Origin of the sequence: Chryseobacterium sp. SN22 (assembly GCF_008329705.1) — a bacterium.
Classification (GTDB): Bacteria; Bacteroidota; Bacteroidia; order Flavobacteriales; family Weeksellaceae; genus Chryseobacterium.
Map to the genome: position 1 here is coordinate 57672 of NZ_VTSX01000009.1, position 55344 is coordinate 113015.

Annotated in this window: 67 protein-coding genes, 3 tRNA genes and 1 riboswitch (1 of these 71 cut by a window edge); of the genes, 51 read left to right on the forward strand and 19 right to left on the reverse strand. The window is 39.7% G+C overall.

The features are described 5' to 3' along the window. Positions 1-266: 266 nt before the first annotated feature. Positions 267-451, forward strand: a riboswitch (cobalamin riboswitch). Between the two features lie 146 nt (positions 452-597). From FY557_RS07565 to FY557_RS07580, 4 genes are read left to right on the forward strand one after another with little or no spacing between them, the layout of a single operon-like run. Further along, the gene (locus FY557_RS07565; RefSeq protein WP_228451727.1) at positions 598-2583 is read left to right on the forward strand and encodes a TonB-dependent receptor; all 1986 of its coding nucleotides are present in this window, start codon (positions 598-600) and stop codon (positions 2581-2583) included. After that, positions 2580-3716: a YncE family protein gene (locus FY557_RS07570; RefSeq protein ID WP_149246679.1), complete on the forward strand. Its 1137-nt coding sequence runs from the start codon at positions 2580-2582 to the stop codon at positions 3714-3716. The genes FY557_RS07565 and FY557_RS07570 overlap by 4 nt, the downstream gene beginning before the upstream one ends. A 12-nt stretch (positions 3717-3728) precedes the next feature. Next, entirely contained in the window at positions 3729-4925 is a 1197-nt protein-coding gene (locus FY557_RS07575; protein WP_149246680.1) for a cell surface protein, read from the forward strand. A 31-nt stretch (positions 4926-4956) separates the two neighbouring features. Continuing rightward, positions 4957-6576 carry a DUF5074 domain-containing protein gene (locus FY557_RS07580; RefSeq protein WP_149246681.1) on the forward strand — a complete coding sequence of 540 codons (1620 nt, stop codon included), beginning with the start codon at positions 4957-4959 and terminating at the stop codon, positions 6574-6576. 564 nt (positions 6577-7140) lie between these two features. On the opposite strand, the gene FY557_RS07585 is transcribed toward FY557_RS07580, so the two are convergent. The 5 genes from FY557_RS07585 to FY557_RS07610 form a co-directional block, all read right to left on the reverse strand. Continuing rightward, positions 7141-7212 (reverse strand) — tRNA-Glu (locus FY557_RS07585). Between the two features lie 95 nt (positions 7213-7307). Then, positions 7308-7379, reverse strand: a tRNA-Glu gene (locus FY557_RS07590). 11 nt (positions 7380-7390) lie between these two features. Next, positions 7391-7645 carry a 30S ribosomal protein S20 gene (gene rpsT / locus FY557_RS07595; RefSeq protein WP_149246682.1) on the reverse strand — a complete coding sequence of 85 codons (255 nt, stop codon included), beginning with the start codon at positions 7643-7645 and terminating at the stop codon, positions 7391-7393. Between the two features lie 378 nt (positions 7646-8023). After that, positions 8024-8098 (reverse strand) — tRNA-Glu (locus FY557_RS07605). Positions 8099-8154: 56 nt separating this feature from the next. Continuing rightward, the gene (locus tag FY557_RS07610; protein ID WP_149246683.1) at positions 8155-9441 is read right to left on the reverse strand and encodes an N-acetylmuramoyl-L-alanine amidase; all 1287 of its coding nucleotides are present in this window, start codon (positions 9439-9441) and stop codon (positions 8155-8157) included. Between the two features lie 66 nt (positions 9442-9507). Between FY557_RS07610 and FY557_RS07615 the strand changes: the two genes are divergently transcribed. The 3 genes from FY557_RS07615 (at position 9508) to FY557_RS07625 (ending at position 12991) form a co-directional block, all read left to right on the forward strand. Then, positions 9508-12096 (forward strand): putative LPS assembly protein LptD, encoded by a 2589-nt coding sequence (locus FY557_RS07615; protein WP_149246684.1) that lies wholly within the window; start codon positions 9508-9510, stop codon positions 12094-12096. 62 nt (positions 12097-12158) lie between these two features. Then, positions 12159-12539, forward strand: a complete 381-nt coding sequence (locus tag FY557_RS07620; protein ID WP_149246685.1) for a RidA family protein — start codon at positions 12159-12161, stop codon at positions 12537-12539. Continuing rightward, a complete protein-coding gene (locus FY557_RS07625; protein ID WP_149246686.1) occupies positions 12539-12991 on the forward strand; it encodes a hypothetical protein in 453 nt (150 codons plus the stop codon). Before FY557_RS07620 ends, FY557_RS07625 begins: the two co-directional genes overlap by 1 nt. 76 nt (positions 12992-13067) lie before the next feature. Here FY557_RS07625 and FY557_RS07630 read toward each other — a convergent pair whose 3' ends face one another. Further along, positions 13068-14591: a trypsin-like peptidase domain-containing protein gene (locus FY557_RS07630; RefSeq protein ID WP_149246687.1), complete on the reverse strand. Its 1524-nt coding sequence runs from the start codon at positions 14589-14591 to the stop codon at positions 13068-13070. A 360-nt stretch (positions 14592-14951) separates the two neighbouring features. On the opposite strand from FY557_RS07630, the gene FY557_RS07635 reads away from it, so the two are divergent. Both FY557_RS07635 and FY557_RS07640 read left to right on the forward strand, forming a co-directional pair. Then, the gene (locus FY557_RS07635; protein ID WP_149246688.1) at positions 14952-16319 is read left to right on the forward strand and encodes a rhodanese-related sulfurtransferase; all 1368 of its coding nucleotides are present in this window, start codon (positions 14952-14954) and stop codon (positions 16317-16319) included. Positions 16320-16321: 2 nt separating this feature from the next. Next, positions 16322-16897: a 5-formyltetrahydrofolate cyclo-ligase gene (locus FY557_RS07640; RefSeq protein WP_149246689.1), complete on the forward strand. Its 576-nt coding sequence runs from the start codon at positions 16322-16324 to the stop codon at positions 16895-16897. Here FY557_RS07640 and FY557_RS07645 read toward each other — a convergent pair. Together FY557_RS07645 and FY557_RS07650 are read right to left on the reverse strand one after the other, a co-directional pair. Continuing rightward, positions 16846-17427, reverse strand: coding sequence for a hypothetical protein (locus tag FY557_RS07645; protein WP_149246690.1), 582 nt, complete (start codon positions 17425-17427; stop codon positions 16846-16848). The two genes, FY557_RS07640 and FY557_RS07645, sit on opposite strands and share 52 nt — an antisense overlap. Beyond that, on the reverse strand, positions 17411-18589 hold the full coding sequence (locus FY557_RS07650; RefSeq protein ID WP_149246691.1) for a hypothetical protein: 1179 nt from the start codon (positions 18587-18589) through the stop codon (positions 17411-17413). The genes FY557_RS07645 and FY557_RS07650 overlap by 17 nt, the downstream gene beginning before the upstream one ends. Positions 18590-18773: 184 nt before the next feature. Between FY557_RS07650 and FY557_RS07655 the strand changes: the two genes are divergently transcribed. Then, positions 18774-19040, forward strand: a complete 267-nt coding sequence (locus FY557_RS07655; RefSeq protein WP_149246692.1) for a hypothetical protein — start codon at positions 18774-18776, stop codon at positions 19038-19040. 77 nt (positions 19041-19117) lie between these two features. On the opposite strand, the gene FY557_RS07660 is transcribed toward FY557_RS07655, so the two are convergent. Beyond that, positions 19118-19885: a TrmH family RNA methyltransferase gene (locus FY557_RS07660; RefSeq protein WP_149246693.1), complete on the reverse strand. Its 768-nt coding sequence runs from the start codon at positions 19883-19885 to the stop codon at positions 19118-19120. 66 nt (positions 19886-19951) lie between these two features. Continuing rightward, entirely contained in the window at positions 19952-21460 is a 1509-nt protein-coding gene (rmuC, locus tag FY557_RS07665; protein WP_149246694.1) for a DNA recombination protein RmuC, read from the reverse strand. A 182-nt stretch (positions 21461-21642) separates the two neighbouring features. Between rmuC and FY557_RS07670 the strand changes: the two genes are divergently transcribed. After that, positions 21643-22302 (forward strand): SGNH/GDSL hydrolase family protein, encoded by a 660-nt coding sequence (locus tag FY557_RS07670; protein WP_149246695.1) that lies wholly within the window; start codon positions 21643-21645, stop codon positions 22300-22302. A 16-nt stretch (positions 22303-22318) separates the two neighbouring features. On the opposite strand, the gene FY557_RS07675 is transcribed toward FY557_RS07670, so the two are convergent. Together FY557_RS07675 and FY557_RS07680 are read right to left on the reverse strand one after the other, a co-directional pair. Continuing rightward, a complete protein-coding gene (locus FY557_RS07675) occupies positions 22319-23074 on the reverse strand; it encodes a DUF5995 family protein (RefSeq protein WP_149246696.1) in 756 nt (251 codons plus the stop codon). A gap of 97 nt (positions 23075-23171) precedes the next feature. Continuing rightward, on the reverse strand, positions 23172-23417 hold the full coding sequence (locus tag FY557_RS07680) for a hypothetical protein (RefSeq protein ID WP_149246697.1): 246 nt from the start codon (positions 23415-23417) through the stop codon (positions 23172-23174). A 259-nt stretch (positions 23418-23676) separates the two neighbouring features. Here FY557_RS07680 and FY557_RS20590 point away from each other — a divergent pair, with 259 nt between their 5' ends. Beyond that, positions 23677-23847, forward strand: coding sequence for a bacteriocin-like protein (locus FY557_RS20590; protein WP_410495796.1), 171 nt, complete (start codon positions 23677-23679; stop codon positions 23845-23847). A gap of 43 nt (positions 23848-23890) precedes the next feature. Here the strand turns inward: FY557_RS20590 and FY557_RS07685 are convergent, their stop codons facing one another. The 4 genes from FY557_RS07685 to FY557_RS07695 all read right to left on the reverse strand — a co-directional run bounded on the left by FY557_RS07685 (position 23891) and on the right by FY557_RS07695 (position 26540). After that, positions 23891-24625, reverse strand: coding sequence for a hypothetical protein (locus FY557_RS07685; protein WP_149246698.1), 735 nt, complete (start codon positions 24623-24625; stop codon positions 23891-23893). 38 nt (positions 24626-24663) lie between these two features. Beyond that, the gene (locus FY557_RS20465; protein WP_262713531.1) at positions 24664-24789 is read right to left on the reverse strand and encodes a hypothetical protein; all 126 of its coding nucleotides are present in this window, start codon (positions 24787-24789) and stop codon (positions 24664-24666) included. Between the two features lie 3 nt (positions 24790-24792). Then, positions 24793-25971, reverse strand: a complete 1179-nt coding sequence (gene pncB, locus FY557_RS07690; protein WP_149246699.1) for a nicotinate phosphoribosyltransferase — start codon at positions 25969-25971, stop codon at positions 24793-24795. A gap of 92 nt (positions 25972-26063) precedes the next feature. Continuing rightward, the gene (locus tag FY557_RS07695; protein WP_149246700.1) at positions 26064-26540 is read right to left on the reverse strand and encodes a Dps family protein; all 477 of its coding nucleotides are present in this window, start codon (positions 26538-26540) and stop codon (positions 26064-26066) included. Positions 26541-26766: 226 nt separating this feature from the next. On the opposite strand from FY557_RS07695, the gene FY557_RS07700 reads away from it, so the two are divergent. From FY557_RS07700 to FY557_RS07740, 9 genes are all read left to right on the forward strand, one after another. Then, complete coding sequence (locus tag FY557_RS07700) at positions 26767-28242, forward strand: glycosyltransferase family 39 protein (RefSeq protein ID WP_185151679.1); 1476 nt, start codon at positions 26767-26769, stop codon at positions 28240-28242. Between the two features lie 110 nt (positions 28243-28352). Then, positions 28353-28766 carry a 30S ribosomal protein S12 gene (gene rpsL, locus FY557_RS07705; protein ID WP_027381287.1) on the forward strand — a complete coding sequence of 138 codons (414 nt, stop codon included), beginning with the start codon at positions 28353-28355 and terminating at the stop codon, positions 28764-28766. A 23-nt stretch (positions 28767-28789) separates the two neighbouring features. Then, positions 28790-29266, forward strand: a complete 477-nt coding sequence (gene rpsG, locus FY557_RS07710) for a 30S ribosomal protein S7 (RefSeq protein ID WP_062673583.1) — start codon at positions 28790-28792, stop codon at positions 29264-29266. 6 nt (positions 29267-29272) lie between these two features. Beyond that, positions 29273-31390, forward strand: a complete 2118-nt coding sequence (fusA, locus tag FY557_RS07715; RefSeq protein ID WP_149246702.1) for an elongation factor G — start codon at positions 29273-29275, stop codon at positions 31388-31390. Between the two features lie 17 nt (positions 31391-31407). Then, a complete protein-coding gene (rpsJ, locus tag FY557_RS07720) occupies positions 31408-31713 on the forward strand; it encodes a 30S ribosomal protein S10 (RefSeq protein ID WP_002661363.1) in 306 nt (101 codons plus the stop codon). Between the two features lie 93 nt (positions 31714-31806). Next, positions 31807-33204, forward strand: a complete 1398-nt coding sequence (locus tag FY557_RS07725; RefSeq protein ID WP_149246703.1) for a leucine-rich repeat domain-containing protein — start codon at positions 31807-31809, stop codon at positions 33202-33204. Positions 33205-33294: 90 nt separating this feature from the next. Further along, positions 33295-34131 (forward strand): GLPGLI family protein, encoded by an 837-nt coding sequence (locus FY557_RS07730; protein ID WP_149246704.1) that lies wholly within the window; start codon positions 33295-33297, stop codon positions 34129-34131. A 97-nt stretch (positions 34132-34228) separates the two neighbouring features. After that, a complete protein-coding gene (locus FY557_RS07735; protein WP_149246705.1) occupies positions 34229-35062 on the forward strand; it encodes a GLPGLI family protein in 834 nt (277 codons plus the stop codon). 67 nt (positions 35063-35129) lie between these two features. Next, positions 35130-35630, forward strand: a complete 501-nt coding sequence (locus FY557_RS07740; RefSeq protein ID WP_149246706.1) for a low affinity iron permease family protein — start codon at positions 35130-35132, stop codon at positions 35628-35630. A gap of 11 nt (positions 35631-35641) precedes the next feature. Here the strand turns inward: FY557_RS07740 and FY557_RS07745 are convergent, their stop codons facing one another. Together FY557_RS07745 and FY557_RS07750 are read right to left on the reverse strand one after the other, a co-directional pair. Then, positions 35642-38344: a hypothetical protein gene (locus FY557_RS07745; protein ID WP_149246707.1), complete on the reverse strand. Its 2703-nt coding sequence runs from the start codon at positions 38342-38344 to the stop codon at positions 35642-35644. A gap of 81 nt (positions 38345-38425) precedes the next feature. Continuing rightward, complete coding sequence (locus FY557_RS07750; RefSeq protein ID WP_149246708.1) at positions 38426-39403, reverse strand: hypothetical protein; 978 nt, start codon at positions 39401-39403, stop codon at positions 38426-38428. Between the two features lie 543 nt (positions 39404-39946). Between FY557_RS07750 and FY557_RS07755 the strand changes: the two genes are divergently transcribed. The 30 genes from FY557_RS07755 to rplQ all read left to right on the forward strand — a co-directional run bounded on the left by FY557_RS07755 (position 39947) and on the right by rplQ (position 55249). Next, the gene (locus FY557_RS07755) at positions 39947-40162 is read left to right on the forward strand and encodes a hypothetical protein (RefSeq protein ID WP_149246709.1); all 216 of its coding nucleotides are present in this window, start codon (positions 39947-39949) and stop codon (positions 40160-40162) included. 81 nt (positions 40163-40243) lie between these two features. Continuing rightward, positions 40244-41065 (forward strand): GLPGLI family protein, encoded by an 822-nt coding sequence (locus tag FY557_RS07760; protein ID WP_185151680.1) that lies wholly within the window; start codon positions 40244-40246, stop codon positions 41063-41065. 357 nt (positions 41066-41422) lie between these two features. Further along, complete coding sequence (gene rplC, locus FY557_RS07765) at positions 41423-42049, forward strand: 50S ribosomal protein L3 (RefSeq protein WP_042720943.1); 627 nt, start codon at positions 41423-41425, stop codon at positions 42047-42049. Next, on the forward strand, positions 42040-42669 hold the full coding sequence (gene rplD, locus FY557_RS07770; protein ID WP_149246711.1) for a 50S ribosomal protein L4: 630 nt from the start codon (positions 42040-42042) through the stop codon (positions 42667-42669). The genes rplC and rplD overlap by 10 nt, the downstream gene beginning before the upstream one ends. A 3-nt stretch (positions 42670-42672) precedes the next feature. Then, entirely contained in the window at positions 42673-42963 is a 291-nt protein-coding gene (gene rplW / locus FY557_RS07775) for a 50S ribosomal protein L23 (RefSeq protein WP_055987507.1), read from the forward strand. Positions 42964-42984: 21 nt separating this feature from the next. Continuing rightward, on the forward strand, positions 42985-43806 hold the full coding sequence (rplB, locus tag FY557_RS07780; RefSeq protein ID WP_034678013.1) for a 50S ribosomal protein L2: 822 nt from the start codon (positions 42985-42987) through the stop codon (positions 43804-43806). Between the two features lie 2 nt (positions 43807-43808). Further along, a complete protein-coding gene (rpsS, locus tag FY557_RS07785) occupies positions 43809-44087 on the forward strand; it encodes a 30S ribosomal protein S19 (protein ID WP_002983209.1) in 279 nt (92 codons plus the stop codon). A gap of 2 nt (positions 44088-44089) precedes the next feature. Beyond that, the gene (rplV, locus tag FY557_RS07790) at positions 44090-44488 is read left to right on the forward strand and encodes a 50S ribosomal protein L22 (protein WP_055987504.1); all 399 of its coding nucleotides are present in this window, start codon (positions 44090-44092) and stop codon (positions 44486-44488) included. Between the two features lie 7 nt (positions 44489-44495). Next, entirely contained in the window at positions 44496-45266 is a 771-nt protein-coding gene (rpsC, locus tag FY557_RS07795; RefSeq protein WP_149246712.1) for a 30S ribosomal protein S3, read from the forward strand. A 97-nt stretch (positions 45267-45363) separates the two neighbouring features. Beyond that, positions 45364-45789, forward strand: a complete 426-nt coding sequence (rplP, locus tag FY557_RS07800) for a 50S ribosomal protein L16 (RefSeq protein ID WP_149246713.1) — start codon at positions 45364-45366, stop codon at positions 45787-45789. A 12-nt stretch (positions 45790-45801) separates the two neighbouring features. Next, positions 45802-45987 (forward strand): 50S ribosomal protein L29, encoded by a 186-nt coding sequence (gene rpmC / locus FY557_RS07805; RefSeq protein WP_089793291.1) that lies wholly within the window; start codon positions 45802-45804, stop codon positions 45985-45987. Between the two features lie 12 nt (positions 45988-45999). Further along, positions 46000-46254, forward strand: coding sequence for a 30S ribosomal protein S17 (gene rpsQ / locus FY557_RS07810; protein WP_027387210.1), 255 nt, complete (start codon positions 46000-46002; stop codon positions 46252-46254). 2 nt (positions 46255-46256) lie between these two features. Continuing rightward, positions 46257-46625, forward strand: a complete 369-nt coding sequence (gene rplN, locus FY557_RS07815; RefSeq protein WP_007839504.1) for a 50S ribosomal protein L14 — start codon at positions 46257-46259, stop codon at positions 46623-46625. Positions 46626-46644: 19 nt separating this feature from the next. Further along, positions 46645-46971 (forward strand): 50S ribosomal protein L24, encoded by a 327-nt coding sequence (gene rplX, locus FY557_RS07820; RefSeq protein ID WP_146939920.1) that lies wholly within the window; start codon positions 46645-46647, stop codon positions 46969-46971. Between the two features lie 13 nt (positions 46972-46984). Then, positions 46985-47536, forward strand: a complete 552-nt coding sequence (gene rplE, locus FY557_RS07825) for a 50S ribosomal protein L5 (RefSeq protein ID WP_146939921.1) — start codon at positions 46985-46987, stop codon at positions 47534-47536. A gap of 3 nt (positions 47537-47539) precedes the next feature. Next, complete coding sequence (rpsN, locus tag FY557_RS07830) at positions 47540-47809, forward strand: 30S ribosomal protein S14 (protein ID WP_027387207.1); 270 nt, start codon at positions 47540-47542, stop codon at positions 47807-47809. Positions 47810-47953: 144 nt separating this feature from the next. Beyond that, positions 47954-48352: a 30S ribosomal protein S8 gene (rpsH, locus tag FY557_RS07835; RefSeq protein ID WP_149246714.1), complete on the forward strand. Its 399-nt coding sequence runs from the start codon at positions 47954-47956 to the stop codon at positions 48350-48352. Between the two features lie 17 nt (positions 48353-48369). Continuing rightward, complete coding sequence (gene rplF / locus FY557_RS07840; protein ID WP_149246715.1) at positions 48370-48915, forward strand: 50S ribosomal protein L6; 546 nt, start codon at positions 48370-48372, stop codon at positions 48913-48915. A 15-nt stretch (positions 48916-48930) separates the two neighbouring features. Further along, the gene (gene rplR, locus FY557_RS07845) at positions 48931-49284 is read left to right on the forward strand and encodes a 50S ribosomal protein L18 (protein ID WP_149246716.1); all 354 of its coding nucleotides are present in this window, start codon (positions 48931-48933) and stop codon (positions 49282-49284) included. Positions 49285-49302: 18 nt separating this feature from the next. Beyond that, positions 49303-49824: a 30S ribosomal protein S5 gene (rpsE, locus tag FY557_RS07850; RefSeq protein WP_149246717.1), complete on the forward strand. Its 522-nt coding sequence runs from the start codon at positions 49303-49305 to the stop codon at positions 49822-49824. A gap of 11 nt (positions 49825-49835) precedes the next feature. After that, positions 49836-50012, forward strand: a complete 177-nt coding sequence (gene rpmD, locus FY557_RS07855) for a 50S ribosomal protein L30 (RefSeq protein ID WP_007839493.1) — start codon at positions 49836-49838, stop codon at positions 50010-50012. Positions 50013-50031: 19 nt separating this feature from the next. Continuing rightward, positions 50032-50481, forward strand: coding sequence for a 50S ribosomal protein L15 (gene rplO / locus FY557_RS07860; protein ID WP_149246718.1), 450 nt, complete (start codon positions 50032-50034; stop codon positions 50479-50481). Between the two features lie 9 nt (positions 50482-50490). Continuing rightward, on the forward strand, positions 50491-51870 hold the full coding sequence (secY, locus tag FY557_RS07865; protein WP_146939925.1) for a preprotein translocase subunit SecY: 1380 nt from the start codon (positions 50491-50493) through the stop codon (positions 51868-51870). 3 nt (positions 51871-51873) lie between these two features. Then, a complete protein-coding gene (gene infA / locus FY557_RS07870; protein WP_027381317.1) occupies positions 51874-52089 on the forward strand; it encodes a translation initiation factor IF-1 in 216 nt (71 codons plus the stop codon). Positions 52090-52155: 66 nt separating this feature from the next. Beyond that, the gene (gene rpmJ, locus FY557_RS07875) at positions 52156-52272 is read left to right on the forward strand and encodes a 50S ribosomal protein L36 (RefSeq protein ID WP_007839480.1); all 117 of its coding nucleotides are present in this window, start codon (positions 52156-52158) and stop codon (positions 52270-52272) included. Between the two features lie 9 nt (positions 52273-52281). Then, positions 52282-52659, forward strand: coding sequence for a 30S ribosomal protein S13 (gene rpsM / locus FY557_RS07880; RefSeq protein WP_034678036.1), 378 nt, complete (start codon positions 52282-52284; stop codon positions 52657-52659). A 12-nt stretch (positions 52660-52671) separates the two neighbouring features. Continuing rightward, positions 52672-53061 (forward strand): 30S ribosomal protein S11, encoded by a 390-nt coding sequence (rpsK, locus tag FY557_RS07885; protein ID WP_034694697.1) that lies wholly within the window; start codon positions 52672-52674, stop codon positions 53059-53061. A 19-nt stretch (positions 53062-53080) separates the two neighbouring features. Beyond that, the gene (gene rpsD, locus FY557_RS07890) at positions 53081-53689 is read left to right on the forward strand and encodes a 30S ribosomal protein S4 (protein WP_027381319.1); all 609 of its coding nucleotides are present in this window, start codon (positions 53081-53083) and stop codon (positions 53687-53689) included. Positions 53690-53722: 33 nt separating this feature from the next. Then, positions 53723-54718: a DNA-directed RNA polymerase subunit alpha gene (locus FY557_RS07895; RefSeq protein WP_149246719.1), complete on the forward strand. Its 996-nt coding sequence runs from the start codon at positions 53723-53725 to the stop codon at positions 54716-54718. Positions 54719-54724: 6 nt separating this feature from the next. Continuing rightward, the gene (gene rplQ / locus FY557_RS07900) at positions 54725-55249 is read left to right on the forward strand and encodes a 50S ribosomal protein L17 (protein ID WP_149246720.1); all 525 of its coding nucleotides are present in this window, start codon (positions 54725-54727) and stop codon (positions 55247-55249) included. Positions 55250-55304: 55 nt separating this feature from the next. Here rplQ and FY557_RS07905 read toward each other — a convergent pair whose 3' ends face one another. After that, positions 55305-55344 carry the end of a hypothetical protein gene (locus tag FY557_RS07905; RefSeq protein WP_149246721.1) on the reverse strand. 395 nt of this gene lie beyond the right edge of the window, so only the last 40 of its 435 coding nucleotides appear in the window; its start codon lies off the right edge, out of view; it ends in the stop codon at positions 55305-55307.

The following is a 55344-nucleotide window of genomic DNA, read 5'->3' on the forward strand; positions in this document are numbered from 1 at the left end:
ATTTGTTTAAGAGGCTGGAACAAAGGATTGAAATAATAATAATAATCACCAAAAAGTTTTAAAGTCGGCCGGCTTACTTATCTGAAGCCGGCCCTTTTAAAAAGTGAAGCAGCAATCAGGAACCGAACCGTATCATGAAAATTTCAATTCTGTACGTCGAAACATTACCGGAGACTTAGCTTATCATTGAAACAGAACGTTTTAGTAAATGAATTTGATTGAAAATCAATATTTTAATTTAAATACTGCATCTGTGAATTATTTTTCTATCTTTGCCGCAGTCTGGTGAGCCGTAAAAAGCGCTTAAAAGGGAATCCGGTGAAAATCCGGGACAGACCCGCTGCTGTAAGCTCCATCATAAAGTTTCTGAAGACAACATCCACTGTTTTTTACGGGAAGGATTTCGGAAACGGAGTAAGTCAGAAGACCTGCCGGATCATTTATCGTTTGACGCTTTCGTGGAATAAAGCTTAGGACATCATTGATTCTGTGCAGGATACAGCTGTGCCTGATCATTGTATTCTTATATCCGTTAGCGTCATCATTATCCCTAATGAGCTAATGGTGACCACATTTTTTACATCCTCATTTCAGAAGATGGCCTGCGCAATATTTGTACTGGCTGCTACCTTTATTTTTTCACAATCAAGGAAAGATACCGTTAAGGAACAGACCATTGTTCCCGTTACCCTGAAGAAAAAAAAATTTAAGGAAATACTTCCTGCACAGGTCTTGTCCGGGGAGGAACTCGAAAGGCTGAACAGCCAGTCGGTAGCGGATGCGCTGCGGTATTTCTCCGGGGTCCAGATCAAGGATTACGGTGGGATCGGCGGCCTGAAGACCATCAACATCAGGAGCATGGGGAGCCAGCATGTCGGAGTCTTCTACGATGGGATCCAGATCGGGAATGCGCAGAACGGGATTGTGGATCTGGGAAGGTATTCCCTGGATGACCTGGAAGAAATTTCTCTATACAATGGACAAAAAAGTGAAATTTTTCAGCCTGCCAGAGATTTCGGCTCTTCAGGATCCATTTATCTACAGCCAAAAATTCCGGTGTTTAATGCTAAAAGAAAAACAAATCTCGTTATAAGGTCCAAGAACAGCTCGATTGATCTTTTCAACCCATCCTTTCGCCTGGAACAGAAAATCTCAGAAAAAATTTCAGCAAGCTTCAGTTCGGAATTCCTGCAGAGTGACGGCATTTACAAATACCGGTATCGGAAAAAATATCCTGACGGCGAAATCGCTTACGATACAATTGCCAGAAGGCTGGATTCAGATATACGGGCCAGACGCTTTGAAACAGGTTTGAATGGTAGCCTCAGCAACGGAAGCTGGAATGTAAGAGGGTACGGATACCTGTCCGACCGCGGAATCCCGGCTGCTATTGTCAACAACCGCTTCGACGGACGCGGGCAAAGACAGAGGGATGAAAATTTTTTCGTTCAGGGAAGTTTCAGGAAAAAAATATTTCCGAAACTTGAAACGCAGCTGAAGGCCAAATTTGCTTATGACTACACCCATTATATCGATACGGTTTCGTCCATAAAAATTCAGAACCAGTACATCCAGAGGGAACTTTATGTATCCAACTCAAATTTACTTGCGCTCACTTCAGATTGGGACGTAAGTGCAAGCATCGATTTTCAGTATAATAATCTTAACGCGGATCTGGTTAATTTCTCCTATCCGATCCGGTATACGACCCTGGCTGCTTTTGCAACGACCTACCGCTGGAACCGCCTGAAATTCCTGGGAAGCGTGCTCGGAACTTTTATTTCCGAAACCGTGGAAAAAAATGCGGCCTCACCGGACAGGACGGAATGGACCCCTTCAGCATTCCTGAGCTATCAGCCTTTTGCAGGAAAAGATTTTACGGTTCGCGCTTTTTACAAAAGGATTTTCAGGATGCCCACTTTCAATGATCTGTATTACACGATGATCGGCAGTAGTTTACTAAAACCGGAATTCACCAATCAGTACAATCTCGGGTTTTCCTATTCCAGAGGGTTTTCAAAATCTGTCCTGCAAAGGATTTCTGTTAAGGCGGACGGATATTTCAACAAAGTGGAAGATAAAATTATCGCTGCCCCGAACGGAAGCATGTTCCGGTGGACGATGCTGAACCTGGGAGAAGTCGAAATCATAGGAACAGACCTCAATCTTCAGGCTGACCTGCTTTTCGGAAAAGTGAAAGTCCATCCTTTGGTGAGCTATACATTCCAGAGAGCAAGGGATTTTTCGGATCGGGAAGAATCGTATTTCGGGCATCAGATTCCGTATACTCCGTGGCATAGCGGTTCATTTTCTATGATGGCGGCTTATAAGAACTGGAGCTGCAATTACAGTTTTATCTATGTCGGGGAGCGTTATGACGTGAACCAGAACAACATTCAATACAATTATATTCAGCCCTGGTATACGCATGACCTGTCTTTTCAGCGGAAAATAGAATGGAGAGAGCATCAGTTTAAAGCCAGTTTTGAAATCAATAATATTTTCAACCAATACTATGACGTGGTGCTGAATTACCCGATGCCAGGCCGGACCTTCAGATTTATTCTAAGCTTTACCTTATGAAAAAAACGAACTTTTACCTGATCCTTATGTTGCTGGTTACCCTCGTTTCCTGCAGGACGGATGAATACATCGACCGCGAAGAGGCCGAAAGCGGATTGGCACAGCCGGAAGATACCGCCATTAAAGGATTCTATCTGCTGAATGAAGGCAATATGGGCAGCAACAAGGCAACGCTCGATTTCTTCGATTATACTACCGGGACCTATCACCGGAATATCTATGCCGAGATCAATCCGAATGTCGTTAAAGAGCTGGGCGATGTGGGAAACGATATCCGGATTTACGGGAATAAACTGTATGCCGTCATCAATGTATCCAATAAGATCGAAGTGCTGGATGCCAGAACAGCTAAAAGAATTAAAACCATCAATCTCGAAAACTGCCGGTACCTCGCCTTTAAGAATGGTAAAGCTTACGCATCAAGCTATGCCGGCCCGGTTTCAGTAAATCCCAACGCACCGCTGGGAAAAGTAGTGGAAATTGATACGGCTTCCCTGACGATTCAGCGTTCTGCCGTGGTGGGATACCAGCCTGAGGAAATAGAAATTGTAGGAAATCAGCTCTTTGTAGCCAATTCAGGAGGCTATAAATTTCCGGATTATGATAAAACGATTTCCGTGGTGGATCTGACTTCTTTTACGGAAACCAAAAAGATAGACGTGGCGATCAATCTTCACCGGATTAAAAAAGATGGCTATGGCGATCTGTATGTTACCTCCAGAGGAGATTATTATAACGTACCTTCAAGTCTGTTCGTCATTGATGCTGTGACAGGACAGATAAAGAAAGACTTTCACATTCCGGTAAGTGAAATGGTGATCGTGAATGACAAGCTGTATTACTACGGAAACGAATTCAACTACAATACCCATACCTATAAAAAAAACTTCGGGATCATTGATGTGAAAACCGAGCAGGTCATTTCCAACTCAATGATCGATCAGGAATATGTAAGTGCCATCAAGACGCCTTACGGAATTGCGGTAAATCCGGTTACCGAAGACATTTACATAACCGATGCCAGAAATTATGTCTCCACAGGCTATGTGTATTGTTTCGATAAAAACGGACACTTCAAATGGAAGACCGAAGGTGGAAATATCCCGGCCCATTTTACTTTTTTATACAAATAATCAGAATATAATATGAAAAGAAACACCATTGCAGTTTTGAAAACCGTTTTGTTCTCGGCTGTTCTCGTCGGAATAACTGGCTGTAAAAGCGATGCAGAAGAAGAAAGCTTCAGCTTCAGCGGCCTGGAGGAATCTTACACGATTGATCGTTTTAAAGTATTGACCATTGACCCGCAAATAGGCGGTAATTTTGCCTGGAGCATCAACGATTCTTTGATTTCCCAGGATTCGCAGCTGGAATTTATCAGTCCGGTCTTAAAAGAATACCCTCTGACTTTGAAAATAGAATCCGGGGGAACTACGAAGACGTATCATTCGAAAATTATAGTAAAAAAAGAAGCCGGAACCTACAGCCGGTACATTTCCGATGTGCTTGACTATCGTCCTGCGGTAGGCCAGTTTACCAATGAAATGCCGGAATTTCAGAACGGGGATTCATTCAGCACGATGCTCCAGAAAGCAAAAGCTTCATTAATCGGCGAGGGTTCTTCGATGCTGACGTTGGGTGGATTTGGCGGATATATAGTCTTTGGCTTCGATCATACTGTCCCGAATATGGACGGTAGGGATTTTAAGATCCTTGGAAATGCTTTTTTCGGAAGTGATGCTAGCCAGCCGCGCTCAGGATCATGCGAGCCGGGAATTATTATGGTTGCTTACGACAGGAATAAAAACGGAAAACCTGACTCAGATGAATGGTATGAAATCGCAGGAAGTGAATATTTTAAAAATACAACGGTAAAAGACTACAGCATCACGTATTTTAAGCCTGATGAAAATAAAGTTCTTGTTCCCGGAGCTGACTTCTGGCAAACCGATACGGAATATATCAAATGGCACGATAACCTCGGGAATTCAGGATTCAAATCGAAGATTGTCTTCCATGCCCAGAGTTATTATCCTTTGTGGCTGGGTGATGCTTCTTATACTTTTACCGGAACCCGGTTAATGAACAATTATTCCGACCAGAGCGGAACGGGATCCTATTGGGCCGGAAAATCCTACGATTACGGATATGCCGATAATGCCCCGAACAATGATGGAGCATCCAATATTGACATTTCCTGGGCGGTCGACAAAAACGGAAAGTATGTAAAGCTTCCGGGCATCGATTTCGTGAAAGTCTATACCGGAATAAACCAGGAAGCCGGATGGATAGGAGAGGTCTCCACAGAAGTTGCCGGCGCTTATGATCTTCATCTCAATTAAAATTCAATAATATCTATTAATACATTTTACAATGAAAAAGTTTTATCTTTTCGCATCGCTTTTTTTGGCAGGCTCCTTTGCGCAGGCTCAGTCGAATTACACGGACGGTTATTTTATGGTGAATGAAGAGTGGTTCGGCCATACCAACGGATCGGTGAATTTCATCAACAACAACGGATCGGTAAATTACAGAGTATACAGCACCGTCAACAACAGTCAGGCTTTCGGAGCGACCACCCAGTACGGAACTATTTACGGCGATAAATTCTATTTTATTTCCAAGCAGGCAGCCGACGGCGGGGATACCCAGTATGTGCCCGGCGGAAGACTGGTGATAGCCAATGCGCACACCCTGCAGAAAATTGCCGGATTCAACACCATCGGAGGAGACGGGCGGTCTTTTGTCGGAGTAAATGAGCACAAAGGCTATATTGCTACTTCCAATGGGATCTTCCTTTTTGATATCGATAATCTGCAGGTTGGAAATCAGATTGCATCAACAGGAAATGGCCAGGTCGGAAACATGATCCGGACCTCTCAATATGTCTTTGCGGTAAAGCAGTCGGTAGGGGTATTGGTAATCGATCCCGGCAGCGATACGGTGGTATCAACAATTTCAGGAGCATTTAATTCGGTGGTGCAGGCAAAAGACGGCAGCGTATGGGCAATCCAGGATCAGAAGCTGGTGAAGATCAATCCCACGACTTTTGTAACCACTATTTTTAATATTCCGACAACCAAATACTCCGGAAGCTGGGGAGCGTGGAATGCGGGGAGCTTTACGGCCGGCAGTCAGAATAATGTTTTGTACTGGATCAATTCAATCAACAGTTCTGTTTCCGGAACCCAGATCGTAAAATTCGATGTGACGAACGGTACTTTCAATGAAACCTTTGCCACAATTCCGGGACAGACGGGAACCTACAAGCAGATTCCTTACGGTGCGGCCTTACGTGTGAATCCTGTAACGGATGAATTAATTCTAAATACCACGGAAAGCGGATACGGAACGCATTACCAGAACAACTGGATCCATACCTATGACAATAACGGAAACCTGACGAATACCAGGAAGCTGGATGATTATTACTGGTTCCCGGCCATGACTGTTTTTCCGGATAATACCATGCCCGTTGTCAGCACCACATTTCCGAGTCAGCTGACAGTAAACAGCAGCACCGTCATCGATCTGAAAACGGTGATTACCGATAATGATAACCTTTCTGCCGCCATTGTGAAAACGGTGAAGTCCAATACCAATCCGGCTGCCGTTTCAGCAACGATCAATGCTGATGACGAATTGGTCATAACTCCTCAGGGAAGCGGTATGGCAACGATTATGGTAAGCTTTAATTCTAATGGAAAAATAGTTGATAAAATTCTTTCGGTGACCAGCTCTTCGTCCGTACTGGCAACTGCTGAAACAAGGAAACTGGAATTCAGCATATATCCCAATCCGGCGACTGATATCCTTAACATTAAGACCCGGGAAAAAGTTTTAAAAGTTTCCGTCTCTGATATGTCCGGTAAATCGGTAAATGCTCCGTTAAGCAGCGGACAGGTAAACGTCAGCATGCTTCCGAAAGGAATTTACATGGTAACAGTCCAGACTGAAAAAGCATTATATCAGCAGAAACTGATGAAGAACTAACGCTTCAGTTCAGCATACCCATTTTATTTAACCTCTGCCATTTGTTTAGCGGAGGTTTTATTTTGAATAATCTATGCGCGGAACGGGTTTTTGGGGATATCAAAAGCCAGAAAGGAAATTATTTAAATGTAATTTACTTTTGTTATATGCCAACGGAATCTCCTATAAAAAATAGCTGTAACTGAACGGTATTTATCAACCATTAAAGAGGTTCTAATTATAAAGAAAAGCATTGAAAAAGTCAGCACCTGTCCTAAAATGTAAAACCATTAAGAAACTGAGCTCTATAAGAGCTTACTGTCAACAGTTGCAAGTTATCGATTTTAATAAGCCCGTAAGGATAATCTGATAACGCTCGCCTTATTTTCTTCAGATTAATTAAATGTTTGCCCAGTTCTAAGATTTTGGGATTGAACGTCAAAAGTCTTTTTAGTTTTTAAGCTGGTCCTGCAAACCTGACGGGTTTACTTATTCGCAGAATTCTATATTGAAACATGCCTTTAAAACCGGGGTTTAAAATGATACAAAATAAAAAAGAGATTCAAAACTGAATCTCTTTTAAAGTAGCCCGTAGGGGAATCGAACCCCTCTTACCAGAATGAAAATCTGAGGTCCTAACCGATAGACGAACGGGCCATCTGTCTTCCGCTAAATAAATAGCGTGTTAGTTTTTTGTTTTTATAAGTGTCAACTCTTATTAATTACCAGGTTAGAGTAGTAATTAAGTTTTGTAGCCCGTAGGGGAATCGAACCCCTCTTACCAGAATGAAAATCTGAGGTCCTAACCGATAGACGAACGGGCCAACTATACTTATTAAGCCAGTTTATTAACGTGCTTAGTTAATTTGCTTTTTAAGTTAGCTGCTTTGTTTTTGTGGATGATGTTTTTCTTCGCTAATCTATCCAACAAAGAGATAACCTTTGGCAATTGTTCTGCAGCAGCAGCTTTATCTTCTTCATTTCTTAACACCTTCATTGCTGTTCTAGCAGTCTTATGGTAGTATCTGTTACGAAGTCTTCTTACTTCGTTTTGTCTAATTCTTTTTAATGCTGATTTATGATTTGCCATATCGTTCAAATGTGAGTGCAAAAGTAAAACCTTTTTTCTTATCCTCCAAATTTATTTTCAAAAATTTTTAATTTTTTTCAGATAAATATTTTCGAAGTTTATCTATTGCCTGTTCTATTTTAATATTCTCTTCTTCTCTTTCTATTTTTTAATGGTGCTTTTCAGCATAACCATCACCTCGGTCCAGTGCTATTGAAGGTAAGTCCGTTAATCATTACTACAAATGAAGTCTTTCTCCTCCGCTAAAACCTGAACTTATTCATCATCATTGCCTGCAATCCCCATATTTATTGATTTTTAAATCATAACTTTTTGGGTTGAAGTGGATTTTTTTAAAGCAATTTTGCTTCTGTATTTTAATCCGGCATGATATAAATTTGGTAGCCTATAGGAGAATCGAACTCCTGTTGCAAGGATGAAAACCTTGAGTCCTAACCACTAGACGAATAGGCCAAATTTTGAGGTTGCAAAAGTAACAATTAACTTTTTAACTTCAAAATTATTTTTTGTTATTTGAAAACTTTTTGGATGATGGTATTCTTAATTCCTTTAGCTTCAATATCTTTCTGAAGCTTTACAGCATCCTCCAAAGTATAGACTTTTCCGTAGGTGTAATAGAAAACGCCGCTTTCCTTATTCCGTTCCACATCTTTCAGGGTCTGGAGAATCGGGGAGTTTCCGTTCAGCTTATCGCCTACGTATACTTCAATTGTGTAATATCCTGAGTTCAGTTTCTGGTTCGGCATAAATCCGACCGCATAGGCGTTCCTGAATCCTGCATCTTTGGACGTCCTGATATTGATATCCCTCACTGAAGCCAGATTGGTGACACCATAGTAATATTTATACTGCCCGTTTTCCTTGATCGGTAAAATATAATTTAACCCTTTCAGGGCAGGGTCGCCGTCGTTGAATTTCTGAGGGGAACTTAAGAGCAGAATTCTGAAATCATTTTTCAGGGCTACCTCCACCGGTTTTTCAGGTTCCGGTTTTTTTACGGTAGCCGATATCCCCGATTTCCGGTCAATGGCTTTTTTATAATCGATGATCGCCTGGTAAATGCTCTGTGAGATTTCTTCCTGGCCTTTTTCCGAAGCCAGATAGTGGCTTTCCTCCGGATGGTTGATGAATCCGGTTTCAATAAGAACCGAAGGCATAGCATTCATCCGGAGTACGTGCAGGTTTTTCTGGAAAACCCCTCTGGAAAACCTTTTGTCTTTATTCACGAAATTATTTTCTACCAGTCCGCCAAGCAAAAGGCTGGACTCAAGATATTTACTCTGCTGAAGTTTAAGAGCGATCAGGGATTCCGGCGAGCTTGCGTCATAAGAACCAAAGGTCTGTTTATCCTTTTCATCCAGAAAGATCACGTCATTTTCCCTTTTAGCGACTTCCAGGTTGGTGTCGTTTTGGTCGGGCCCCTGTACGTACGTTTCCGTTCCATAGGCAGTCGGTCTTTTCGAAGAATTACAGTGGATGGATACAAAAAGATCCGCTTTGCTCCTGTTGGCCAGGTTCGTTCTGTCCGACAGAGAAGGGTACTCATCGATTTTTCGGGTGTAGATTACTTTAAAGTCTTTATTTTTTTCAAGCATAGCCCCTACTTTCAGGGTAATGGTGAGCGTAACGTCTTTTTCGGCAACCCTTCCGATATCGGCGTAGGACCGGTTTGCTCCGTGATCACTTCCCCCGTGTCCCGCGTCTAACACAACGATGAATTTCTTTTGCGAAAAAATAAAGTTGGTAAGGAGTAGGAAGAGAAATGATAAAATTATTTTAAAATTTACTTTGTGCATCTTACAGTTTTAAAAATTATATTAATTTTGAGCCTTAGTATTATACCTATAAATATAACGAAAAAATTGGTCAAAACCGTCTCCAAAAATATATTACAAATTTTAATTATCCTAATTTTTAACAGTTTTTTAGCACAGCAGACGCCTGAAAAATTGCCTGAAAATGCGGTTAATGATACCATTTCCAGAAAGGATACCGTTGTGGTGAAAAAGGAATCCCTTGAAGATGTTCTCCGTACCAAAGCGGATGTTCAACGCAGGGATTTCCAGAAGAAAATGATTTACCTGAACAGGAATGCGCAGGTAAAATACCAGGATATGCAGATCGATGCCGATTATATCTCCATCGATGAGCAGAAAAACATCATGTATGCCCGCGGAAAGCAGGATTCTCTGGGGAAAATCATAGAACCTGTGATTACCACCCAGGCAGGGAAGGTGTATGAAACAACAGAGTTTCAGTACAATACAAAAACCAGGCAGGCAATTGCTTTTAATGCGAGAACAGAAGAGAATGAAGGGGTTATCGTAGCTAATAAAACTAAAAAATATAACGATTCGGTTTTTGCGATGAAGCGTGCGATCTATACGACCGACGATTATTTCATTAAGAAAAAAGATACCGCGGCAGATTACTATCTGCGGGCTTCCAACATCAAACTGGTAAAGACAAGAAACAAATCATCGATCATTTCCGGACCTATCCAGATGTACATTGAAGAAGTTCCGACTCCGCTGATTATGCCTTTTGCCATTCTTCCGTTTTCAGACAAAAGATCGGCCGGTATCCTGATCCCCAGTTTCGGGGAGCGGCAGGACGTCGGGTTCTTCCTGAATGGATTGGGTTATTACCAGCCGATCGGGGAACATTTCGATCTCAAGGTCCTTGCGGATATTTACACCAAAGGAAGCTGGAACCTGCGGCCGGAAATGAATTACATTAAAAAGTACCGCTATTCCGGGAATTTCTCCGCCGATATCGGAACCATGGTCCGCGGAATCAAAGGGCTTGATAACTATGGGAAAACAGGAACTTACCGGATCGCCTGGAGACATACGCAGGATACCAAAGCCAATCCTTTCCTTACTTTCTCTGCTTCAGTAGACGTGGTAAGTACGAAATTCTACAACAATACGCTGAACAACAATTATATTCTTAATCAGAATGTATTGAATACCCAGCAGAACTCTACGGTAACGCTTACCAAAAGATTCCTGAAGCTGCCGGTGACGATTACGGGAACCGCTTCTTATTCACAGAATTTCGCAACGGGACTTTCTGATCTTCGTCTTCCACAGATGAACATCGCCATCAATCAGTTTTATCTGTTCGGTTCCAAAACAGGGGTAAGATCGGGGTTGCTGGAAAACCTGACGGTGAATACCGGTATCAATTTAACGAACTTTGTTCAGACTGAGGAAGGGGAGCTTTTTAAAGCGGCCATGTGGGACAAGATGCAGACGGGGCTTAGAAACAATATTACTTTAGGAACCAATACTACGGTTGCCAAATATTTTACCTTCAGTTTAGGGGCGAATATCGATAACGCCCTGACGACAAAAACGATTGATAAATTTTATGATCCGATCCAGAACAAGGTCGTAACCGAAACCAATAAAGGCGTTTCCGGATATTCTACTTTTTCTACTACGGCAAGTATTCAGACGACTTTATATGGAATGCTGAACTTTAAAAAAGGGTCAGCGATTGAAGCCATCAGGCATATGATGACGCCAAGTATCGGGTTTACCTATTCTCCGGATTTCGGGGGTTCGGGATTCGGGTATTTCAGGAATTATTATGATGCCAACGGTGCTTTGACGCCTTATTCCATCTTTGAAGGCGGGATTATCGGATCTCCTTCGAGCGGACTGGTTGGTGCGTTGGGTTTCAATATCGGAAACAATGTTGAAATGAAAGTGCGGTCTAAAAAAGATTCTACCGGGGTAAAAAAAATAAAACTGTTTGAATCTTTAAACCTTGCCGGAAACTACAACTTTGCCGCAAAAGATCATCCGTTTTCCATTATTACGATCAACGGGCAGTCGTCTTTCTTTAATAACAAATTGAGTGTAAATACCAGTTTGTCCCTTGATCCTTACCGTATCATTTATATTCCGGGACAGGAAGCCGGGATCAGGACAGAAAATTTCGGACACTTCAGCGTGCAGGGCTTCAATGTTCAGATGTCCTATCCTCTAAGCAGCGAAATTTTCGGCGAAAAGACGGATTACAGTAAAAAGTACAGTAAAAAAGGAGAGATCAGAAATGAAAATTATTATTTTGACGATGATAATTATGCCCACTTTGATCAGGCCTGGACTTTGAATGTAAATGCCAACTACGCTTATACCAGAAGCTCGGCTTCAAGAACACCAACTAAATTGGCTTCTGTAGGACTTGACGGAAGCATCAAGCTGACGCCTTACTGGAACATCAACGGAAGCACGCATTACGATATGGTAACGCAGCAGCTGGCGTATACAAGAATAGGGTTTTCAAGGGATCAAAGAAGTTTTACTATCAATTTTAACTGGGTGCCGTTCGGGCAGTATAAAGTATATGATTTCTTCATCGGAATCAAGGCCAATATCCTGAGCGATGCGCTGAAATATAAAGACCGAAGCTTTACACAGCCGAATGCACCATTCTAGCATCAGATTTGATATTTGATTATAGAATATAAATTTTATATTTGCACCCAAAATAAATTCTAATGAAAAAAATAATCAGTACCGAAAATGCACCTGCAGCCATCGGACCTTATTCACAGGCTAATATGGCTAACGGTGTGTTGTATATCTCCGGCCAGATCCCGGTAGATCCTGCAACAGGCAAACTGGCAGAAGGAATCGAAAGAGAAACACATCAGGTAATGAAAAACCTTGAGGCTGTTCTTACAGAAGCCGGTATGACTTTTAAAAATGTTGTAAAAGCAACGATCTTTCTCAAAAATATGGATGATTTTGCAGTAATGAACGACATTTATGCATCTTACCTGGATGCAGAAAGCTATCCTGCCCGTGAAACCGTACAGGTTTCCTGCCTGCCGAAAAATGTTGATATTGAAATTTCCATGATCGCACACCAGGATTAATGAATTTTATAAGAAATACAATTGCGGTTATTGTAGGCCTTGGTATTGCAGGGCTTATTATCACTCTTGGCATCAGGATGTTTCCGCAATGGGTGACTTTCGAGGCTTTTGCTCCATTCGAGCACTGGCAAAAATTCCTTCAGAGCATGCAGAAAGACGGAGCTTTTTTCGGCTTCCTGCTGTTTATTTCAGGCCTGGGAACTACCGTTGGCGGTGTGGCGACAGCTATTATCGTTAAGTATGCCAAAGTAGCCTATGCTATCCTTATCGGATTCATCATGCTTTTTATAGCCATGCTGGACGTTATTGTTTTCCCTTATCATCCTACATTCTATAAAGTATCCATTTTTCTTACTTTTTTTCCTTTTTCGTGGATCGGAGGAAAAATAGTAGAGGTAATTTATGAAAGGAAGAAGAAAAGAAGGATTGCCGAAAAAATAAATAGGTCATAAAGAATAAAAAGCCGCTGCAAATTGGAATTTGCAGCGGCTTTTGTTAATATAGAAGTGAAAGTTTAGTTTCTCTTAATTAAGGCATTTTAAAGCCTCTCTGATAACCTCTTCCGTAGTCATCCATGTATTTCACCTGTACGGTTCCGGAAAACTTATTCAATATATTCTCCACATCTTTTTGTGAATTTACAGGTTTGCCATTGATTTCGGTAATAATGTAGCCGTCTACGATTCCCGCTTTAGCCATTTCGCTTCCTTCGATTACATTTTTGGCGATGATTCCGCTGTTCAGCCCGTAATAGGCTTTTGTTTTATCATCAATGCTCTGGAAATCGGCTCCTATTTTTTCGGTTACGCTCAGATCCGCTTTGGTTCTGGTAGAAGTACCGCCTTTCTGGTCTCTTAAAGTAACGCTAGTGGTTGAAGATTTGCCGTTTCTCATATAAGTTACGTTAACTTTATCTCCCGGACGTTTGCTTCCTATTGCCACTGAAAGATCAGCAAAATCAGTAATGGGTACGGTATCGATCTGGGTAATGATATCACCGGTTTTTAGTCCGGCATCTTCTGCACCACTGCTTTCCCCGAATCCTGTTACCAGAACTCCTGAACCGGCTTTATAATTTGTTCTCTTCTCTTTATTGTAAGCTGCTACCAGCTGATCGTTGGAAAGGTCCAGGGAAGTTACACCCAGGAATCCTCTCTGTACGATTCCGAATTTCTTGATGTCTTCAATAATCTTTCTTGCCAGATTGGAAGGAACGGCAAATCCGTAACCCTGATAGTATCCCGTCGTAGACTGGATCGCTGAGTTGATCCCGATCAAATCGCCATTTGTATTTACCAATGCTCCGCCTGAATTCCCTGGATTAATGGCCGCATCCGTCTGGATAAAGCTCTCAATCGGGTTGGCCGCTTTGCCCTGTGAGCCCAGGATTCCGATTCCTCTTCCTTTTGCTGAAACGATTCCGGCTGTTACGGTAGAATTAAGCCCAAGCGGGTTCCCTACAGCCAATACCCATTGTCCTACTTCAATATTATCGGAGTTTGCGAAATTTAAGAATGGTAATCCTTTTTCTTCAATTTTCAGTAAGGAAATATCGGTATTAGGGTCAGTACCTACTAGAGTTGCGATGTAAGATTTTTTGTTGCTTAAAACCACTTCAAGCTTATTGGCTCCTGCCACCACGTGGTTATTGGAAATAATATATCCGTCCGGAGAAACGATTACTCCTGATCCCATTCCGGAAGGCATGTTATCGGGAGCCTGTTGTTTCTGTCTCTGTTGGCCTCTTCCTCCGAAAGGATCACCGAAGAAGAAATCGAACATATCCTGCTCTGAAGCCCTGCTGGTGGATCTGGATTGGTAATTCTTAATGGTAACCACAGCCGGAACGGTTGTCTTGGCTGCTTTTACAAAGTCGTCACCCACTGCAGAAGAGTTCATCCCTGCAAAAGATACGTTGGAAGCTTTTGTAAAATAGGATTGGTCTGTGCTGTCGGAATGATGATTCAGGTATTGTATTCCACCAACGGCGGTAGCTCCTGAAATAACACCCACCACAGCAAATGGCAATAGTTTTTTTAAAGTACTCTTCATTGTATATCTTTCTTTATTTGATTAATTATCTTATTCACTTTTTCGTTTTATTCTAAAACAAATTTAATGCTAAATAGGTATGCAATTAATATACATTGTTTCAATTTTAACTAAAATTTAACGAGAATAGCAATACTTTATGGATTATGTCATAATTGTTAAAACCCTTATTAACGAATATTAAAAACATATTAAAGACAAAATGTCATAAGTAAGATACAATTGTCATGCTAAAGGTTAAATCGTCTGTTTTTAAATAGATATAAAATGACATGAATTCCAGGTTGGGTTTTTTAAATTTAATAAATCTAAAATGTTTATCTTTGCACCTTAATTTTTCTCACTTAAAACGTTTATAGCATGCAACTGTATAACACCTTAAGCGCAGAAGAAAGAGCTCGACTTATCGATGAGGCCGGAAAAGAGCGCCTTACCCTGTCTTTCTATGCGTATGCCCGAATTGAAGATCCCAAAAAATTCCGTGACGATTTATTTATAGCCTGGAATGCCCTTGATGCCCTAGGCCGTATTTATGTAGCCCATGAGGGAATCAATGCCCAGATGAGTGTTCCGGCAGAGAATTTTGAGGCATTCCGCAATACGCTGGAGGAGTACGATTTCATGAAAGGTATCCGGCTGAATGTTGCCGTAGAGCAGGACAACCATTCCTTTTTAAAATTAACCCTTAAGGTTAGAAATAAAATTGTTGCCGACGGCCTGAATGATGAAACTTTTGACGTAACCAATAAAGGGATTCATTTAAGAGCCAGGGAATTCAATAAGCTGCTGGAGGATCCGAATACGATTGTTGTGGATTTCAGAAACCATTACGAAAGTGAAGTCGGCCATTTTGAAGGGGCTATTACCCCGGATGTAGAAAACTTCAGGGAAAGCCTTCCGGTCATTAACGAACAGCTGCAGAACCACAAAGAAGATAAGAACCTTCTGATGTACTGTACCGGCGGAATCCGCTGTGAGAAAGCCAGTGCTTATTTTAAGCATCAGGGTTTCAAAAATGTTTTCCAGTTAGAAGGAGGAATTATCGAATATACCCGGCAGATTAAGGAAGAAGGGATTGAAAGTAAATTTATAGGGAAGAATTTTGTATTCGACCACCGTCTGGGAGAACGTATTACCGATGATATCATTGCCCAATGCCACCAGTGCGGAAAGCCGTGCGATAACCACACCAATTGTGCCAACGATGCGTGCCACCTGCTGTTTATCCAGTGTGACGAATGTAAGGCGGCTATGGAAAACTGCTGTTCTACGGAATGTCTGGAAACCATTCATTTGCCTTGGGAAGAGCAGTTGAAATTGAGAAAGGGCCTGCAGGTTGGAAATAAAGTATTCAGAAAAGGAAAGTCCGAAGCTTTAAAGTTTAAAAAATCCGGAGACCTTCCGAATAAACCTCTGGCTAAAGCGGAAACAAAAGATATCCGTCAGAAAATAAAGATCAAAAAAACGTTGATCGGAAAGGCCGAGCATTACTTTACAAAGTCTGAAATTGCACAGTTCCTCATTGAAAGCAACGAACTGTCTGTAGGGGATAAGGTGCTGATTTCTGGACCTACAACCGGAGAGCAGGAAATTACCGTTACGGAAATCCATGCTAACGGAGGACCTGTAAATACAGCCGTACCGGGAGACCAGATCACCTTTAAACTTCCGTTCAGGGTGCGTTTGTCTGATAAAGTGTACAAAATTTTACCTTCTGAAAATGCTTAATCATGTTGAAAGCTGAACTCAGAAAAGAATATATGCAAAAAAGAAAAGCCTTGTCTTATGATGAGGCTTTTTTCTTATCTGAAAAGATTTTCAGGAATTTTATTGAATATTTTAAACCGCTTCCGGGTCAGAAGGTTCATATTTTTATCCCGATTCAGAAGTTCAGGGAAATTAATACGAAATTGTTCATTGATTATTTTCTCAGTCGGAAGATCAGGGTTTTTGCCCCTAAAGTGGTCGGTACGGAATTGATCTCTGTCGAAATTTTTGCCGATACAGACTATGAGATCAATACCTGGGATATTTCTGAGCCGGTTTCTGATGAAGATTCAGGGATTTCGGACTTTGATTTTGTGATTACCCCGCTGTTGTACTGTGACAGTAAAGGAAACAGGGTAGGCTACGGTAAAGGCTTTTATGACGGATTCTTTGAGAGTATTTCAGTCAGTACAAAAAAAATCGGAGTTAATTATTTTAACCCCGATAAAAATATCGATGACATTTGGGAAAACGATATTCCCGTGGACTATCTGGTTACTCCGGATGCTGTGCTGTCTTTTTCAGGCCCGTCCGAATAGAATTTAACGAAATAGAACTTGAATTCTTTATTTTTCTGGTCAGGTTTTGAAACCAGCGTGTATTGTGCATTCCTCTCGAAATTTCCGATTTTCCTATTCTTATCGCCGGTATATTCCACGCTGAATTTGGCAAAATGCAGGGTGTCTTTTTCCTTTATTTTCTGAAACACATTGATGTTGCTGACTTTTACTTTTTTTACATTCAGGCTTTCCAGTTCTTTAAACAGATCTTTGAAAGTTGTGGAATCCGATTTCTGGAAGTACTTTTCAATTTTCGAGTAAATGGCCGTATCAATTTCAGTATTTTTTTGTCCGGACAGATAGAGGGTGGAAAGATCCAGTACATCCTGCACTTTCTGCATGGTAATCGAATTGATTGCCTGGGTGCTGTCCATTTTTACGGTAATGTTGTTGGTATTTCTAAGCTTTTCAAGATCGCTAGGTCCTGCGTTGTCTTCTTTTTTGACGCAGGAAGTCATGATAATTCCGATAAGTATCGCAAAAAATAAAATATTACTTATTGTTTTCATTGGTTGAGATTTTAAACTTAATAGATACGATCTTTCCTTTTTTATCTTTCTTCATTTCAATCACATTGAGGTTTTTAAGAGATGTGGTCGGCGTTGTCATTAGCGTAATGTAGTCCTGCTTATCCAACGTTTCAAGACCATATATATCACTGTCATACACCTGTGTAATTACAGCGTTATCGCTGATCCGGTCTTCCAGCTGCCTTCTTTTCTGACGGATGAGCTTCAGCTGTTCTTCCGGATTTCCCCCGTTGATATCTTTGGTCGAAAAATAATAAAGTGCCATCTTATAATCATCCGGTTTCAGTTCTATGATCTCCTCTTCCGGAGCATTCTCAAGATTTCTGCTGACTTCGAGATATTCGTAAAAAGGAGAGCTGATCTGCATTTTAAGAATCTTGTCTTTGGTAGCATACCTAAAACATTCTCCGGGTTTGATGCGGTACAGGATAGGAGATTCGTTTTCTTTGATCACTTTGATTTCAATCTCACGCTGAATGCTCATGTTCCGGTCGGCATCCGTAAAGCAATACACGTAAGTTTTCTGGAAAATAACATCTTTGAAACCAAGAAGCCCCGTTGCTATAATCAGGATCGCGGTTACCAACACCCAGGCATTCTTTCTGAAGAAGTTTTTCTTAGGTTTTTCCGGTTCGGAAATCGTAATCTGAGATGAAGGATTGTTTATATTAACTGTTTGATTATCAGTGTATGATTTTTGTAAATCAGCAATTTCATGGCTCCTGTTTTCTGTTTTTATGGGGATGATATCTTCTTTAGGAAGTTCAATAGATGCAGAAACTGTTTTTTCAAGCTCTTTTAAATCCTCATCTTCAATTTCTTCATTTTCCTGCAATAATTCTCCGGCAAAAAGATGCTGTTTCTTAAACTCATACCATGACTCGTAACCCGCATATATACTGAGTAAGTTGAGCATGTCAATTCGGGGGAGTTTGGTAACCGGGGAATTCTTAAAATAGGTATAAAAAGATTTTTCGCTGATGTTTCCTTTTGCCTTTTTTCTGAGGTCTTCCTGAAAATATATAATATCGATGCCCTTCCATTTCGAAATATCGTCATAGGAAGGGGTGTGTTCTTTCAAATATTGAGCCTGTACATCCTTTTTCAGCTGCTCAAAATGTAATAAATCTAAATCCGTCAATGTCTTTTGAAGTGATTAAATTATTGATTATCAGTTATGTTTAATTGTAAAATGATTTTACAAAGGTATTACAATTATTTTTCATAAACAAATTTTCTATCTGCTATACCTTTGTCTTGTTCAAATAACGGAACAGAGAAAAGATTTTATAAAACAATATTAACAAAATTAAATTTAATTTATTATGAAAAAGTCATTATTCGTAGCTGCTATCGCTGCAATCTCTCTAGTAGCTTGTAAAAAAGGTGAAACTACTTCTACAGAAGCTTCTAAAGATTCAGTTGCTGCTGTATCTGATTCAGCTACTACAGCTATCGATTCTACAGCTGATGCTGCTAAAGATTCAATCAACACTACTACTGAAATCGCTAAAGATTCAGTTAAAGCTGAAGGTAAAGTAGCTAAAGAAGAAATCAAAGCTGAAGAGAAAAAAGAAGAAGCTAAGAAATAATTCTGGCTCTGCTAAAATAAAAGAACCGTTCACTTTGTGAGCGGTTTTTTTGTCTTTATTTTTATACCGGATCTTCCTTAAAATTTCTTCTGTTTTAAGGTTTCATAGCAGGTAATGGCCACCGCATTGCTCAGATTCAATGAATCAATGCTCCCAGCCATCGGAATCAGTGTATTCTTTCCTTTACCGATCCAGAAATCACTTAACCCGGAATGTTCAGTACCGAACAGCACAGCTGATCTTTGTTTGAAATCCCTCATGTAAAGATCCTCCGCGGTTTCATCCATAATCGTAGTGTAGATGTTGAAGCGGTTTTCCTGAAGGAATTCCAGTGTTTCATGGTTTTCTGCCTGAAAAACCTGCATTCCGAACAGGCAGCCGACACTTGAGCGGATTACATTCGGGTTATAGAAATCCGTTTTACCGTCAGCAACAATCAATGCATCAATACCAAAAGCCTCACAGCTTCTGAGAATGGCGCCAAGATTTCCAGGTTTTTCAACTCCTTCCACAATAATTACAGTAGCATCTTCTTTCGGTTCAAATGATGATAAATCGGATTCTTTAGCTTTATAAATGCCGATGATCCCTTCAGAAGTTCCACGATAGGCTATTTTTTCATATACTTTATCACTGACAAAATGGATTTTACCTTCCGGCAGCTGCTGCTGAAAAATACTTTCGCAGACAAAAAATTCCACAGGCTCGAAACCATATTGCTGCGCCCTGTCGTTTTCCTGCTGTCCTTCCACCACAAAGACACCGGATTTTTTACGGAACCGGTTGTCGGTAAGGAGTTTGGTAATGTGTTTTACTTTTTCGTTCTGAAAACTTTCTATAACCATGCTGCAAAATTAGTCAAAATTTACAGTTAAATAAAAAACCTCAGGGTTGATCTGAGGTTTTAGGTTTTAATCTTCCGAAGTTTCCAGGGTGATCTGGGAATTTTCCACCAGGCTTGGCGGCAGGTCTTTTTTGTTTTTAATTCCTAAAGACTTTAATTTCTGGGTCTGAAGGATAAGATTGTCGTTTCCTGTAGAGAGCTGTTTGTAAGCTTCGTTATAAACATTTTTGGCCTGATCCAGGTTTTTTCCAACTTTTTCCAGGTTTTCCATAAAGGTTACGAATTTATCATACAGTTTGGCGCCTCTGTCGGCAATCTCCACAGAATTCCGGTTTTGGTATTCCCTTTTCCAAAGGTCCGCAATCAGTTTTAAGGAAGTTATTAAATTGCTCGGATTCAATAACAGGATTCTCCGGTCGTAGGCATAATTCCAAAGGTTCTGATCGGCCTGCATGGCTGCAATGTAAGCCGGCTCGCTGGGAATAAACATCATTACGAAATCCAGTGATTTTCCATAATCGTCATAGGCCTTCTGACTGAGCTGGGTGATGTGGTTCTTAATGGACGATAAATGCTGGTTGAGCTTCATCAGGTAAACATCCTGATCCGTTTCATCTACCAGATCCGTAAAGGCGGTCAGTGAGACCTTGGAATCGATGATCACATTTCTTTCATCCGGATATTTTACTACGGCATCAGGCCGCATTTTCTTGCCTGAAAATTCGGAAAAGAGGGCTTTGTTGTCTTCATCCCGGAGCTCATGTTCCAGGAAATACTCTCTCCCTTTTACCAGTCCGGATTTCTCCAGGATGCTTTCCAGGATCATCTCGCCCCAGTTTCCCTGGGTTTTGCTTTCACCCTTCAGGGCACGGGTCAGTTTTTTGGCATCTTCGGAAATCTGCTGGTTGAGTTCGGCCAGTTCCTTTACTTTTTCGGCCAGGGAAAAACGTTCTTTGTTTTCTTTTTCATAGGCTTCATTCACCCGGTTTTTCAGATCCGTAATTTTTTCCTGAAAAGGTTCAAGGATGCTTTTTAAATTATTTTGATTTAAAGTGGTAAACCTTTCCGTTTTTTCTTCCAGGATTTTATTGGCCAGATTTTCGAACTGAAGTTTGGAATCTTCCTGAATCTTAGCGATTTCTTCTTTCTGAGTCTGCAGGGATTTTTGCAAGCTTTCATTAATGGCTGAAAGTTCTGAGTTTTTGGCAAACAGCGATTGTTTTTCATCTGAAAGAAGTTCTATCTGGTTATTCTGCCGGGCAGTAAATTCCTTCTGTTCTGAAAACTGCTTTTGCAGGGAACCATATTCCGCTGAAATTCTGGCAAATTCATTTTTCAGATCATTGAAAAGATCCGTCTGCTGAACAGTATATTCTTTTTCCTGTTCCAGCTGCCGGCTCAGTTCCCCGATCTTAAGGCCTGCATTTTCCAGGTCTGAATTGTTTTTAATATATAAACCGTTCAGCCCGTCATAAGAACTTCTGGATACGCTTGATGATCTCAAAGCGAAATACACAATAGCCGCTCCGATAATCCCTCCCGCTATACATCCGATCATTAAATAGGTTATCTCCATTGATCAAAATTACAAAAAGGAAAGGGTATTCTTTTTACGGGAACCCGTAATTTTTATTCAGGGCAGGAAATTGAGTGTTTACCGGTAGAAAATTTGTAGCAAACCTCAAAAATTCAGGAGTACATTTGGAAAATCAATTTGTTTTCCGTTATTTCATACAGTCAAATTGTAAAATTTAATCTATGAAATTCTTAAGCATAGCCGCGATTCTGTTTTCAGCGGCCGTATCGGGGCAGGACTTTACCAATTATGCAAAATATGAAAAGCAGAACCAGGAAGTTGTCGCCGGAAAGACCGCGCCCAACTCCGTTTTTATGGGCGATTCCATTACGGAAGGCTGGGTTTCCAAAGATCCTTCGTTTTTTAAAAAGAACAATTTTGTCGGCAGGGGAATCAGCGGACAGGTTACTTCCCAGATGCTTCTGAGATTCCGGGAAGATGTCATCAAGCTGAAACCGAAACGGGTAATTATCCTTGGCGGTACCAATGATATTGCGGAAAACCAGGGACCGATTTCTTTGGATAAGGTCTTCGGAAATATTGTTTCGATGGCCGAACTGGCCAAAGCCAATAACATCAAGGTTGTTTTGTGTTCCGTTCTCCCGGCTTATGATTTCGGCTGGAGGAAAGACATGCATCCTGCGGATAAGGTAATTGCGCTCAACAAAATGATTGAAGCGTATGCCAAAAAGCACAACATTCTTTATGTAGATTACCACTCCCAAATGAAAGATTCACGAAACGGCCTGGATAAAATCTATACTGAAGACGAAATCCATCCCACTGAGAAAGGATATGAAAAAATGGAGGGTGTTCTCATGAAAAAGCTGAGCAAAATTTAAGACAGATATCTTTTAACTAAATGTTTTTCGCAGCAGCCAGGATTTCTATATTTTTCCTTACGTCACTGCTCTCGCATTTTTTTAATTCTTTCAGCAATGCGGGAGTAAGGATGTCGGGATTTATAATCTGTGAAGCAACTTTTGCGGCAGCATAATCCACAATTCCGATAACGGATTCTTTCAGAAGGTTAGGGGCGTTGGAAGCCATCACGGCTGTTGCCCAGGAGGTTTCCCTTGCCTTTGAAATGGCAAAATCAAGCACGGCGTTGTCTCTTCCGTTGGAGATTTTGTCAATCAGCTCTACCGGATAACAGATTTGGTTCAGGGAATCCTGTACTTTCTGGTTGATGGAGGCAATAACATTATTGATGTTTTCGAAATCTTTTTTCAGGGGAGCAATCTTCCGATTGGGCATGATGGAGGCGGCGGAAATCCCCAGATCAAGATTGATATGGGCATTTATCCCCAGAAAAATATGCTGCAGGATCAGCAGGTTTTTATTTTTAGCCGCTTCAAAAGCGATATACCAGGAATTGGTGCATCTTTTCCCTTTTGAATAGGCATCCCAGGCTTCGAGGTAGCGGGTGGCAAAGGCAATATCCAACAAAGTCATCCTCGGATTATCTTCAAACTTTTTCTGCTGAATCCCTTTAAGGACCTGTGCGGTCATGATCCTGTAAGTGCAGGCAAAATAGCCGGCCGGACTTTGGTTTTCTTGAGCCCAGACAATGATCCCGTCTAATTTCTTAAGAACTTCTTCGATAGTTTTCATGATGTTTTTGTTTGGATAAATATAAGAAAAAGCTTCTGCGAATGTTTAAATGAGCTAAAAATAAAAAGTGAGCCGGCAGACTCACTTCATCTTTTGATTAAGGTTGTGTTAAAGTGGGAACTCCGATTTCCGGTGGCGGGCAGATTCCTGTATTCATCATACACGTTCCTCCCATGCAGGTATAATTTGTCATTGAGGAAGTTCCGTCAGAACACATGATTAAAGCCTCTCCGTAATGGGCACAATCCCTGTTGGAATAGCATTCCAAGGCAGGATACAATGTCCCTCCAAAGATATTTTTAAGATCTTCTCTTGAAAGTTTAACTACGTTTGAATTTTTCATAGGAATACATTTTATGATTGGTATATTGTTTTAATGGTCTTATCGTATGGTTTTTAAACATACACCTAAGATAGTAAAATAATCATTGAGTGAATCTATCCTTTTTATTATTACACACGCGTGCAGCCTGAATTGTTTATAAACTGGTATTATTTTTTGTATTGAAATAATGTGTATATTTAAATCTCCATTAATGGAATTAAATAGAGGCGTCCGAAAATCTTAGAGAGTAGGAAAAATCAAAACCAAACAAATTATTATGAAAAATTTAAAAACATTAAACAGAAAAGAATTAAAGAATGTTCTAGGAGGGGCTACTTTAGCTTGTGAAGCGCCGGTGGACGGAGGCTGCAGTAAGCCTGGATACATTTTCTGCAGTAATCCATATTGCTGTTATCCTCCTAACAAGCCATTTATTTGTCTTGACTAATCTTGAATAATAACAGGCTGCCTTAAATATGTGGCAGCCTGTTTTATTTTTGATAATATAGTAATTCAATTTTATTATCCTGAATATGTAATAGCCCACTTTTAGGATTTTGAAAGTATAGGCTGAGATTATTGTCTGCCTTCCTTACAATAATCGGTTCAGAATAAAACAGCTTTTCTGGAAGTTTTAAAATAGTTTTGAACTTCTTGTCTTTCAATTCAGATATTGTGGTTTCTTTTCCGTCATGGCTTGAAAGAACAGAATATAGTTTCTGATTATAAACAAAACTTGCCGTGATGATCACACCAGAAGAATCAACTAATTTTTTTGTTCCCTGATCAGATTGTGCCTCATATTGTCTGGTTATAATACCTGGAAGATTGAGTGGAATCTTCTCGGTTAATTTCATTGATTCCGGATTTGAAATCTCTAAAATGTAAGAATTTCCCCACAGATGGTCTAAAGAGTTTGAAATATAATACTTACCGTTTATTTTATTTACCGAGACAGGGCAGGTCGCTATTGCATAGTAAATAAGACTGCTTTTTCTGTTTTTAAAATAAATTGTGCCTCCCCATTCTCCCGAACAGCTTTTCCAGACTTCATATTTTTCATCTTTATACAGCAAGCCGTAATAAGCCGCATCTTTGAATTGTAATTGTTTTAATTCATCAACAATATTTTTTTTAACAAAACGGGTTTTAATTTCAAATACAGAATGCTCTTTTTTACATCCAATCGAGACTAATAGCAGGACTAAAAGAGAAATGCTTTTCATTCAGATTGAAGTTAAAGATAGTTATTATTAAAACAAAGTTACTTGCTGCTATTGTTGCTTACAGCTGAAGTTCCCGGTTTTCCCGGCGCTCCGTTTTTTCCTTTCATAATGACACATGACGTCATCAGGCTTCCGGTGATAAGCAGACAGGCTATTCGCTTCATTCCTTATTCTTTAATTCTTAAAAATTCTTTTGCCAATTCAATCATCTTCGGATCACCGGTGTATTTTCCATGCTCGTCGGAAAGCTTTACGGTAGGGATGAGCTCTTTGTTCGGAGCCTGAACGCCGATCAGCTTCATCACGATATTCATTGGCTTCAAACCGACGTCATTGGTCAGATTGGTTCCGATACCGAAAGATATCCCGATTTTTCCGTTGCAGTAATTGGTGATTTCTTCCACTTTCTCAAGATTGAGGCCGTCGGAAAAGATGATGTATTTAAATAAAGGATTGATGCCGTGTTTCTGGTAATGGGCAATGGTCTTGTCTGCAAATTCCAGGGGATCGCCGCTGTCATGACGGACACCGTCAAAAAGTTTCGCAAATTTTTTGTCAAACTGCTGGAAGAAAACATCGGTGGTATAAGTATCGGAAAGAGCAACACCCAGATCCCCGCGGTAAACATCTACCCAATGTTCGAGGGCCAGCTCATTGGCCATTTTGAAACCGTATTCCGCTGCGTGGAACATAAACCATTCGTGTGCGTGGGTACCGATTGGTTTTACGCCGTATTTCATCGCGAAATGTACATTGGATGTCCCGATAAAAGTAGAATCTTTCTTCTGCATCAGGGCTTCCATGACCAGGTTCTGTACTTTATGGGAATGTCTTCTTCTGGTTCCAAACTCAGCGAAATTTACCCCAAGTTTGGCCAGGGCATCTGCTTTTTCGAGGGTTTTGCTCATCACGACCTCATTGGAATCCCTTTCCATGTGGTTCATTTCATAGTGTAGTTCGCTGATGAGTGCCAGCAGCGGGACTTCCCAAAGAATGGTGCGGTACCAAAGACCTTCTACCGTTACGGAAAGCTCGCTGCCTTCCTGGTGGATCTTTACTTCAGACGGATCGTAATGGTAGCCTTCCAGGAAATCCAGATAAGGAAGATCGATGTACGGACACATTCTGGCCATGAATTTCTTTTCCTCTTTCGTTAATTTAAGCTCTGCCATTTTATTAACGGCTTCCCACAAAGCGGCATCGAAACCTTCCGGGAACTGGTGTTTTCCCCTGTTGATAAATTCATATTTTACAATGGAGCCGGGAAATAATTTTACCACGGCATTCTGCATGGTTATTTTATAGAAGTCGTTATCCAGAATGGAGTTTAAACGTACGTTGTGCATAATTGTGTAATTTATACGCAAATTTAGTAATTAAAAATAAAATCACCTAAATGTAAGGTGATTTTTTTGATTTTTCGTGATAAAATTTCAGGTTACTTCCCAAGGTAAGAATTGTACATCCAGACTTCCTTCTCCTGTTCGGTAATGTAATCGCTCATCTGGGAGTTGGTTCCTTCGTCACCGGCTTTATCGGTAATGTCCAGCAATTCTCTCTGAAGGTCAATCACAACTTTAAAGGAATTCAGGATGTTTTCCACACTTTTGGTGCCATCACTAACCTCCTGGCTTTCCTGAATAGTTGCTACTTTCAGGTAATCCGAATAGTTGTGGGCCGGAGTAGCGCCCAGTGTCAGGATTCTTTCTGCAATTTCGTCGATTTTCAAAACCAGACTGTTGTATAATTCTTCAAACTTAGGATGGAGGGTGAAGAACTGATCCCCTTTGATATTCCAGTGGGAACCTCTTGTGTTCTGATAAAATACGGAATAGTTGGCTAAAAGAATATTCAGTTTTTCTGCAATTTTTGTACAATCTTCTTCCTGAAGACCGATAATATTAGCATTTTTCATGTGAGTAAGCAGTTTATTATTTCTAAAAACAAAATTAAGTAAATATTGTGCCGAAAACATGGTTGGGTGATTGATGATACTTATCTTTGAGATTTTTAGAATGAATGTAAATATGAGATCGTCTCCGGACACAGGTTCAAAAAGTCTTTGGATTTCATTGTCCGTATTTTTTGCGGTTTGTGCTGCATATTATATTTTATCAATTACAAAAACTGATGGACATTATGTGTATCCTATTGATGACGCTTATATTCATCTGGCAATGGCGAAAAATTTTGCCTTTTATGAAGTGTGGGGTGTTACCCGGCATGAGTTTTCTTCCACTTCTTCTTCGCCTTTATTTACCTTACTTTTAAGTTTTTTAATTAAAATTTTCGGAAATAATGACCAGATTCCTTTGGGTGTGAATCTCATTTTCGGAGCGGGGACCGTTTATATTCTGAATCTTTATTTCGGCAGTTTATTCAGCAAGGTTACACCGGTTGTGCTTTCGGTGCTTTTTACTTTATTCATTTCGGTGCTGCATCTTCAGGTTTTATCCGGAATGGAGCATGTGCTGCATGTTTTTTTATTTGCTTTAAATATTTATTGCCTTACCCGTCTTGAAAATAAACGGACTTTATTAGGATTCTACCTATCTTTAGTATTGATGGGGCTGGTCCGTTTCGAGAGCATGTTTTATTTTGCCGTACTGGCTTTTGCTTTTATGGTGCTTAAAAAATGGGAGAGGGCAGTTTTTATTTTATTGGCGGGTTTTATTCCGATTGCTGTTTTCTGTTATATCAATTATCAGCATGACGGATACCTCTTTCCTAATTCGGTGGTAGTAAAAGGAACAAAGCTTCCATTTGACAGCCATCTTCCGCATCAGCTGAAACAGATTTTTCTGGATAATTTCCTTCTAAATATCAGTTTTTATAAGATCGGGTTTTTTCCGATACTGATAGGTCTGGTGTTGTTATTCAGGGATTTTAAGAATGAAAAATTTCAACGTACCGTTCAGGATAATTTTCTGCTGATCGTTATGTCCCTCGTCATGATCTGCCATTCGATGTTCGCAGATCTGAAGGGGCTGTTCCGGTATGAAGCTTATCTGCTGGTCGGTTTTTTTATGGCCATTATTCCTGAAGTAAAAGGTTTTATCGAAGATTTCGGTTCTTATTTTAAAAAAGAAAAAGGGCTTTCCGTATTTATCCTGATGAATGTGCTCCTGTTGTTCTATAAATCTTTCAGTGCGCACCAGATGTTGTCTGAAGGCGGGAAGAATATTTACGAACAGCAGATCCAGTCGGCAAAATTCCTGCATGCTTATTATAATGAAGCAGAAGTAGTAGCCAATGACATCGGGGCTGTTACTTATTTTACGGACATCCACCTGCTGGATACTGCGGGGCTGGGTTCTACAGAAACCATTCCTTTTAATGAAAATAAAAGAAAACCCGATCCTGCATTTGAATATTTCCTTACCCGGTATACGGCTGACCGGAAATATGATATTGCTGTCATCTATGATGCATGGCTGAAGCCTTACATCCCTAAAAACTGGAAGAAAGCAGCCGTCCTGAAAATAAAAAATCCCGTTACGGTTGCAAGAGACGAAGTGTCGATCTATTCTGTAAATAATGCAGCCTTACCTGAACTTAAAGAGAATATCCGAAAATTTAAATGGAACCGGAATGTTCAGGTTACCGTGGTGGATTAAACCGTAAGTTGCTGTTAATTAATTTTTAAATAAAAATATTATTTCTCCATAACTGCTTGTTAATTAAAAAAATATTATTATTTTTGCACCCTAAAATAAAAAGCAATTAAATGCCTACTATTCAACAATTAGTAAGAAAAGGAAGAGCCACGCTTGCCAAGAAGAGCAAATCGGCTGCCCTTGATTCTTGTCCACAAAGACGCGGAGTATGTACGAGAGTATATACTACCACCCCTAAGAAACCTAACTCTGCACTAAGAAAAGTTGCAAGGGTAAGACTTTCTAACGGGAAAGAAGTCAACGCCTACATCCCGGGCGAAGGACATAATCTTCAGGAGCACTCGATAGTATTGGTGAGAGGCGGAAGGGTGAAAGACCTACCGGGAGTACGTTACCACATCGTAAGAGGTGCATTGGACACTGCAGGTGTAAATGGAAGAACACAGAGAAGATCTAAGTACGGAGCTAAGAGACCTAAGCCAGGTCAGGCACCGGCTGCACCGGCTAAAGGAAAGAAAAAATAATCATTAAATAAGGTACAGAAACAATGAGAAAGACAAAAGCGAAAAAAAGACCGTTGTTACCAGATCCGAAATTTAATGATCAATTGGTAACAAGATTCGTAAACAACCTGATGCTTGACGGTAAGAAGTCAATCGCATTCAAAATTTTCTATGATGCATTGGATATCGTAGAAACTAAAAAAGGAGATAACGAGAAGACAGCCCTTGAAATCTGGAAAGATGCACTTACTAACGTAATGCCTCACGTAGAAGTACGTTCCAGAAGAGTAGGTGGAGCTAACTTCCAGATCCCGATGCCAATCAGAGCTGACAGAAAAATTTCTATGGCAATGAAATGGTTAATCAAATATTCTAAAGCCAGAAATGATAAGTCAATGGCTTTGAAATTGGCTAACGAGGTAGTAGCTGCTTCAAGAGAAGAAGGTGCTGCTTTCAAAAAGAAATCCGATACTCACAAAATGGCGGAAGCGAACAAAGCTTTCTCACACTTCAAATTCTAATCTGAAATGGGAAGAGATCTTAAATTTACAAGAAATATTGGTATTGCTGCTCACATCGATGCAGGTAAGACTACCACTACAGAAAGGATTTTATTCTATACAGGTGTAAACCACAAAATTGGAGAGGTTCACGATGGTGCTTCTACAATGGACTGGATGGAGCAGGAAGCAGAAAGAGGGATTACCATCACTTCTGCGGCCACTACTTGTTCTTGGAATTTTCCAACAGATCAGGGTAAGAAATTACCTGAAACAATGCCTTACCACTTCAACATTATCGATACCCCGGGACACGTTGACTTCACCGTAGAAGTAAACCGTTCTTTGAGAGTATTGGACGGATTGGTATTCCTTTTCTCTGCCGTAGACGGTGTAGAGCCTCAGTCTGAAACAAACTGGAGACTTGCCGATAACTACAAAGTAGCAAGAATGGGATTCGTAAACAAAATGGACAGACAGGGTGCTGACTTCTTGAACGTTGTAAAACAAGTAAAAGAAATGTTAGGATCAAACGCCGTTCCAATCGTTTTACCAATCGGTGCTGAAGAGGATTTCAAAGGAGTTGTAGACTTAATCAAAAACAGAGCGATCATCTGGGATGAAGCAGGACAGGGTGCTACTTATGAAGTAGTTCCGATTCCTGAAGACATGAAGGATGAAGTTCTTGAATATAGAGAGAAACTGGTAGAAGCGGTAGCTGACTACGATGAAACTTTGATGGAGAAATTCTTCGAAGATCCGGATTCAATTTCTGAAGAGGAAATCAACGAAGCGCTTAGAAAAGCAACTATCGATCTTTCTATTATCCCAATGACTTGTGGATCTTCTTTCAAAAACAAAGGGGTACAGTTCATGCTGGATGCTGTTTGTAAATATCTTCCTTCTCCATTGGATAAGGACAATATTACAGGAACAGACCCAAGAACTGACGCTGATATCGAAAGAAAACCATCTGTTCAGGAACCTTTCTCTGCATTAGCTTTCAAAATTGCTACTGACCCATTCGTAGGTAGGCTGGCATTCTTCAGAGCTTATTCAGGAAGACTTGATGCTGGTTCTTATGTATTGAACACAAGATCCGGTAACAAAGAAAGAATCTCAAGAATCTATCAGATGCACGCGAACAAGCAAAACCCGGTTGAGTATATCGAGGCTGGAGATATCGGTGCTGCTGTAGGATTTAAAGATATTAAAACAGGAGATACCCTATCTGATGAAAAGAACCCAATCGTTCTTGAATCAATGATCTTCCCGGATCCGGTAATCGGTATCGCTGTTGAGCCTAAAACGAAAGCTGACCAGGATAAAATGGGTAATGCTTTAGCTAAATTAGCTGAAGAGGATCCAACGTTCCAGGTTAAGACTGACGAGGCTTCAGGACAAACCATCATCTCCGGTATGGGTGAGCTTCACTTGGATATCATCGTAGACCGTATGAGAAGAGAGTTTAAAGTGGAAGTTAACCAGGGTCAGCCTCAGGTAGAGTACAAAGAAGCTCTTACGCAGAAAGCAAACCACAGAGAGGTTTACAAAAAGCAGTCCGGAGGTAGAGGTAAATTCGCCGATATCGTATTCGAAATCGGTCCTGCAGACGAAGGTAAGACCGGTCTTGAATTCATCAACGAAATCAAAGGGGGTAACATTCCTAGAGAATTTATTCCTGCGGTTGAAAAAGGATTCAAAGAATCAATGAAGAACGGTCCTTTGGCAGGTTTCGAAGTTGAGGCGATGAAGATTGTCCTTAAAGACGGATCTTTCCACGCGGTTGACTCCGATCAGCTTTCTTTCGAATTAGCTGCTAAAATGGGATTCAAAGATGCGGGTAGAGCTGCGAAAGCGGTTATCATGGAGCCGATCATGAAGCTTGAAGTAGTAACTCCGGAAGAATACATGGGGGACATCGTAGGTGACCTTAACAGAAGAAGAGGTACGGTAAACGGGATGGACGATAGAAACAACGCTAAAGTTATCAAGGCTTTCGTTCCACTATCCGAAATGTTCGGTTATGTAACTTCTCTTAGAACTTTATCTTCAGGTAGAGCAACATCTTCTATGGAATTCGAAAAATACGAAGCTGCTCCTAGTAACGTTGCTGAAGAAGTAATCGCTAAGGCTAAAGGTTAATATTAAATTAGATTAAAATGTCACAAAGAATCAGAATAAAACTTAAATCTTACGATTACAACCTGGTAGATAAATCTGCAGAGAAAATCGTAAAAACGGTAAAGGCTACCGGTGCTGTGGTAAACGGACCGATTCCATTGCCTACCAATAAGAGAATCTTCACTGTGTTGAGATCTCCGCACGTAAACAAGAAAGCAAGAGAGCAGTTCCAGTTATCAGCTCATAAGAGACTGATGGATATCTACTCTTCTTCTTCTAAAACTGTAGATGCCCTAATGAAATTAGAGCTTCCTTCAGGAGTAGACGTTGAAATCAAAGTGTGATAATTACACTTTGTATGATGATAAAAAATCCGTTCTTGCAAAGGAGCGGATTTTTGTTTTTTTATTAATGTAAAGCATTTGTTAAAAGCAGACATGAAGAGAAAAGTTGAGAAAACTGCAGAGCTATATAAGGTGTCGAAAGACTGCTATCATTATAAAGAAGGATATCATAGAGAAATAATCTCGCTTTATATTTATAACCCGGATTATGATGAACTGCAGGACTCTGACAGAGAGAATCTTCTGCGCTTTGCCTCTTCATTTGAGTATCTTGAAACACTTGATGTCTCATTGTATGATTACAGGCTTTCCGATCTGTCTTTTCTTAAAAAGCTTAAATATCTTAAGAGCCTTACGTTGGACTGCGATTCACAGTTTGAGGATCTTCAGGGCTTTTTGCATCTTACCGAATTAGAATCTCTCTATATAGAATCTTCACGAATCAAATCGATTGAAGGAATTGAAAGGCTGCAGAAGCTGCAGCATCTTGCTGTGGCATCTAGTCAGCTGAAAGATATCAGTCCTGTTCGAAAACTTTCCGCAACCTTGAAATCAATCAATTTCAACAGTAACCGGATTGAAGACATTTCATGGATCAGCTCTTTGAGGCACCTGGAATATCTGACGTTTTCCCAGAATAATATTTCCGAAATTCCTGACCTTTTCAATCTCGGGAATTTAAAAGAGATTAATCTGTATCACAATAAGATTGGCAATATCGCTAATCTCAGGGGCCTTCCACAATTGGCATCGATTAATTTTTCCGATAACCTTATTGAGGATATCGGGAACATCCGGAATTTTACCGCACTCGAAAGTGTATATGTAAAAAGCAACATGATTCGGGACATCTCGGCTCTTTCAAATCTTGAAAATCTCGTGAACCTTGATATTTCCCATAATCAGATTAAGTCTTTATCTCCGCTGAAAGAACTCTCCAAACTTAATTATTTAAGCTGCAATCGTAATCTGATTGAGGACCTGAATACATTTGCTTTTAAGTCTCAGCTAAAGTTTTTATATGCAAATCAATGTGGCATCACCCGTCTTGATTTTCTGAAAAACCAAGCTGATGTCAGGATGCTGGAATTGGACGATAACTGTATTAACCGCCTTCCGCATGCTATCAAACTAAAAAAACTCGTCAGGCTTTCACTCCGTAACAATACGATCGAAAATCCTTTTCCGGTTGAAAATTTTCCTTCACTTAGAGAAGTGGATCTTTCAGGGAACCCATTTGGCGGCAAAAAGTTCTCGGCCGGTTCATTGGAACCCGGAACCGCTCTTCTGTACGAACTGTCCAAAAGAGGAAAATCCGCTGAAGGTCTGGTTTCAGCAATCAGCGAGGGTAAAGTTTCTCAGAACTCACGACTAAAAATCGACTCAGATGCAATTTTCCTACTCATTTTTGTTTTACTGTTTTTTGCCATACTGATCATGGGGATTATCGTATTCATAGGATTGCTTATCGAATATTCCGGTCTTCCCTGACCCGGATTTTGGCAGTCTATTTTTATTTTGTAACACAGACAAAAAATTTCAGAGTCTTATTTTATCTGTATATTCGTAAAAATTATTACGATGAAAAAACTCTTGTTATTACTGGTTATGATCAGTATCACATTAAATGCGCAGACCCACCGCTTTATTTATGACCTGATGTACCGTCCCGATTCTACATCGGCAGAGGTACGAAAAACAAACTACTATCTGGATATCAATCCTGAAGAAACCTTTTATTACGAAAGGTCTTTTTTCGTTAGTGATTCAATCGAAAAAGCTACGGGCATGAGAATGTTTGATGGGAAGCTGAGTGATCTTCTGAGTAAGAACTTGAAGACCGGACAGTATACGCTATTTACCTTTCAGGGTTTCGATCTTTACCAGCTAAAAGATAATCCCAAAATTACCTGGAAAATAGAAAAAGAAACCAAAGTTTCCGCTTCACTGCAGCTGCAAAAAGCAACTGCCAGATTTGGAAGAAGGAACTGGACGGCCTGGTTTTCGAAAGAATTTCCTTTTCAGGAAGGCCCTTACAAATTTCACGGATTGCCCGGGATGATCATAGAAATGTATGACGATAAAGAGAATTACCATTTTACCCTAAACAAATCACAGAATTTTGCTGATACCCAACTCAACAGTATGTATAAAAACGCAAAAGGGCGGGGTGTCGATATTCCTTATTCCAAATACCAGTCGATGCTTTTAAGCCATTACCGGGATCCGCTGAAATTTATAAACAGTAGTCAGATTGAAATCAACGAAGACCATAAACTGGGGCTGGATGACGGCCGGATTATTTATAAGCCTGAAGAACTCAGGCAATACAGTATTGAAGAACGGCAAAGAATTAAAAAGTACAACAATCCCATTGAGATTGATAAAGCTGTACGCTATCCTGAAATAAAAAAATAGTCACCGTCCTATCATTTATACTGCAGATAAATGGTTAAATTTAGTATTATGTATTGCAAGGTTCTGTTTAATGTGTATCTTTGCTAAAAATTATACTATGAAAAAATTCCTGTTGCTGATAATTCTGTTCAGCTTATGCATGACCGCCCAAACCCACCGGTTCATTTATGAATATCATTTTAAGATGGATTCTGCTTCCGCAGAGAAAAGAAAAGTAAGCATGGTGCTCGATGTCAATCCGGAAGATGTTAAGTTTTACAATTACGATTTTGTTGTCACGGATTCTGTCAACAAAACAAGGGGAGAAAGTAATGTGATCTGGGACGATACCCCGGCTCTTATCCGCAAGAAAAATTCTACACTGAATTCCAATTACATGATGATCCAGAATATGTTTGTTGTCGACACGGACGATAAGATAACCTGGAACCTGACCGATGAGATAAAGACCATCGGCGGATACAATGTACAGAAAGCCACTACCCGATACGGGGGCAGAAACTGGACGGCATGGTTTACGAAAGACATTGCTTTAAGCGAGGGGCCTTACAAATTCAGAGGGCTGCCCGGGATGGTCTTTGAGATTTATGATGATAAAGACAACTTTAAATTTTCTCTGGTAAAAAGCTATAAGTTACCTAAGACCTATGAGACCCTGAGCATCCTTGAAAATCTTGGTGGCCAGAAACCTGTAAAAATCAATGAATCCAGAGTGCGGAAAATGATGCTTGATTATTACAACGATCCGCTCCGTCAATTCAAAGAACATTATAAAAACAACATCAATCCGGATGCCCGTTTTATGGTGATGGGAATTGAAGTAAAGAGACCTGAGCAGCTGAAAGAATTATCGGACATGATGCAGAAAAACATCAGGAAAAATAACAACCCTCTGGAATTGGATAAGATTATCCGTTATCCGGTAAAATAATAATTGTGCTGTACCACATTTCCGGCGGAGTTTTTGATGCTGTTCCTGTGCAAAAAAATGAATACAGATGTCAGCAAAAAACAAAAATATCTTTGAAAAGTTTTCCAACTGGTCAACAAAATTTACAGGCAGTTCCGCCGCTTTTATCGGCGCCACCCTAATTGTAATCCTTTGGGCTGCTTCAGGACCGGTATTTAAATATTCCGAAACCTGGCAATTGGTCATTAATACCGGAACAACCATCATCACTTTCCTGATGGTTTTCTTAATCCAGAAAGCGCAGAATAAAGATTCCAAAGCCATACAGATCAAACTGAACGAGCTTATTGCCGCCCACGAAAAGGCCAGTAACAGAATTGTGGATATTGAAGACCTTACCGAAAAGGAACTCGATCAGCTTCACAAGTATTATGAAAAGCTTGCCGATTTTGCTGAAGAGGATGAAGATATCCATGCTTCCCATTCTATCGATGCCGCGCAGCGCAACCAGGATTACAAAGATGAAATCTTTAGGAGGCACCATGATAAATGGCTTGAAGAGCAAGAAAAAAAGGAATCAAAATTTTGATTCCTTTTAACTTATCTCATAAAATACCCAAAATAAGAACAGCTTCCCATCAGGTCTTTTGCGGTCTCCGTATCGGCATATTGGCTTTTCAGTAAGGCGAAGTTCGTTCTGTACTTCTGGTTTTTGATCTGATCCAGCTGCTTTTGATAAGCATCACTTTTCTCACTGTATTTCGGATCCGAGTAATCGATGGCAGAAGGGTGTTTTGCTTCGTATTGGTAATACTTGCCCTGTTCTGCACTGGCCATCTGGAAAAGAGCCCTTGCTTTCTGTTCCCGGTTTGCGGAAAGGTCGAAGGCTTTTTTGTAATAGCCGATGGCAAGATCAAAATTATCCGGCTCGATGTAGGTTCGGTCCGGGAAGTTTTTGTAATAATACTGATATGGGTTTTTACGTTCCGTGCTCCAGAAATCATATTTTCCACCATTCGTATTGTCAATATCCATCACAAAAAGCTGACGGTAATAACCTAAGATCGAAGTATTGTACAGAAGGTTTCCGATCAGCTGGTTGGCGGTCGCCGCCTTTGCATCTTTTCCGGAGCCAATCCTTTTAAGCTGAAGCAAAGCATCTGCCAGCTCCAGTTTATTCATAGAGGGTTTGATAAAAGGAAATTGGGAATAATCCTCTCTTTTCATACTTTCCTCAGGCGTACTCTGGAAGCTTTCCCACACATTATGTCCAAAGACAAGATCTGAAATATTGGTAAACCCATTATACGTGTTGGCCAGATATTGCAGCGGGGTTACTTTATTTGCGTCATTATTCCATTCCGTTCTTGGAAGTCCTTTAAAGCCTTGGGCTTTTGTATAATACGATTTTGCCTTTTCAAAATCTGCCTGGCGCATAGCACGGTCTCCGTAAATAACAGCGAAAAACGCATCGATGTTTCCTACATCATCAATGTTTTTAGCAATGATCTGTTCTTCAAACTTTGTCTTACTGGGTTTTCTGTAGAAATCTTCCACACTTTTTACCAGGCTTGAATTCGGATTGTACTGGAGATCGGAAAGTTTATTGTTCATCAGGAAAGATTTTCCGTCTTCGCCCTGCAGGAAATAGCGGTTGGCCAGAACATCCTTCAGAAAGTCTTTGGTAGAAGGCACTTCACCATAATAATCATCCGCCGTATCCGTACTGTCTTTTTTTACTTCCGGCTGATCAACGAAGTATTCAGCATAATCAGTCATTAAATGATCTTCGTATTCCGCATCAATCTTTGGCCGGGAAACAATATCATTAAGTATTTTCATTCTCTTGATCTGTTCCTGGTATTCCGGATTGGTGGTGGTAATGTCATTTAAGATCTCGGTGCTGGCCTGATAATCTTTCTTTAAAAATTTTAAATAGGCATCGGCAATCTGCCAGTATTCATCTTTGGATTTTTCTTTGGCTTTACCGGTGAATTTTTCCAGATCGTCCAGAAAGTCCTTGGTTTTGTCATCATACCAATAGTTGTTTTTACTGAATACCGGAATCCGGTTCGGGTTGTCCAGCAGTTCATCGTCGCTTTGGTCGGCTTTGCTTTCCAGTGAATTTTTATCTTTTTTGCTGCTGAAAAGATTTTTAAAAAACCGGACAATTTTCTGCCAGAAAGAAAGCTCTTCTTTTTTCGGTTCTTCAGGTGCGGCTTTCGCCTGATCCGGTGCTTTACCTGAAGTGGCGGTTTGGGTGGAAGCGTTTCCGTCAGTATCCTGATAATAATAAATCGGAAGATAGCTTCGCTCCAGCTCATTGATGCTCCGGACAGCCATCACTTTTAAGATTTCCGAATCCGGATCGATCTCAAACATCTTTTCCATGGTCGGGATCGGGTTGTTGAAATCTTCGTAGCCCAACAGGAAATACGCCATGTTTTTCTCCTGATTGGTTCCTGCTCTTTTCAGGATATTATTAAAAGAAGCCGTGTCTGAAAGCTTCATCGATACAAAAGCGGATTCCTTACGGTTTTTGCTGTTCATGAACACCTGGAAAAAATTCCAGTTGGCATCACTTTTAAGATCCAGGCCACGTTGTGCACCCGCCAGTTGATCCAAGGCCATGAAATAAGCAGAGCCTCTTAACCTAACCGGTTCAACATAATTTTTAAATGCCTGAACCGCAGCATCGTAATTTCTTGTGTAGTGATTGAAACGGACCAGCTGATAACCGTACCGCTGCTTGATTTCAGGATTTTTTGCCGCATTGTACAGAGAAGTCAGGGCGGCAATTGTTTTGCCGTAATCCAGCTCGGTTGCATTTTTGCCGCTTTCATTTTCCCTGTAATAAAAGGAATCTTGGGTCTCAACGTAGTTGATCTTCATATAGGGCTCAAGGTACTTGGCTTCGATCAGGTAATCGACCGCCTCACGGTATTTCGGATAAAAACCGGCACCGAGCTTTACCAGTAACTGGTTGGATGGATTTCCTTTTTTAAGGGCATTCAAATCACTGATGTTCATCTTGTTCACCAGATAATCCGTTTCTGCGTAATTTAATTGGTTGTTAAAGAATTTTTTCCAGGTGTAGATATTGTCATCCGGAATCTGCGAAGGCTTGAAATCCGAATAAAATCTTGTGGAATAGCTGTGCAGAAAAGGAAGGTAGGATTTATCCCGGATAATGCTCTGGGTAAAAAGATTGAAATACTCATAATCCGGATCCGACCAGGCGCAGGCGCGGGATTCCGTATAGAAAAGCGAAAGAACCGCAAGTGAAAGCAAGTACTTTTTCATTTTATGATGGTGTTTTTTAGTTTATATCTAATAGGTTTTATCTGAAAGATCAGCCATATGTTTATTTTGACATAATATTACTTAAAAATCAAACGGCTGCCCTGTAACAAATTTACGGTCTAATTGATAATAAATAATATCGAAAGGCTTTATTTTTTTCTCAAGGAAACCGACGACGTCCTGAAGCTGCGCGTCTGAAATTTCTTCCACTTTAACCCTGAATCCTTTATTCAGGTAATGGCCGAAGTAAAATCCGTCTTTCAGGACTTCGGCTTCCGTATCGGAAATCTTTTTAAAGGATGGGTTTTCCAGGTCTTTTGCGGAGAGCGCGTTAATCAGCCGGTGCTTCCCCAAATGATTGGTTACAATGCCCCATGAATAAATCGGTAATGCAACCGCCATGCTTTTAACCGGATAATCTTCAATTTTTGAAAGATAGCTCTTCAGAATATTCACATCCAGGATTGAATTTTTGTCTGAGTCTTCCAGCGGGGAAGAGGTGGAGTAGCACATCAGGTACACCTTATCCACCGGCGGAATACCCATTTGCTTCTTATCTTTCACCTGATGCAGCCGGAGCGTGCAGGTAACGGATTTTCGTGAAATCTTTTTTAATTCATTTAAAAATTTAAAATAATCGTCGCGGGTACCGGCGGTCCAGTCACAGTCGATCTGAATTTCATTGCCTGTTTTTAAATGATATTCCGAAGACTTTTTCTCAATCAAAGTGTAGATGCTTTCCACCAGGAATCTGGTTTCCTCATGGGTGATGTTCAGGAATGTCCGGTTGGTGATGAAAACTGTCGGAATAATCTGTTTACCGGTGATGAAGCTCTTGTTTCTGGTAATCACCCCAACCGGCTGAAATTTTCCACTCATTTTATCCACATCAAAAAGCCTGGTGTACAGATAAGGAAGAGATGCTTTTTGCAAGGCGTCTTTTTCTGAACGGTCAAGGGAAAGATGGGTTTTCCAGTAATAGAAAGTATACCGGTGTTCCTGCGGTTTGCTACAGGAAACAGTAAGGAACAGAATGAAAAGAAAACGTAAAATTTTCATCAGGGAATTAAGGTTTCTTTAATATGAATGATCCGTATCAGTGATTGCTAATAAGGTGTAGTAAATGTCTTTGATCAGGAAAAACGAAAATGGAATGGGTTCGATCTGCAATAAGCAGAGGTAATAGTCTTCTCATTTTTTATTCCTTCAAAAATAAAAATTTTCAAGCAAAAATTACACCGTAAAATCACGGAGATTAAGTTTAAAAAGGCTTCGTAAACCACACCGTAATTTGAAGTTCAATCAGGATCTGTAGGTCATATTTACTCTTTGTTTAATTAGAGTAAGGAGTATTTACCGAAGATGCATATGTTTATTTACCGATAGAAGGCGATAAGCTTTAATTATTATCTCATCAGCGTATTTACGATTCATTCTAAGACGTGTTGTTTTTAGTGGTTTTATCTCAAATAAATCCATTGTATACCTTTAATAATTTATTTTTATTTGAAAAACATTAATTTTTTTTGTCTGCTATTATAATTATTCATACTTTAGTGAAATCAAATTCAAAAAATTAGTATCATGAAAAAATTAGTCTTCATGGCAGCGTTCGCCGTTGCCGGAACCATGAGTGCAAACACGATTGCAGAAACAGAAAATTTACCGGAAGAACAACAGGCACCCACTGAAGCAAAGGCTTACGGGTGTGTGGATGTAACTTTATCTTGTGGTGTCACCGGAGTAGCTTGTGGTGAGACAGTAGGAGATATTATCGACGTTGTTCTGGCGGCAGATGATGCTTACTGCGGTAATTAACCGGCAACAAACTTTTAAATGTTAATTAAATTAGTGGTGAAAGAGGATTTAGGTCCTCTTTCGTCTTTTAAAAAAGAAAATATGAATAGAGACATCGTAGCAGTACTGCTGTTCTTTTTTATGGCTTCTAATATGTACGGACAAAAAAACGTTGATCTGGATCAGGTAGAATCAAGATATGTCTATCTGCTGACGCACCAGAAAGATTCTCTGGATAAGGCAAACATCGGTGAAGAATATTTTATCCTGGAACGCGGTAAGGACAGATCTCAATTTATGAGCCTGAATTCTTACAAAAGAGATTCTGTAACGGCTGAAATAACTAACGGATCGAATACCCGCATTTCAAAACTTGATCTTACCTCTATTCCCAAAACCAATTTCACCTACCGGATCATCAAAGACCCGGTGAAGAAACAGGTCCTGTTTTACGATAGAATCATAAGAAATGATTTTGTTTATGAAGAAAATCCTGATTTCAAATGGAAAATAAGAGACGAAAAGAAAAATATTGGCAACCTGAAATGCCAGGCTGCAGTCCTTTCTTATGCAGGGCGTGATTACAAAGCCTGGTTTACCAATGATATTCCTATTTCAGACGGACCATATAAATTTTATGGTCTGCCGGGGCTTATTGTGGAAATGGAAGATTCCGGAAGACAGTATAAATTTGAGTTGTTAAGTTATAAAAATCTGGCTCATAAATCTGTCATGTGGATTTCGGAAAAGAGGTCCAACGGAAGAAAAGTTTCCAAAGCAGATTTTTACAAAGCCCTTAGGAATTCCCAGGAGAATTTGGTTTCAGAGATTTCCAGGAGCGGATTTACACTGGATCCTTCTGCCGAAGCCAAGGTAAAGGAGAAAATAAAGAAAAGGAATAATCCTATTGAACTGAAACCATAGCTATATAATTTACAGAATATCAGATTACTTTAGACAGACCGTTTTTTTTAATGATCAAAAATCGGATGATTTTGAGGTTTATTCTAAGCAATGCTTGTTATACATGCGCTGTAATTTATTGTGTAGAATGAAAAATTTTAGGCTGTCAGATTAGAAAAGGGATTCTGTAATTTTCTTTTTGATGTAAATCATTAAAAATCAAAATATTTTGCTGTAAATATTTGTCAGTTATAAAATTATTCATAAATTTGCACTCTCATTTTAGGGGCGTAGTATGCCTATATCAAACGTAGAAATTACTTCAGACTTCCTGAAAATGATGATAAATAAAGGATAAATTTTATTATAATATAAACAATGTCAGGTATTATTGGTAAAAAAATCGGTATGACATCTTTGTTTAACGAAGAAGGAAAAAACATTCCTTGTACAGTTATCCAAGCTGGTCCGTGCTCGGTTTTACAGGTCAGAACCATTGAAAAAGACGGTTATAAGTCAGTTCAGTTAGGTTTCGATGACAAGAGTGAGAAGAACGTTGGTAAAGCGTTAGCTGGCCATTTCAAAAAGGCTGGTTCTGCTCCTAAAGCTAAATTGGTAGAATTCTACAGAGAATTCGTTGATGAAGTAAAAGTAGGAGAAGAAGTAAAAGTAGACTTGTTCAACGAAGGAGAATTCGTAGACGTAACAGGTACTTCAAAAGGTAAAGGCTTCCAGGGTGTTGTTAAAAGACACGGCTTTGGAGGTGTAATGCAGGCAACTCATGGTCAGCACAACAGACTTAGAGCTCCAGGTTCTATCGGTGCTGGTTCAGACCCTTCAAGAGTATTCAAAGGGATGAGAATGGCTGGAAGAATGGGAGGTAAGCAGGTAACTGTACAAAACCTTCAGGTGTTAAAAGTGGATCAAGAACAAAATCTTTTAGTAGTAAAAGGTGCTGTTCCGGGAGCTAAAAATTCTTATGTAATTATCAGAAAATGGAACTAGTAGTATTAAATACATCAGGAAAAGAGACCGGAAGAAAAGTAACTCTAGACGAAACAGTATTCGGAATTGAGCCAAATCAGCACGCGGTTTACTTAGAAGTGAAACAGTACCTTGCCGCACAGAGACAAGGAACTCATAAAGCAAAAGAAAGAAGCGAAATTACCGCTTCTACCAAAAAGCTTAAGAAGCAGAAAGGATCTGGTTCTGCAAGATACGGGGATATCAAATCTCCAACTTTCAGAGGTGGGGGTAGAGTATTCGGTCCTAAGCCAAGAGACTACAGATTCAAATTGAACAAAGCGCTTAAGAGATTGGCTAAGAAGTCTGTTTTATCTCAGAAAATGAGAGACAACAGCATCAGAGTTTTAGAAGATTTGAGCTTAAACGCTCCTAAGACTAAAGATTTCATTACTTTATTGGATGCATTAACGCTGAACGGTAAAAAATCTTTGTTCATTCTTCCTGAAGCTAACAAGAATGTGTATTTGTCTTCAAGAAACTTACCTAAAACCAAAGTAATGAACTTCAATGAAGTGAGCTCTTACGATTTGGTAAATGCAGGTGAGATCGTATTCTTCGAAGGTGCAGTTGAAAAATTCCAGGAAAATTTAAAGAAATAAATCATGTCTATTATTATTAAACCAGTTATCTCAGAAAAGGCTAATTACCTTACGGATTTAAGAGGTTCTTATTCTTTCTTAGTAAATCCTAAGGCGAATAAAATCCAGATTAAAAAGGCTGTGGAAGCAGCTTATGGTGTAAAAGTAGCAGACGTTAACACAATGATTTATGCTCCGAAGGTTTCTTCGAAATACACTAAAAAAGGTCTTCAGGTTGGAAAGACGAACAAATTGAAAAAAGCGGTAATCAAACTTGTTGAAGGTGACGTTATCGATATTTTTGCTGTAAATTAATTATAATTATAAATAATAGTAATGTCTGTTAGAAAATTAAAACCTATCACCCCGGGACAGAGATTCAGAATTGTAAACAATTTTGAGGAAATTACTACCAACAAACCAGAGAAATCTCTAACCGTTGGTATTAAAAAGTCAGGTGGACGTAACCAAACAGGTAAAATGACCATGCGTTACACCGGAGGTGGACACAAAAAGAAATACAGAATTATTGACTTCAAAAGAAACAAAGCAAACGTTGAAGCCACTGTAAAATCTGTAGAATACGATCCAAACAGAACTGCATTTATCGCTTTATTAGAGTACGCAGACGGAGAGAAGAGATACATCATTGCTCCAAACGGTATCAAAGTGGATCAGAAAGTAGTTTCAGGTGAAAGCGTGGAACCGAACGTTGGTAACGCAATGAAATTGAAAAACATTCCATTGGGTACTGTAATTTCTTGTGTTGAAATGAAGCCTGGTCAGGGTGCTATTTTAGCAAGAAGCGCAGGTTCTTCAGCTCAGCTTACTTCAAGAGACGGAAAATATGCCATCATCAAATTGCCTTCAGGAGAATCCAGAATGATCCTTACGGAATGTATGGCGATGATCGGTTCAGTTTCCAACTCCGATCACCAGTTAACGGTATCCGGTAAGGCTGGTAGAAGCAGATGGTTAGGTAGAAGACCAAGAACAAGAGCGGTTGTAATGAACCCGGTAGATCACCCAATGGGAGGTGGTGAAGGACGTTCTTCAGGAGGTCACCCAAGATCCAGAAACGGTATGCCGTCTAAAGGTTACAAAACAAGAAAGAAAAACAAAGTGTCTAACCGTTACATCGTATCTAAAAGAAAATAATTATGGCAAGATCACTTAAAAAAGGACCGTTCATTCATCATACTTTAGATAAGAAGGTTCAGGCAAATATTGAGTCTGGTAAGAAGACTGTTATCAAAACTTGGTCTAGAGCATCGATGATCTCTCCGGACTTCGTAGGACAAACTATTGCTGTACACAACGGGAAATCTTTTATCCCTGTTTACGTTACAGAAAACATGGTAGGTCACAAGTTAGGCGAATTTTCTCCAACAAGATCTTTCAGAGGTCATGGTGGTAATAAAAACAAAGGAAGCAGATAATCATGGGATCAAGAAAAAGAGAAAGTGCATTAGCACGTAAATTAACAAATCAGGATGTAGTAAAAGCATTACATAATGATTGCCCTTCTTCTCCAAGAAAAATGAGATTGGTAGCTGATATCATCAGAGGAGTAGAAGTAGATAAAGCTTTATATATTCTAAAATATTCTAAAAAAGACGCTTCTAACAAATTGGAGAAAGTTCTTCTTTCTGCAATGGCAAACTGGCAGTCTAAAAACGAAGGTGCGGATATCGAAGAAGCCAACCTTATCGTTAAAGAAATTTTTGTAGACAGTGCAAGACAATTGAAGAGACTGAGACCTGCTCCACAAGGAAGAGGGTACAGAATCAGAAAAAGATCGAACCACATTACGCTAATCTTAGGTACAAAAGAAAATTAATCAAGGTATGGGACAGAAGACAAATCCAATTGGTAATAGATTAGGTATCATCAGAGGATGGGATTCTAACTGGTTTGGCGGAAACGATTATGGAGACAGAATCGCGGAAGACTACAAAATCAGAAGATACCTTGAAGCTAGATTATCTAAAGGCGGGATTTCAAGAATTTATATTGAAAGAACATTAAAATTAGTAACAGTTACAATCACTACCGCCAGACCGGGACTTATCATCGGTAAAGGAGGTCAGGAAGTTGATAAACTGAAAGAAGAGTTGAAAAAATTGACTAAAAAGGATATTCAGATCAACATCTTCGAAATCAAAAGACCTGAGCTTGACGCTGTATTGGTTGCTGACAGCATTGCTAAGCAGATCGAAAACAGGATTTCTTACAGAAGAGCTGTTAAAATGGCGATCGCCGGTACCATGAGAATGGGTGCAGAAGGGATCAAGGTTCAGATTTCAGGTAGATTGAACGGTGCTGAAATGGCAAGATCAGAATCTTTCAAAGACGGAAGAATTCCATTGTCTACTTTCAGGGCGGATATCGATTACCATATCGGTGAAGCATTGACTCAGTACGGAAAACTAGGCGTTAAAGTTTGGATCATGAAAGGGGAAGTTTACGGTAAAAGAGAACTTTCTCCATTAGTGGGACAGCAGAAAAAAGGAGGTCAGTCCGGAGGCGACAGAGACAGAAGGGATAACAGAGGAGGAGACCGAAGAGACAACAGAGGCCCTAGAAGAAACAACAACAATAATAACAATAATAATTAAAAATTTTAGATAGAAATTTTGAATTTTAAATTACCGTTACTTTTTTAAAATAAAAAAAATCTAAAATCTAAAATCTAAAATCTAAAATTTAGAAATTATGTTACAACCAAAAAGAACCAAATTCCGTAGAGTTCATAAGATGAAAATGAAGGGGAATGCCCAGAGAGGTAGTCAACTTGCTTATGGAACTTTCGGGATTAAGGCGACAGAAGGTGCTTGGATCACTGCAAGACAAATTGAAGCTGCTCGTATCGCTGCGACAAGATATATGAAGAGAGAAGGTCAACTATGGATCAAAATCTTCCCGGATAAGCCGATTACCAAGAAACCAGCCGAAGTAAGGATGGGTAAAGGTAAAGGTGCCGTGGAATATTGGGTAGCTGTAGTAAAGCCTGGTAAAATTATGTTCGAAATCGGAGGGGTTCCTTACGAAGTAGCCAAAGAAGCTCTTAGGCTTGCTGCACAGAAATTACCGGTAGTTACCAAATTCATCGTTGCTAACGATTTCGTTAAACCTCTTTAATCTTTGAATACAATGAAAAAAGCTGATATTAAAAATTTAAGCGCGGGTGATATTCAAGCTCAACTTACTGAAGCAAAGGCTCAATATTCTAAATTGAAATTGGCTCATGCAATCAGCCCAGTTGAAAACCCGATCCAAATCAGAGATTTGAGAAAAACAATCGCTAGACTAAACACTGAGTTAACTAACAAACAATAATTTCATTTTACAATGGATAGAAATTTAAGAAAAGAAAGAATCGGAGTGGTTTCCAGCAATAAAATGGAAAAAACTATTGTTGTTAGTGAAACTACAAGAGTAAAGCACCCGATGTACGGTAAATTCGTTTTGAAAACGAAAAAATATACTGCACACGACGAAAACAACGAATGCACAGAGGGAGATACAGTTCTGATCCAGGAAACAAGACCGATGAGCAAGAGCAAGAGATGGAGACTAGTAAGAATCATTGAAAAAGCTAAGTAATAATGTTACAAACAGAATCAAGATTAAAAGTTGCTGATAACACAGGTGCTAAAGAAGTATTGGTTATCAGAGTTCTGGGAGGAACCAGAAGAAGATATGCTTCAGTTGGTGATAAAATCGTTGTTACTATCAAAGATTCTACACCATCAGGAAACGCTAAGAAAGGTCAGGTATCTAAAGCTGTCGTAGTAAGAACAAAGAAAGCAGTCAGAAGAAAAGATGGTTCATACATCAAATTTGAAGACAATGCTTGTGTATTGTTAAACGCAGCGGGAGAAATGAGAGGAACGCGTGTTTTCGGACCGGTTGCTCGTGAGTTGAGAGACAAAGAATATATGAAAATCATTTCATTAGCTCCTGAAGTACTTTAATATTTAAAATTGTAAAAAAATGTCAAAGTTAAAAATAAAAAGAGGAGATAACGTAATCGTAACTACAGGTAAGAAAGGTCTTAAAGGTGGTACCGGTGAAGTTATTGAAGTGATCAAAAAAGAAGGGAAAGACCCTAGAGTAGTTGTTGCAGGACTTAACATCGTTAAAAAACACGTTAAGCCTTCAGCTTCCAACCCTCAAGGAGGAATTACTGAGAAAGAAGCTTCTATTCATATCTCAAACGTAGCTTTAGTGGGTAAAGACGGAAAAGCCATCAAAGTAGGTTACAAAACCGAAGGAGATAAGAAGGTTAGAATCAACAAAAAAACGGGTGAAACTTTATAATTTTTAAGAACACATGGAATATATAGCAAGACCCAAAAAAGCATATAAAGAAACGATTGTTCCTGCAATGATGGAAGAATTCGGATACAAATCTGTAATGCAGGTACCTAGATTAGAGAAAATCGTATTGTCTCAAGGTTTAGGGGATGCAACTGCAGATAAAAAAATCATCGATTATGCTGTTGAAGAATTAACGAACATCACCGGCCAGAAGGCTGTTGGTACAATCTCCAAGAAAGATGAAGCGGCTTTCAAATTAAGAAAAGGTATGCCTGTAGGTGCTAAGGTAACTCTTAGAGCTCACAAAATGTACGAATTCTTAGACAGACTTACTTCTTCTGCATTGCCGCGAATCAGAGATTTCTCTGGAATCAAGGCTGATGGTTTCGACGGTAGAGGAAACTACAACTTAGGGATCACCGAGCAGATCATCTTCCCTGAGATCGTAATCGACAAAGTGAAAAAAATCCAGGGGATGGACATCACTTTCGTTACTACAGCGAAAACAGATAAAGAAGCTAAAGCATTATTAACTCACTTCGGTTTACCATTCAAAAAGAACTAAGAAATGGCTAAAGAATCAATGAAAGCGCGTGAGCGCAAAAGAGAAGCGTTAGTTGCTAAATACGCTGATAAAAGAAAAGCTTTAAAAGAAGCTGGTGATTATGAAGGACTTCAGAAATTACCTAAAAATGCTTCTCCTGTAAGATTACACAACAGATGTAAATTAACAGGAAGACCAAGAGGATACATGAGAACGTTCGGAATTTCCAGAGTAACTTTCAGAGAAATGGCAAACAACGGTCTTATCCCGGGAGTTAAAAAAGCAAGCTGGTAATTTATTACTAAAAAAATCGGAACAATTAAGTTGTTCAGAAACTAAAGATAAAAATATCAGACCGAAATTTCTGAGGTCTGATATTTTACTCTTCAAGTCTTAACAAAACTGATTGTTCTTTAACCAATAATTTATAAAAGAAAAATGGTAACAGATCCAATTTCAGATTTCCTAACTAGAGTAAGGAACGCACAAAGCGCAGGCCACAAAGTGGTGGAAATTCCTGCATCAAAAATCAAAAAGGAGATTACTAAGATTTTATTCGATCAGGGATATATCTTAAACTACAAGTTTGAGGATAACGCTGTTCAAGGTAACATCAAAATCGCTTTAAAGTACGACAAACAAACCAACAAACCAGCTATCAAGTCTATCCAGAGAGCTTCTAGACCAGGTTTGAGACAGTACAAAGGTTCTACTGAACTTCCGAGAGTACTAAACGGTTTGGGTATTTCTATCATCTCTACTTCTAAAGGAGTAATGACGGACAAGAAAGCTAGAGAAGAAAAAGTAGGCGGTGAAGTAATCTGCTATGTTTATTAATTTTTAATTACAGGAAAATGTCAAGAATTGGTAAAGCAATTATAACAGTTCCAGCAGGAATTACTATTACCGAAAATAACGGTGTAGTAACGGTAAAAGGCCCTAAAGGAGAATTATCCCAGGAGCTTACTGCAGGAATTACTATTGAACAAAAAGATGGGGAACTGAACGTAAACAGACCATCTGATACTAAACAGCACAAAGCGCTTCACGGTTTATACAGAGCGCTGATCAACAACATGATTGTTGGTGTAAACCAAGGTTTCGAAAAGAAACTGGAATTAGTAGGGGTAGGATACAGAGCTTCACACGCAGGTCAGAAACTTGAGTTGGCTTTAGGATTCTCTCACGGTATCGTATTGGAACTTCCGGGTGAAGTGAAAGTGGATACATTGACTGAAAAAGGTAAAAACCCAATTATTACTTTAACGTCTCACGACAACCAACTTCTAGGGATGGTAGCTGCAAAGATCCGTTCTTTCAGAAAACCTGAACCGTACAAAGGAAAAGGGGTAAGATTCGTAGGAGAAATTGTTAGACGTAAAGCTGGTAAATCTGCTTAATAAATTATAAGTATTATGGCATTAACTAAAGTAGAAAAAAGAATAAGAATCAAAAGAAGAGTAAGAGGGAAAATCTCCGGATCTTCTGAATTGCCAAGATTATCTGTATACAAAAGTAATAAGGAAATTTACGCTCAGTTAATCGACGATAACAGTGGAAAAACCCTGGCTTCTGCCTCTTCCAGAGAGAAAGGCGCTGAAGCAAACGGAACGAAGACTGAAGTTTCTGCTGCCGTAGGTAAGGCTATCGCTGCCAAAGCTATTGCTGCAGGAATCGAAAATATTGTATTTGATAGAAACGGATTCGTATACCACGGAAGAGTAAAAGCTCTTGCTGACGGTGCGAGAGAAGGTGGACTTAAATTCTAATCATTAAATTTCGGAAATATGTTAGGACTAGATAATATAGAAAGAGTAAAACCGGGAGGATTAGAACTTAAAGATCGTCTCGTAGCTGTTAACAGAGTAACAAAAGTAACCAAAGGAGGTAGAGCTTTCGGATTTTCTGCAATTGTAGTTGTAGGAGACGAAGCGGGAACTATCGGTTTCGGTTTGGGGAAATCTAAGGAAGTTGCTTCTGCTATTGCTAAGGCAGTAGAAGATGCTAAGAAAAACTTAGTGAAAGTTCCTGTAATGAACCACACCATTCCTCACCAGACTTCTGCCAGATATGGTGGTGCTGATATCTTCTTAAGACCTGCTTCTCACGGTACGGGACTTATCGCCGGTGGTGCGGTAAGAGCGGTATTGGAGTCTGCCGGTGTACACGATATCCTTTCAAAATCCAAAGGATCTTCTAACCCTCACAACGTGGTGAAAGCTACTTTCAAAGCGTTATTGGACATCAGAAGACCTGAAGAAATCGCTAGAATGAGAGGAGTTTCTCTAAGTAAAGTGTTTAACGGTTAATATATAAAACAATGGCAACAATCAAAGTAAAGCAAGTAAGAAGCGCTATTGGAAGAACAAAAACCCAAAAGAGAACGCTTGAAGCATTAGGATTTAAGAAACTTCACCAAGTTGTAGAACACGAAGCTACGCCTTCTATCTTAGGAATGATAGCTGCAGTTAGTCACTTACTTGAAGTTCAAAAATAATTTTTAAAATAATTTTAAAATGAATTTAAACAACATAAAGCCAGCTGCAGGATCTACTTTCAATTCAAAAAGAATCGGTAGAGGACAAGGTAGCGGAAAAGGGGGTACTTCTACAAAAGGACATAAAGGACAGAAAGCAAGAGCCGGATATTCTCAGAAGATCGGTTTTGAAGGAGGTCAGATGCCTTTACAAAGAAGATTACCGAAATTCGGATTCAAAAACGTAAACAGAAAAGAGTTTAGAGGAATTAACCTGGATACCATCCAGACTTTAATTGAAAATAAATCCATTTCCGGAGATATTACAAGAGAGGTGATGATTGAAAACGGTTTAATTACGAAAAACGAACTAGTGAAAATTATGGGTAGAGGAGAATTGAAATCTGCGGTTTCAATCTCTGCTGACAAATTCACTAAATCTGCTGAAGAGCTGATCTCTAAGGCAGGTGGAAAAGCAATTACCTTATAATAATCACTAATGAAAGAATTTATACAAACACTCAAAAATATTTGGAGCCTTAAAGAATTACGGGATAAAATTATCTTCACTTTAGGGATTATTCTTGTGTATAGATTCGCATCTTATATCTCTTTACCTGCGATTAACCTTGCAGAAGTAGGGGATCTCTTAGAGCATTATAAAAATCAAGGCGGTAACAAGCAAGGAGCAGGTCTCCTTGGCTTGCTTTCGTCGTTTACGGGGGGGGCTTTCAGCCATGCTTCCGTAATGGCGTTAGGCATCATGCCTTATATTTCTGCTTCTATTATTGTTCAGTTGATGGGGATGGCTATTCCTTATCTTCAGAAGCTTCAGAAAGATGGAGAGTCCGGTAGAAATACCCTGAACCAGATCACCAGATGGTTAACGATCGGCGTTTGTCTTGTACAGGCCCCTTCTTACTTAACCTCGATCACTCAGCTGTTTTTACCTTATGCTCAGTTCCAGTCTGCCTACTATGTAGAGCCGAATTCCATCATGTTCTGGCTGCCGAGTATCGTTATTCTGGTTGCCGGTTCAGTGTTCGCAATGTGGTTGGGTGAGAAGATCACCGACAAAGGTATCGGGAACGGTATCTCCATCCTGATTATGGTGGGGATTCTTTCAAGACTGCCGGAAGCGTTCGTACAGGAAATGGCCGTGCAGAACGGAAAAGGGGGAATGGGATCAATCATGATCCTTATTGAAGTAATCTTCTGGATGCTGGTGGTTCTTCTGGCAGTGGTGTTATCCGTTGCGGTAAGAAAAATCCCGATCCAGTATGTAAGCAGAGCTCAGGCAAGAGGGGGTGTAAACAGAAATCTCATGCAGGGAGCAAGACAGTGGATCCCATTGAAAGTGAATGCAGCCGGTGTAATGCCGATCATCTTTGCCCAGGCATTGATGTTCGTTCCGGGTTTATTGACGAAAGTAGATGAGTCCAATACTTTTCTTGCAGGTTTCAAGAATGTTTTTAGCTGGCAGTACAACGTATTGTTCGCGCTACTAATTATTATCTTCTCGTTTTTCTATACTGCAATTACGATTCCGGTGAACCAGATGGCTGATGATTTGAAGAGAAACGGAGGTCTGGTACCCAAAGTAAGACCGGGGAAAGAAACGGCTGATTATTTAGATGATATTTTATCAAAAATTACCTTGCCGGGTGCAATATTTTTGTCTATCTTTGCAATCCTTCCGGCAATTGTGCATGGAACGTTTGTTCAGACAGACGCGTTCGCCCTATTTTTCGGGGGAACATCACTATTGATTATGGTAGGAGTAATTTTAGATACCGTTCAACAGATTAATACTTATCTGCTGAACCATCATTATGATGGGCTGATGCAGTCTAAGTTATCAAGAACGACTGGATATTAATTTATGGCGAAACAAAAACATATTGAACAAGACGGCGTTATCACGGAAGCACTTTCCAACGCCCAGTTCCGTGTAGAGCTAGAAAATGGGCATATACTTATCGCCCATATTTCCGGTAAAATGCGAATGCATTACATTAAACTTTTACCTGGAGACAAGGTGAAACTGGAAATGTCTCCTTACGATTTATCGAAAGGGAGAATTACCTTCAGATATTAAAAACAATGCCAAACGGAGCACGCGTTCCGTTTGGCTGTTGTTAAAAAATAAATACTATCAAACAAAATGAAAGTAAGAGCATCAATTAAAAAAAGAAGCGCTGATTGCAAGATCGTACGCAGAAAAGGTGTACTGTTCGTAATCAACAAAAAGAACCCAAAATTTAAACAAAGACAAGGCTAACATTAAATTATGGCGAGAATTTCAGGTATTGATTTACCAAAAAACAAAAGAGGTGTTATCGGTTTAACTTACATCTACGGAGTCGGAAGAAGTACTTCTTCTGAAATCCTTAAAGCTGCCGGTATCAGCGAAGACAAGAAAGTCAACGAATGGAATGACGATGAATTGGCTGCCATCAGAACCTACATCTCCGAAAACATTAAAGTGGAAGGAGAACTTAGATCTGAAGTGCAATTGAACATTAAGCGATTAATGGACATAGGATGCCAACGAGGAATACGTCACAGACTAGGACTACCTTTAAGAGGCCAGAGAACGAAAAACAACTCTAGAACCCGAAAAGGAAAGAGAAAAACTGTTGCTAACAAGAAAAAAGCTAGTAAATAATCGTTAGGAATTATGGCAAAACAAACTAAAGTAGTTAAAAAAAGAAAAGTAAAAGTTGAAGCTATTGGCGAAGCGCATATTCAGGCTTCTTTCAATAACATCATCATTTCTTTAACAAATAAAAACGGAGAGGTTATCTCTTGGGCTTCTGCCGGTAAAATGGGTTTCAGAGGTTCTAAAAAGAATACTCCATTTGCTGCTCAGATGGCAGCTGAAAATTGCTCTGCTGTAGCTCACGAAGCGGGATTAAGAAGAGTAAAGGTGTTTGTAAAAGGTCCGGGTGCAGGTAGAGAATCTGCCATCAGATCAATTCACAATTCAGGTATCGAAGTTAGCGAAATCGTTGATGTAACTCCAATGCCGCACAATGGATGCAGACCACCAAAAAGAAGAAGAGTTTAATTTTTAGAATTTACCCATTATGGCAAGATATATTGGACCTAAAACTAAGATTGCTAGAAAGTTTGGTGCTGCAATCTACGGAGATGACAAAAACTTCGAGAAAAGAAAAAACCAACCGCCAGGACAACACGGTCCTAACAAAAGAAGAGGTGCTAAAAAATCAGAATACGCAGTTCAGTTAGCTGAAAAACAAAAAGCTAAATATACGTACGGTATCTTAGAAAGACAGTTTGCTAACCTATTCGAAAAAGCACACAGAAGTAAAGGTGTAACAGGTGAAGTTCTTTTGCAACTTTGCGAATCAAGATTGGATAACGTAGTATACAGATTAGGTTTTGCTAAAACAAGATCTGCTGCAAGACAATTGGTTTCTCACAGACACATCACCGTGAACGGGGAAATCCTGAACATTCCTTCATATTTGGTAAAAGCTGGTGACGTAATTGCCGTAAGAGAAAAATCTAAATCTCTTGAAGTAGTTACCAATGCATTGGCTTCAAAAGCAAATTATGAGTGGTTACAATTCAACGATGAGAAGAAAGAAGGTACTTTCGTTTCTGCTCCTGAGAGAATCCAGATTCCGGAGGACATCAAGGAACAGCTTATCGTCGAACTTTACTCTAAATAATTTTTTAATCAAATTTTTGCTCAACCCAATAATATGGCAATTTTACAATTCATAAAACCCGATAAAGTAATTTTACTTAACTCTGATGATTTTAGAGGTCAGTTTGAATTCAGACCACTAGAACCAGGTTTCGGGCTTACAATCGGTAATGCTTTGAGAAGAGTGTTGCTTTCTTCTCTGGAAGGATACGCTATTTCATCTATCAAAATAGAAGGTGTAGAGCACGAATTTTCAACTATTCCGGGAGTAATCGAAGATGTTACCGAAATTATTCTTAACCTGAAGCAGGTAAGATTAAAAGCTACGGCAGAAAACCAGACGAACGAGCAGGTGGTTGCCAAAGTATCGGGTCAGACGATTATTACTGCCGGAGATTTAGGAAAATCGATCAACGGATTTGAGGTATTGAACCCGGATTTAGTGATTTGTAACCTAAACAATGATGTAACTTTCGAAATTACTTTCAACATAGAAAAAGGAAGAGGGTATGTGCCTTCTGAACAAAATAAGTCAAACAATGCACCCGTAGGTACTATTGCCATCGACTCTATTTTCACGCCAATCAAGAAAGTACAGTATAGCATTGAAAATTATCGTGTAGAGCAAAAAACAGACTACGAAAAACTTATATTAGATATCGAAACTGACGGATCTATCAGTCCTCAGAATGCTTTAACGGAAGCTTCCAAGATATTAATTTATCACTTCATGCTGTTCTCCGATGAGAGAATCACCCTTGAAACGGAAGCCGTGAAAGCATCGATCCAATATGATGAAGAAACTCTTCACACAAGACAACTCCTGAAGTCTAAATTAGCAGACATGGATCTTTCCGTAAGAGCCCTGAACTGTCTGAAAGCGGCGGAAGTGGAAACTCTTGGAGAACTGGTTTCTTACAGTAAGTCTGATTTGATGAAATTCAGAAATTTTGGTAAAAAATCTTTGACAGAACTAGAAGAATTAGTGCATTCAAAAGGTCTTAACTTCGGTTTTGACGTTGCAAAATATAAATTAGACGCTGATAATTAATTAATAATGAGACACGGTAAAAAATTCAATCACTTAGGAAGAACGGCTTCTCACAGAAGCGCATTACTTTCTAATATGGCTTGTTCTCTAATTGAGCATAAAAGAATCAACACTACTGTAGCTAAAGCTAAAGCTTTAAGAGTATATGTTGAGCCTCTGTTAACAAAAGCAAAAGAAGATACTACACATAACAGAAGAATTGTTTTCTCATATCTTCAAAATAAAGAAGCCGTTGCTGAATTGTTCAGAACGGTAGCTCCGAAAATCGCTGAGAGAAACGGTGGTTATACAAGAATCATCAAAACAGGATTCAGACCAGGTGATGCTGCTGATACTGCTCTTATCGAACTGGTAGACTTCAACGAGCTTTACAATCCGAATGCGGAAGAGAAGAAAACGACAAGAAGAAGCAGAAGATCTGCGGCTCCTAAAAAAGAAGCTGTAGCTGCTGAAGCTCCTGTTGTAGAAGAAAAAGCTGCTGAGCCAACGGCTGAAGCTGCTGATTCTACAGAGGAAAAAACTGAAGAATAATATTCATCAGATATAAAAGAAAAACCGTTCAGAAGTCTGAACGGTTTTTTTTGCTTTATATTTTCGTCTTTTTAAGCTCGATAATATTATTTCCC

Coding starts and splice junctions, on each gene's coding strand:
- rplQ (WP_149246720.1), top strand. CDS start 54,725: ATGAGACACGGTAAAAAATTCAATCACTTAGGAAGAACGGCTTCTCAC.
- FY557_RS07610 (WP_149246683.1), bottom strand. CDS start 9,441: ATGCACAAAGTAAATTTTAAAATAATTTTATCATTTCTCTTCCTACTC.
- FY557_RS07640 (WP_149246689.1), top strand. CDS start 16,322: ATGTTGAAAGCTGAACTCAGAAAAGAATATATGCAAAAAAGAAAAGCC.
- rplD (WP_149246711.1), top strand. CDS start 42,040: ATGGAACTAGTAGTATTAAATACATCAGGAAAAGAGACCGGAAGAAAA.
- FY557_RS07685 (WP_149246698.1), bottom strand. CDS start 24,625: ATGAAAAGCATTTCTCTTTTAGTCCTGCTATTAGTCTCGATTGGATGT.
- FY557_RS07635 (WP_149246688.1), top strand. CDS start 14,952: ATGCAACTGTATAACACCTTAAGCGCAGAAGAAAGAGCTCGACTTATC.
- rplE (WP_146939921.1), top strand. CDS start 46,985: ATGGAATATATAGCAAGACCCAAAAAAGCATATAAAGAAACGATTGTT.
- rplN (WP_007839504.1), top strand. CDS start 46,257: ATGTTACAAACAGAATCAAGATTAAAAGTTGCTGATAACACAGGTGCT.
- FY557_RS07675 (WP_149246696.1), bottom strand. CDS start 23,074: ATGAAAACTATCGAAGAAGTTCTTAAGAAATTAGACGGGATCATTGTC.
- FY557_RS07660 (WP_149246693.1), bottom strand. CDS start 19,885: ATGGTTATAGAAAGTTTTCAGAACGAAAAAGTAAAACACATTACCAAA.
- FY557_RS07565 (WP_228451727.1), top strand. CDS start 598: ATGGCCTGCGCAATATTTGTACTGGCTGCTACCTTTATTTTTTCACAA.
- FY557_RS07750 (WP_149246708.1), bottom strand. CDS start 39,403: ATGAAAATTTTACGTTTTCTTTTCATTCTGTTCCTTACTGTTTCCTGT.
- rplP (WP_149246713.1), top strand. CDS start 45,364: ATGTTACAACCAAAAAGAACCAAATTCCGTAGAGTTCATAAGATGAAA.
- FY557_RS07730 (WP_149246704.1), top strand. CDS start 33,295: ATGAAAAAACTCTTGTTATTACTGGTTATGATCAGTATCACATTAAAT.
- rpsL (WP_027381287.1), top strand. CDS start 28,353: ATGCCTACTATTCAACAATTAGTAAGAAAAGGAAGAGCCACGCTTGCC.
- FY557_RS07760 (WP_185151680.1), top strand. CDS start 40,244: ATGAATAGAGACATCGTAGCAGTACTGCTGTTCTTTTTTATGGCTTCT.
- rpsM (WP_034678036.1), top strand. CDS start 52,282: ATGGCGAGAATTTCAGGTATTGATTTACCAAAAAACAAAAGAGGTGTT.
- FY557_RS20590 (WP_410495796.1), top strand. CDS start 23,677: ATGAAAAATTTAAAAACATTAAACAGAAAAGAATTAAAGAATGTTCTA.
- rplO (WP_149246718.1), top strand. CDS start 50,032: ATGAATTTAAACAACATAAAGCCAGCTGCAGGATCTACTTTCAATTCA.
- FY557_RS07630 (WP_149246687.1), bottom strand. CDS start 14,591: ATGAAGAGTACTTTAAAAAAACTATTGCCATTTGCTGTGGTGGGTGTT.
- pncB (WP_149246699.1), bottom strand. CDS start 25,971: ATGCACAACGTACGTTTAAACTCCATTCTGGATAACGACTTCTATAAA.
- rmuC (WP_149246694.1), bottom strand. CDS start 21,460: ATGGAGATAACCTATTTAATGATCGGATGTATAGCGGGAGGGATTATC.
- rplX (WP_146939920.1), top strand. CDS start 46,645: ATGTCAAAGTTAAAAATAAAAAGAGGAGATAACGTAATCGTAACTACA.
- FY557_RS07620 (WP_149246685.1), top strand. CDS start 12,159: ATGAAAAAAATAATCAGTACCGAAAATGCACCTGCAGCCATCGGACCT.
- rplW (WP_055987507.1), top strand. CDS start 42,673: ATGTCTATTATTATTAAACCAGTTATCTCAGAAAAGGCTAATTACCTT.
- rpsJ (WP_002661363.1), top strand. CDS start 31,408: ATGTCACAAAGAATCAGAATAAAACTTAAATCTTACGATTACAACCTG.
- rpsK (WP_034694697.1), top strand. CDS start 52,672: ATGGCAAAACAAACTAAAGTAGTTAAAAAAAGAAAAGTAAAAGTTGAA.
- rplR (WP_149246716.1), top strand. CDS start 48,931: ATGGCATTAACTAAAGTAGAAAAAAGAATAAGAATCAAAAGAAGAGTA.
- FY557_RS07570 (WP_149246679.1), top strand. CDS start 2,580: ATGAAAAAAACGAACTTTTACCTGATCCTTATGTTGCTGGTTACCCTC.
- secY (WP_146939925.1), top strand. CDS start 50,491: ATGAAAGAATTTATACAAACACTCAAAAATATTTGGAGCCTTAAAGAA.
- rpsC (WP_149246712.1), top strand. CDS start 44,496: ATGGGACAGAAGACAAATCCAATTGGTAATAGATTAGGTATCATCAGA.
- rpsH (WP_149246714.1), top strand. CDS start 47,954: ATGGTAACAGATCCAATTTCAGATTTCCTAACTAGAGTAAGGAACGCA.
- rplB (WP_034678013.1), top strand. CDS start 42,985: ATGTCTGTTAGAAAATTAAAACCTATCACCCCGGGACAGAGATTCAGA.
- FY557_RS07755 (WP_149246709.1), top strand. CDS start 39,947: ATGGCAGCGTTCGCCGTTGCCGGAACCATGAGTGCAAACACGATTGCA.
- FY557_RS07625 (WP_149246686.1), top strand. CDS start 12,539: ATGAATTTTATAAGAAATACAATTGCGGTTATTGTAGGCCTTGGTATT.
- FY557_RS07655 (WP_149246692.1), top strand. CDS start 18,774: ATGAAAAAGTCATTATTCGTAGCTGCTATCGCTGCAATCTCTCTAGTA.
- rpsT (WP_149246682.1), bottom strand. CDS start 7,645: ATGGCAAATCATAAATCAGCATTAAAAAGAATTAGACAAAACGAAGTA.
- rpmD (WP_007839493.1), top strand. CDS start 49,836: ATGGCAACAATCAAAGTAAAGCAAGTAAGAAGCGCTATTGGAAGAACA.
- rpsG (WP_062673583.1), top strand. CDS start 28,790: ATGAGAAAGACAAAAGCGAAAAAAAGACCGTTGTTACCAGATCCGAAA.
- FY557_RS07670 (WP_149246695.1), top strand. CDS start 21,643: ATGAAATTCTTAAGCATAGCCGCGATTCTGTTTTCAGCGGCCGTATCG.
- rpmJ (WP_007839480.1), top strand. CDS start 52,156: ATGAAAGTAAGAGCATCAATTAAAAAAAGAAGCGCTGATTGCAAGATC.
- rpsS (WP_002983209.1), top strand. CDS start 43,809: ATGGCAAGATCACTTAAAAAAGGACCGTTCATTCATCATACTTTAGAT.
- rplV (WP_055987504.1), top strand. CDS start 44,090: ATGGGATCAAGAAAAAGAGAAAGTGCATTAGCACGTAAATTAACAAAT.
- rpsN (WP_027387207.1), top strand. CDS start 47,540: ATGGCTAAAGAATCAATGAAAGCGCGTGAGCGCAAAAGAGAAGCGTTA.
- rpsE (WP_149246717.1), top strand. CDS start 49,303: ATGTTAGGACTAGATAATATAGAAAGAGTAAAACCGGGAGGATTAGAA.
- FY557_RS07745 (WP_149246707.1), bottom strand. CDS start 38,344: ATGAAAAAGTACTTGCTTTCACTTGCGGTTCTTTCGCTTTTCTATACG.
- FY557_RS07580 (WP_149246681.1), top strand. CDS start 4,957: ATGAAAAAGTTTTATCTTTTCGCATCGCTTTTTTTGGCAGGCTCCTTT.
- FY557_RS07725 (WP_149246703.1), top strand. CDS start 31,807: ATGAAGAGAAAAGTTGAGAAAACTGCAGAGCTATATAAGGTGTCGAAA.
- rpsD (WP_027381319.1), top strand. CDS start 53,081: ATGGCAAGATATATTGGACCTAAAACTAAGATTGCTAGAAAGTTTGGT.
- FY557_RS07575 (WP_149246680.1), top strand. CDS start 3,729: ATGAAAAGAAACACCATTGCAGTTTTGAAAACCGTTTTGTTCTCGGCT.
- FY557_RS07895 (WP_149246719.1), top strand. CDS start 53,723: ATGGCAATTTTACAATTCATAAAACCCGATAAAGTAATTTTACTTAAC.
- FY557_RS07680 (WP_149246697.1), bottom strand. CDS start 23,417: ATGAAAAATTCAAACGTAGTTAAACTTTCAAGAGAAGATCTTAAAAAT.
- rpmC (WP_089793291.1), top strand. CDS start 45,802: ATGAAAAAAGCTGATATTAAAAATTTAAGCGCGGGTGATATTCAAGCT.
- rplF (WP_149246715.1), top strand. CDS start 48,370: ATGTCAAGAATTGGTAAAGCAATTATAACAGTTCCAGCAGGAATTACT.
- FY557_RS07735 (WP_149246705.1), top strand. CDS start 34,229: ATGAAAAAATTCCTGTTGCTGATAATTCTGTTCAGCTTATGCATGACC.
- FY557_RS07645 (WP_149246690.1), bottom strand. CDS start 17,427: ATGAAAACAATAAGTAATATTTTATTTTTTGCGATACTTATCGGAATT.
- rpsQ (WP_027387210.1), top strand. CDS start 46,000: ATGGATAGAAATTTAAGAAAAGAAAGAATCGGAGTGGTTTCCAGCAAT.
- FY557_RS07740 (WP_149246706.1), top strand. CDS start 35,130: ATGTCAGCAAAAAACAAAAATATCTTTGAAAAGTTTTCCAACTGGTCA.
- rplC (WP_042720943.1), top strand. CDS start 41,423: ATGTCAGGTATTATTGGTAAAAAAATCGGTATGACATCTTTGTTTAAC.
- FY557_RS07695 (WP_149246700.1), bottom strand. CDS start 26,540: ATGAAAAATGCTAATATTATCGGTCTTCAGGAAGAAGATTGTACAAAA.
- fusA (WP_149246702.1), top strand. CDS start 29,273: ATGGGAAGAGATCTTAAATTTACAAGAAATATTGGTATTGCTGCTCAC.
- FY557_RS20465 (WP_262713531.1), bottom strand. CDS start 24,789: ATGAAGCGAATAGCCTGTCTGCTTATCACCGGAAGCCTGATGACGTCA.
- infA (WP_027381317.1), top strand. CDS start 51,874: ATGGCGAAACAAAAACATATTGAACAAGACGGCGTTATCACGGAAGCA.